46 protein-coding genes and 1 other RNA gene (1 of these 47 cut by a window edge) are annotated in these 56,908 nt (G+C 70.3%); 21 read left to right on the forward strand and 26 right to left on the reverse strand.

Going from position 1 to position 56,908, the window contains the following annotated elements; all coding sequences use genetic code 11:
• The coding region (locus tag PPSIR1_RS26060) for a M16 family metallopeptidase (RefSeq protein ID WP_006974181.1) at window positions 1–1,945 on the forward strand (1,945 nt) is incomplete at its 5' end.
• On the opposite strand, the gene PPSIR1_RS43835 is transcribed toward PPSIR1_RS26060, so the two are convergent.
• The gene (locus PPSIR1_RS43835; protein WP_006974182.1) at window positions 1,942–2,742 is read right to left on the reverse strand and encodes a CPBP family intramembrane glutamic endopeptidase; all 801 of its coding nucleotides are present in this window, start codon (window positions 2,740–2,742) and stop codon (window positions 1,942–1,944) included. The two genes, PPSIR1_RS26060 and PPSIR1_RS43835, sit on opposite strands and share 4 nt — an antisense overlap.
• Before the next feature lie 68 nt (window positions 2,743–2,810).
• Between PPSIR1_RS43835 and PPSIR1_RS26070 the strand changes: the two genes are divergently transcribed.
• Window positions 2,811–3,215, forward strand: coding sequence for a fluoride efflux transporter FluC (locus tag PPSIR1_RS26070; RefSeq protein WP_006974183.1), 405 nt, complete (start codon window positions 2,811–2,813; stop codon window positions 3,213–3,215).
• 423 nt (window positions 3,216–3,638) lie between these two features.
• Here the strand turns inward: PPSIR1_RS26070 and PPSIR1_RS48295 are convergent, their stop codons facing one another.
• Both PPSIR1_RS48295 and PPSIR1_RS26080 read right to left on the reverse strand, forming a co-directional pair.
• Window positions 3,639–5,615: a hypothetical protein gene (locus PPSIR1_RS48295; RefSeq protein ID WP_006974184.1), complete on the reverse strand. Its 1,977-nt coding sequence runs from the start codon at window positions 5,613–5,615 to the stop codon at window positions 3,639–3,641.
• A 326-nt stretch (window positions 5,616–5,941) separates the two neighbouring features.
• Window positions 5,942–6,796, reverse strand: coding sequence for a methyl-accepting chemotaxis protein (locus tag PPSIR1_RS26080; protein ID WP_006974185.1), 855 nt, complete (start codon window positions 6,794–6,796; stop codon window positions 5,942–5,944).
• Between the two features lie 50 nt (window positions 6,797–6,846).
• Here PPSIR1_RS26080 and gltX point away from each other — a divergent pair, with 50 nt between their 5' ends.
• Window positions 6,847–8,349: a glutamate--tRNA ligase gene (gene gltX, locus PPSIR1_RS26085; protein WP_006974186.1), complete on the forward strand. Its 1,503-nt coding sequence runs from the start codon at window positions 6,847–6,849 to the stop codon at window positions 8,347–8,349.
• Window positions 8,350–8,730: 381 nt separating this feature from the next.
• On the opposite strand, the gene PPSIR1_RS26090 is transcribed toward gltX, so the two are convergent.
• On the reverse strand, window positions 8,731–9,108 hold the full coding sequence (locus PPSIR1_RS26090; RefSeq protein WP_006974187.1) for a hypothetical protein: 378 nt from the start codon (window positions 9,106–9,108) through the stop codon (window positions 8,731–8,733).
• Between the two features lie 307 nt (window positions 9,109–9,415).
• On the opposite strand from PPSIR1_RS26090, the gene ssrS reads away from it, so the two are divergent.
• Window positions 9,416–9,577, forward strand: a non-coding RNA gene (ssrS, locus tag PPSIR1_RS46575) — 6S RNA.
• Window positions 9,578–9,671: 94 nt separating this feature from the next.
• On the opposite strand, the gene rtcA is transcribed toward ssrS, so the two are convergent.
• Together rtcA and PPSIR1_RS26100 are read right to left on the reverse strand one after the other, a co-directional pair.
• Window positions 9,672–10,715, reverse strand: coding sequence for an RNA 3'-terminal phosphate cyclase (gene rtcA / locus PPSIR1_RS26095; RefSeq protein ID WP_006974189.1), 1,044 nt, complete (start codon window positions 10,713–10,715; stop codon window positions 9,672–9,674).
• A gap of 80 nt (window positions 10,716–10,795) precedes the next feature.
• On the reverse strand, window positions 10,796–12,040 hold the full coding sequence (locus tag PPSIR1_RS26100) for an RtcB family protein (RefSeq protein ID WP_006974190.1): 1,245 nt from the start codon (window positions 12,038–12,040) through the stop codon (window positions 10,796–10,798).
• Between the two features lie 223 nt (window positions 12,041–12,263).
• Between PPSIR1_RS26100 and PPSIR1_RS49570 the strand changes: the two genes are divergently transcribed.
• Window positions 12,264–12,842, forward strand: a complete 579-nt coding sequence (locus tag PPSIR1_RS49570) for a hypothetical protein (RefSeq protein WP_006974191.1) — start codon at window positions 12,264–12,266, stop codon at window positions 12,840–12,842.
• A gap of 104 nt (window positions 12,843–12,946) precedes the next feature.
• Here PPSIR1_RS49570 and PPSIR1_RS26110 read toward each other — a convergent pair whose 3' ends face one another.
• Window positions 12,947–13,699, reverse strand: a complete 753-nt coding sequence (locus tag PPSIR1_RS26110; RefSeq protein WP_157595998.1) for a hypothetical protein — start codon at window positions 13,697–13,699, stop codon at window positions 12,947–12,949.
• A gap of 372 nt (window positions 13,700–14,071) precedes the next feature.
• Window positions 14,072–15,043 carry a S1 family peptidase gene (locus tag PPSIR1_RS26115; protein ID WP_006974193.1) on the reverse strand — a complete coding sequence of 324 codons (972 nt, stop codon included), beginning with the start codon at window positions 15,041–15,043 and terminating at the stop codon, window positions 14,072–14,074.
• 661 nt (window positions 15,044–15,704) lie between these two features.
• Between PPSIR1_RS26115 and PPSIR1_RS26125 the strand changes: the two genes are divergently transcribed.
• Genes PPSIR1_RS26125 through PPSIR1_RS26135 form a run of 3 tightly spaced genes read left to right on the forward strand, consistent with a single transcriptional unit; the run spans window position 15,705 to window position 17,336 of the window.
• Complete coding sequence (locus PPSIR1_RS26125) at window positions 15,705–15,884, forward strand: hypothetical protein (RefSeq protein ID WP_006974196.1); 180 nt, start codon at window positions 15,705–15,707, stop codon at window positions 15,882–15,884.
• 32 nt (window positions 15,885–15,916) lie between these two features.
• On the forward strand, window positions 15,917–16,438 hold the full coding sequence (locus tag PPSIR1_RS26130; protein WP_006974197.1) for a hypothetical protein: 522 nt from the start codon (window positions 15,917–15,919) through the stop codon (window positions 16,436–16,438).
• A 55-nt stretch (window positions 16,439–16,493) separates the two neighbouring features.
• Window positions 16,494–17,336 (forward strand): PAS domain-containing protein, encoded by an 843-nt coding sequence (locus tag PPSIR1_RS26135; protein ID WP_045116776.1) that lies wholly within the window; start codon window positions 16,494–16,496, stop codon window positions 17,334–17,336.
• 54 nt (window positions 17,337–17,390) lie between these two features.
• Here PPSIR1_RS26135 and PPSIR1_RS26140 read toward each other — a convergent pair whose 3' ends face one another.
• From PPSIR1_RS26140 to PPSIR1_RS26180, 9 genes are all read right to left on the reverse strand, one after another.
• Window positions 17,391–18,629 carry an SO2930 family diheme c-type cytochrome gene (locus PPSIR1_RS26140; RefSeq protein ID WP_006974199.1) on the reverse strand — a complete coding sequence of 413 codons (1,239 nt, stop codon included), beginning with the start codon at window positions 18,627–18,629 and terminating at the stop codon, window positions 17,391–17,393.
• Between the two features lie 82 nt (window positions 18,630–18,711).
• Window positions 18,712–20,223 carry a parallel beta-helix domain-containing protein gene (locus PPSIR1_RS26145; RefSeq protein ID WP_157595999.1) on the reverse strand — a complete coding sequence of 504 codons (1,512 nt, stop codon included), beginning with the start codon at window positions 20,221–20,223 and terminating at the stop codon, window positions 18,712–18,714.
• Between the two features lie 265 nt (window positions 20,224–20,488).
• Window positions 20,489–20,884, reverse strand: a complete 396-nt coding sequence (locus PPSIR1_RS26150; protein WP_006974201.1) for a hypothetical protein — start codon at window positions 20,882–20,884, stop codon at window positions 20,489–20,491.
• Window positions 20,885–20,977: 93 nt separating this feature from the next.
• On the reverse strand, window positions 20,978–21,370 hold the full coding sequence (locus PPSIR1_RS26155; protein ID WP_006974202.1) for a hypothetical protein: 393 nt from the start codon (window positions 21,368–21,370) through the stop codon (window positions 20,978–20,980).
• Between the two features lie 101 nt (window positions 21,371–21,471).
• Complete coding sequence (locus PPSIR1_RS26160; protein ID WP_006974203.1) at window positions 21,472–22,068, reverse strand: hypothetical protein; 597 nt, start codon at window positions 22,066–22,068, stop codon at window positions 21,472–21,474.
• Window positions 22,068–22,712 carry a hypothetical protein gene (locus tag PPSIR1_RS26165; protein WP_157596000.1) on the reverse strand — a complete coding sequence of 215 codons (645 nt, stop codon included), beginning with the start codon at window positions 22,710–22,712 and terminating at the stop codon, window positions 22,068–22,070. The genes PPSIR1_RS26160 and PPSIR1_RS26165 overlap by 1 nt, the downstream gene beginning before the upstream one ends.
• A gap of 219 nt (window positions 22,713–22,931) precedes the next feature.
• On the reverse strand, window positions 22,932–23,465 hold the full coding sequence (locus PPSIR1_RS26170) for a YkgJ family cysteine cluster protein (RefSeq protein ID WP_157596001.1): 534 nt from the start codon (window positions 23,463–23,465) through the stop codon (window positions 22,932–22,934).
• Window positions 23,462–24,502, reverse strand: coding sequence for an AraC family transcriptional regulator (locus PPSIR1_RS26175; protein ID WP_006974206.1), 1,041 nt, complete (start codon window positions 24,500–24,502; stop codon window positions 23,462–23,464). The genes PPSIR1_RS26170 and PPSIR1_RS26175 overlap by 4 nt, the downstream gene beginning before the upstream one ends.
• Window positions 24,503–24,557: 55 nt before the next feature.
• Window positions 24,558–27,698 (reverse strand): serine/threonine-protein kinase, encoded by a 3,141-nt coding sequence (locus PPSIR1_RS26180; RefSeq protein WP_157596002.1) that lies wholly within the window; start codon window positions 27,696–27,698, stop codon window positions 24,558–24,560.
• Between the two features lie 231 nt (window positions 27,699–27,929).
• Here PPSIR1_RS26180 and PPSIR1_RS26185 point away from each other — a divergent pair, with 231 nt between their 5' ends.
• Window positions 27,930–29,036, forward strand: coding sequence for an aromatic ring-hydroxylating oxygenase subunit alpha (locus PPSIR1_RS26185; RefSeq protein WP_006974208.1), 1,107 nt, complete (start codon window positions 27,930–27,932; stop codon window positions 29,034–29,036).
• Here the strand turns inward: PPSIR1_RS26185 and PPSIR1_RS26190 are convergent.
• Complete coding sequence (locus tag PPSIR1_RS26190; protein ID WP_157596003.1) at window positions 28,967–29,695, reverse strand: hypothetical protein; 729 nt, start codon at window positions 29,693–29,695, stop codon at window positions 28,967–28,969. The two genes, PPSIR1_RS26185 and PPSIR1_RS26190, sit on opposite strands and share 70 nt — an antisense overlap.
• Before the next feature lie 53 nt (window positions 29,696–29,748).
• Here PPSIR1_RS26190 and rtcR point away from each other — a divergent pair, with 53 nt between their 5' ends.
• From rtcR to PPSIR1_RS26210, 4 genes are all read left to right on the forward strand, one after another.
• Window positions 29,749–31,554 carry an RNA repair transcriptional activator RtcR gene (gene rtcR / locus PPSIR1_RS26195; protein WP_006974210.1) on the forward strand — a complete coding sequence of 602 codons (1,806 nt, stop codon included), beginning with the start codon at window positions 29,749–29,751 and terminating at the stop codon, window positions 31,552–31,554.
• Window positions 31,555–31,574: 20 nt separating this feature from the next.
• The gene (locus PPSIR1_RS26200) at window positions 31,575–32,753 is read left to right on the forward strand and encodes a DUF4215 domain-containing protein (protein WP_006974211.1); all 1,179 of its coding nucleotides are present in this window, start codon (window positions 31,575–31,577) and stop codon (window positions 32,751–32,753) included.
• A 330-nt stretch (window positions 32,754–33,083) separates the two neighbouring features.
• Entirely contained in the window at window positions 33,084–33,479 is a 396-nt protein-coding gene (locus PPSIR1_RS26205; protein WP_157596004.1) for an EthD domain-containing protein, read from the forward strand.
• Window positions 33,480–33,562: 83 nt separating this feature from the next.
• Entirely contained in the window at window positions 33,563–33,946 is a 384-nt protein-coding gene (locus PPSIR1_RS26210) for a hypothetical protein (protein WP_006974213.1), read from the forward strand.
• A 1-nt stretch (window position 33,947) separates the two neighbouring features.
• Here PPSIR1_RS26210 and PPSIR1_RS26215 read toward each other — a convergent pair whose 3' ends face one another.
• Complete coding sequence (locus PPSIR1_RS26215; RefSeq protein WP_006974214.1) at window positions 33,948–34,439, reverse strand: hypothetical protein; 492 nt, start codon at window positions 34,437–34,439, stop codon at window positions 33,948–33,950.
• Between the two features lie 67 nt (window positions 34,440–34,506).
• Complete coding sequence (gene mfd / locus PPSIR1_RS26220; protein WP_006974215.1) at window positions 34,507–38,238, reverse strand: transcription-repair coupling factor; 3,732 nt, start codon at window positions 38,236–38,238, stop codon at window positions 34,507–34,509.
• A 76-nt stretch (window positions 38,239–38,314) separates the two neighbouring features.
• Here mfd and PPSIR1_RS26225 point away from each other — a divergent pair, with 76 nt between their 5' ends.
• The 6 genes from PPSIR1_RS26225 to PPSIR1_RS26250 all read left to right on the forward strand — a co-directional run bounded on the left by PPSIR1_RS26225 (window position 38,315) and on the right by PPSIR1_RS26250 (window position 48,922).
• Window positions 38,315–39,745 carry a hypothetical protein gene (locus PPSIR1_RS26225; protein WP_006974216.1) on the forward strand — a complete coding sequence of 477 codons (1,431 nt, stop codon included), beginning with the start codon at window positions 38,315–38,317 and terminating at the stop codon, window positions 39,743–39,745.
• A complete protein-coding gene (locus tag PPSIR1_RS26230) occupies window positions 39,742–41,664 on the forward strand; it encodes a hypothetical protein (protein ID WP_006974217.1) in 1,923 nt (640 codons plus the stop codon). The genes PPSIR1_RS26225 and PPSIR1_RS26230 overlap by 4 nt, the downstream gene beginning before the upstream one ends.
• 98 nt (window positions 41,665–41,762) lie before the next feature.
• Complete coding sequence (locus PPSIR1_RS26235; RefSeq protein WP_006974218.1) at window positions 41,763–42,767, forward strand: AAA family ATPase; 1,005 nt, start codon at window positions 41,763–41,765, stop codon at window positions 42,765–42,767.
• Window positions 42,768–42,820: 53 nt separating this feature from the next.
• Window positions 42,821–43,768 carry a DUF58 domain-containing protein gene (locus PPSIR1_RS26240; protein ID WP_086001711.1) on the forward strand — a complete coding sequence of 316 codons (948 nt, stop codon included), beginning with the start codon at window positions 42,821–42,823 and terminating at the stop codon, window positions 43,766–43,768.
• 34 nt (window positions 43,769–43,802) lie between these two features.
• Window positions 43,803–45,935, forward strand: coding sequence for a vWA domain-containing protein (locus PPSIR1_RS26245; protein ID WP_006974220.1), 2,133 nt, complete (start codon window positions 43,803–43,805; stop codon window positions 45,933–45,935).
• Window positions 45,932–48,922 (forward strand): VWA domain-containing protein, encoded by a 2,991-nt coding sequence (locus PPSIR1_RS26250; protein ID WP_006974221.1) that lies wholly within the window; start codon window positions 45,932–45,934, stop codon window positions 48,920–48,922. Before PPSIR1_RS26245 ends, PPSIR1_RS26250 begins: the two co-directional genes overlap by 4 nt.
• 49 nt (window positions 48,923–48,971) lie before the next feature.
• Here the strand turns inward: PPSIR1_RS26250 and PPSIR1_RS26255 are convergent, their stop codons facing one another.
• A complete protein-coding gene (locus tag PPSIR1_RS26255; RefSeq protein ID WP_006974222.1) occupies window positions 48,972–49,424 on the reverse strand; it encodes a hypothetical protein in 453 nt (150 codons plus the stop codon).
• A gap of 59 nt (window positions 49,425–49,483) precedes the next feature.
• On the opposite strand from PPSIR1_RS26255, the gene PPSIR1_RS26260 reads away from it, so the two are divergent.
• A complete protein-coding gene (locus PPSIR1_RS26260) occupies window positions 49,484–49,780 on the forward strand; it encodes a hypothetical protein (RefSeq protein WP_006974223.1) in 297 nt (98 codons plus the stop codon).
• 69 nt (window positions 49,781–49,849) lie between these two features.
• On the opposite strand, the gene PPSIR1_RS43845 is transcribed toward PPSIR1_RS26260, so the two are convergent.
• On the reverse strand, window positions 49,850–50,854 hold the full coding sequence (locus tag PPSIR1_RS43845) for a Kazal-type serine protease inhibitor family protein (RefSeq protein ID WP_006974224.1): 1,005 nt from the start codon (window positions 50,852–50,854) through the stop codon (window positions 49,850–49,852).
• A gap of 193 nt (window positions 50,855–51,047) precedes the next feature.
• Window positions 51,048–52,652 (reverse strand): hypothetical protein, encoded by a 1,605-nt coding sequence (locus PPSIR1_RS26275; protein WP_198154612.1) that lies wholly within the window; start codon window positions 52,650–52,652, stop codon window positions 51,048–51,050.
• 79 nt (window positions 52,653–52,731) lie between these two features.
• Here PPSIR1_RS26275 and PPSIR1_RS26280 point away from each other — a divergent pair, with 79 nt between their 5' ends.
• Window positions 52,732–54,204, forward strand: coding sequence for a TIGR02996 domain-containing protein (locus tag PPSIR1_RS26280; protein WP_006974226.1), 1,473 nt, complete (start codon window positions 52,732–52,734; stop codon window positions 54,202–54,204).
• A gap of 40 nt (window positions 54,205–54,244) precedes the next feature.
• Here the strand turns inward: PPSIR1_RS26280 and PPSIR1_RS26285 are convergent, their stop codons facing one another.
• From PPSIR1_RS26285 to PPSIR1_RS26295, 3 genes are all read right to left on the reverse strand, one after another.
• Window positions 54,245–55,924: a hypothetical protein gene (locus PPSIR1_RS26285; protein ID WP_006974227.1), complete on the reverse strand. Its 1,680-nt coding sequence runs from the start codon at window positions 55,922–55,924 to the stop codon at window positions 54,245–54,247.
• Between the two features lie 76 nt (window positions 55,925–56,000).
• Complete coding sequence (locus PPSIR1_RS26290; RefSeq protein WP_006974228.1) at window positions 56,001–56,558, reverse strand: hypothetical protein; 558 nt, start codon at window positions 56,556–56,558, stop codon at window positions 56,001–56,003.
• Window positions 56,559–56,852: 294 nt separating this feature from the next.
• Window positions 56,853–56,908, reverse strand: the 3' portion of a protein-coding gene (locus PPSIR1_RS26295; RefSeq protein ID WP_006974229.1) for an acyl-CoA dehydrogenase family protein. The gene runs 1,762 nt beyond the window's last position; 56 of the gene's 1,818 nt are visible here — the last part of the coding sequence; the start codon falls outside the window, past its right edge — the gene reads right to left on this strand; it ends in the stop codon at window positions 56,853–56,855.

The raw sequence follows: 56,908 nt of genomic DNA on the forward strand, positions 1-56,908 counted from the left end.
CGCCCACGTCCGGGTCGAGCGCTGCGACGTCCAGGAGGCCTACCTGCGCCTGGGTTGGCTCGGCGGCGAGGCCCTCGACGACGACAGCGTGGCCCTCGACGTCGCGGCCGTGGTCCTCGGTCAAGGCGAGTCCTCGCGCCTGGCCACGCAGATCCGCCGCCGCGCCCAGCTGGTCTCCGACGTGCACGCCTCCTACCTCGCCGGCCTCGCCAGCGGGGCGCTGCTGGTCAGCGCCCAGACCGAGCACGACAAGGTCGCCGACGCCCTGTTCGCGGTGCTCGACGGCGTCGAGGCGCTGGGCCAGCACCCCCTGCCCGAGGCCGAGCTCCAGCGCGCCCGGGCCCTGCTGCAGAGCTCGCTGATCTACCGGCGCGAGAGCGTCCAGGGCCTCGCCCACGCCCTGGGCTACTACGCCACCGTCGACGGTCTCGACGGCGTCGACGACAACGACGACAACGACGGGGACAGCAGCGAGGGCGCCGAGGCGCGCTACTTCCGAGCCCTCGCGCAGCTCGATCCCGCGGCCGTCCAGCGCAGCTGCGCCCGGCTCTTGTGCCGCGAGCGCGCCGCGATCACCGTCTACCTGCCCCGGGCCGACACCACGGCCAAGCAAGCCCGCGCCCTCGCCAAGCAGCTCGAGCGCCGCTGCGCGGCCAAGCACCGCCGCCGACCGGGGCGCCGCTTCGCCCCGCTGACCCGCGATCGCCACGGCATCGTCCGGACCCGGCACGACAGCGGCCTGCGCGTGCTCGTCCGCCCGGATCCGCGGGTGCCCGTGGTCGGGGCCTGGCTGGTCTGGCCCGGCGGGCTCCGGGTCGAGACCCCGCGCCTGGCCGGCGTCTCCTCGCTGACGGCGGCGCTGCTCAACCGCGGCACGAGCTCGCGCAGCGGCGACGCCCTGGCCCGGGAGGTCGAGGGCCTCGCCGCGGTCATCGACGGCTTCGCCGGCCACAACAGCGTGGGCATCCAGTCCGAGTGCCTCAGCCAGCACTTCCCGGCCATCCTCGAGCGCGCCATCGACTGCGCCCGGGACCCGCTGTTCGACGCGGGGGAGGTCGACGAGGCCCGGCGCATCACCCTCGCCGACCTCGAGGCCGACGGCGACGATCCGGGCTACCTCGCCTACCGGACCATGCTCGCCTCGCTCTACCGCAAGCACCCCCTGGGCCGGGACCCGCGCGGGACGGCGGCGAGCCTGTCCCGCCTGGACTCCGCGGCCCTGCGCCGCAACTGGGGCCGGCGCTACGGCCTGGGCAAGGCCGTGCTCGCCGTCGCTGGCGAGGTCGAGCCCGAGGCCCTGCTCGCCAGCCTCGCCCCCCTGCTCGACGATCTCGAGCCCGGCGACGCCGTCGAGGGTCCGCCCACCTGGCCCGGCGGTCCGCCCAAGTGGCCCCGCCGCCCTCGCCACGTCGAGCTGGCGCGGGAGCGCGAGCAGGGTCAGCTGGTCCTCGGCTTCCCGGGCCTCGCCCTCGGCGATCCTCGCGGCTCCGCCCTCGACGTGCTGTGCTCCGTCCTCGGCGGCCAGTCCGGTCGGCTGTTCGAAGCCCTGCGCGAGCGCGAAGGCCTCGTCTACCAGGTCAGCGCGAGCGCGGCCGAGCACGTCGACGCCGGCCACCTCGTCGTCCACGCCGCCGCCAGCCAGGACAAGCTCGCCGCCACCCGGGCCGCCATCGACCGCGAGCTCCAGACCATCCGGACCCAGGCCATCACCGCCGAGGAGCTCCAGCGCAGCAAGCGGTGGCTGATCGGGCAGTTCGAGAGCGCCATGCAGCGCCGCTCCCGGATCGCCTCGCGCATGGTCTTCGCCGAGGTCTACGGCCTCGGCGCGGACTACTACTTTGGCTACCCGGCGCGCGTGCAAGCCGTGACCCGGGCCCAGGTGCTCAGCCTCGCCGCCGAGCTCCTCGACCCCAAGCGCATGGTCAGCGTGGCCTTGTCCGCCTAACCCAGCACGCCGAGGACGTAGATGTCGTAGATGGCGTGGGTCCACACGGCCACGGCCAGACCGCGGACTTGGTAGATGAGCGCGAAGAACACGCCCGCGAGCGTCCGGTAGACGAAGGCCGCGAAGGTGAAGGCCTCGCCGCTGGGGCCGATGTGGTGGGCCAGGGAGAACACCAGCGAGGACACGACGACGGCGATGACCAGGGCCTGGCCGCGGTTGACCATGCCCGCCAGCAGCCACGACAGGCCGCCCACGCCGATGAGCCGGAAGATGAGCTCCTCGTGCAGGCCCGCGCCGGCCGAGATCACGATCACGTCCAGGAAGTCGAGGCCGCTGGCCAACGCGGCCGAGAGCTCCCCGCCCGCGCTCAGGCCCGGGACCAGCTCCGTGAACCGGTGCATCACGAACAGGATGATCGAGCCCATGGTCAGGGCGTAGAAGGTCGACTCGGCCAGGACCGGGACGAAGGCCTTGGGGTCGAAGCTCTCCGTGCGCCGCAGCAGCACCAAGATCGCCGCGTAGGCCAGGAGCATCCCGCTGAGCACGACGAGGTAGTTGGCCAGGTCCCGGTCGGCCAGCTCCACCAGCGAGGCCGTCACGAAGTCGACGCCGTTGAGCCCGCGGCTGAGCAGGATGCCCAGCTGGTAGATGATGAACAGCGGGAAGATCAGGATCGCGCTGGTCAGCGGGTCGACGCGCCCGGCGAGGTGATTGCGCAGCGAGCCCTGCGTCGCCGGCCTCGCGCCCCGCGACCGACGGCGGGGCTCCTCGTCCTCGTGGCTGCGCTCCCTTGCCATCCCCGGGGATCCTGCGCCAAGCTGGCCCGCGGCCCCAAGAAAGTGGCGAGTCGCGGAGGTCCGGGGGAGTGAACGAGGACAGCGAGAGCGTCGGGGCCGCAGCCCAAATGATCGGAGTGTTCCTCGCCGGGGGCACGGGCGCGCTTCTGCGCGTGCTGCTCTCGGCGCAGATCGAGCAAGCCTGCAGCGAGCGCCTGCCCTTCATCGGCGTGCTCGCCGTCAACCTCGCCGGCTGCCTGCTGATCGGCTTCGCCTCCGCCTGCATCACCGCCGACCACTGGCGCAACATCGTCCTCGGCGGCGCCCTGGGCGGGTTCACGACCTACAGCGCCTTCGCGCTGTTCACGGTCTCGCTCGCCGACGAGCAGCGCTGGGGCTCCCTGAGCGCCCAGCTGCTGCTGCACATCCTCGGCGGCGTGCTGTGCGTGTGGCTGGGGGTCGCGCTAGCCAAGGCCGCGGGCCTGTCGAGCTGAGCTTCTGCTTTGCCCCCACAGCCGCCTAGAACCGGGGGCGCTTCGTCGCTGTCCGCTCCTCCGCTTTGGCTTGGTGGGCAATGGAGTTCGTGCCTTCGAGAGGGCCTGTGGTCGCCCCCGCGAGCGGGGGCGTGGATTCTGGTGTCGCTCGCTACGGCTGAGTCGTGGACGTGGGGCAGGGAGGGCGTGGCGTCGTCCACGACGGCTAAAACAGACAGGGACTGTGAAAATTTCACAGTCCCTGAGTCGTGGACGTGGGGCAGGGAGGGCGTGGCGTCGTCCACGACGGCTAAAACAGACAGGGACTGTGAAAATTTCACAGTCCCTGAGTCGTGGACGTGGGGGCAGGGAGGACGCTTAGCGCCATGTGCAAATTGAAGAGGGCGACGATGGAAACCATCGCCGCCCGCTCGGTGTGCCGGCTCAGCGCTTCTTCTTCTTCTTGCCCGCCTTCTTCTTGGCGGGCTTTTTCTTGGCTGCAGTCTTCTTCTTCGACTGCCGCGCCGGCTTCTTGGCGGCCTTCTTCTTCTTGGCAGCCTTCTTCTTCGACGTCTTCTTCTTGGTCACCTTCTTGGCGGCCTTCTTCTTGCCCGCCTTCTTGGTCGACGTCTTCTTCTTGGTCACCTTCTTGGCGGCCTTCTTCTTGCCCGCCTTCTTCTTGCCCGCCTTCTTGGTCGACGTCTTCTTCTTGGCGGCCTTCTTCTTGCCCGCCTTGGTCGCCTTCTTCTTGGTCGCGGCCTTCTTGGTCGCCTTCTTCTTCGACGTCTTCTTGGTCGCGGCCTTCTTCTTCTTACCGGCCGATTTCTTCTTGGCGGCCTTCTTGGTCGCCTTCTTCTTGCCGGCCGACTTCTTGGTCGCCTTCTTCTTGGTCGCCTTCTTCTTCTTGCCAGCCGACTTCTTGGCCGACTTCTTCGCGGCCTTCTTCTTCGTCGCGGCAGCCTTCTTCTTCGCTGCGGCGGCCTTCTTCTTCGCGGCAGCCTTCTTCTTCGCGGCAGCCTTCTTCTTCGCGGCAGCCTTCTTCTTCGCGGCGGCGGCCTTCTTCTTCGCGGCGGCGGCCTTCTTCTTCTCGGCGGCGGCCTTCTTCTTCTCGGCGGCGGCCTTCTTCTTCTCGGCCTCCTTGCGCTTGCGCTCCTTGTCTTTTTCCTTGCGCTTGAGCTCCTTGTCGCGCTCGCGCTGCTTCTTGAGCTTCTCGGCCTCCTTGCGCTTGCGCTCCTTGTCGCGCTCGCGCTGCTTCTTGAGCTTCTCGGCCTCCTTGCGCTTGCGCTCCTTCTCGCGCTCGCGCTGCTTTTTGAGCTTCTCGGCCTCCTTGCGCTTGCGCTCGCGCTCCTTGTCCTTCTCCTTGCGCTCGCGCTCGCGCTCGAGGGCCCGCTGCTTCTTGAGCTTCTCGGCCTCCTTGCGCTTGAGCTCGCGCTCTTTCTCTTTCTCCTTGCGCTGGCGCTCGCGCTCGGCGGCCTTGGCCGCGCGCTCTTCTTCCTTGCGCTTGCGCTCGGCCTCGCGGGCGAGGCGAAGCTCCTCGCGCTTTTTGGCCTTCTCTTCGCGGATGCGCTCGCGCTCGGCCTTCTTCTCGGCCGCGATGCGGGCACGCTCTTGGCGCTTGCGCTCGGCCTCCTCCTCGCGGGCCTTCTTGGCCGCGAGCCGGGCCGCTTCCTTCTCGGCGCGGATGCGGGCACGCTCTTCTTCCTTGCGCTTGCGCTCGGCCTCGCGCTCTTGGCGCTTGCGCTCGCGCTCTTCCTCGGCGCGGCGGCGCTCTTCCTCGCGGCGCGCCTCGGCCTCCTTGCGCTTGCGCTCGGCCTCGAGCCGACGCTCTTCGGCGATGCGGCGCTTCTCCGCCTCTTCCTCCGCGATACGGCGCTCGCGCTCGGCGGCGATCTCTTCGGGGGTCGGGCCCATCTCGAGTTTGAGGAGGTTGCGGAGCTCCTCCTCCTCGACGCGCTCGCCCCGCAGCTCCTCGTCGGTCACGCCACGGCCGTGGACGATGACCCGAGTCACGTTGTTGCGGAAGGTCGTCTCGAGCTTGTTGTCACCGAGCACCTCGCTGACAAAGCCCACACCAAACGAGGGGTGAACGACGATCTGGTGGAGCACCAGCGCGGCCTTGGGGCTGTAGCGGACCGCTGACTTGCGGTCGTAATTCTCGATGCCCTGGAGCCAATCGAGTTTTTGAAGCTTGCGTCGGCGCGCTACGGACACCGGCTCGGCGTCCTCGGCGGAGCCCCTCGGCTTCTTGTAGGCGTGAATGTCGCCGCAAACAGCGCACTGAACGCGTCGAATTTCGTCCCCGTAGCTCTCGAGAATGATGTGTGAGGTGTCCGTCCGGCACTTGGGGCAGTAGCCGTCGGTCTCTCCGCCATTCGAGTTGCTGCTGGACCCACCGAAGTGGCTCTCGAAGATCTGATCCATGAGTGAAAACTCCGCCGTGGGGGGCCTTCTTCGTTGGCCCTAACACGGTCGGATCCTCCCATACAAGCAATAAAGGTCTGAAAATGTTGAGAATTTCGAGCTTCCGCGGCAACCTCGAAGCCACCTGGCACGCGCTCAACTGCTTGAAAAGACAAAGGATTGTCGATTTTCAGCGCTCCCGTGCGCGGCCGGTGAGATCCACCGATCTCCAGTTCAACGGGGCAGTAGCTAGCCAATTCCCGGTAGCGAGGCGGACTCGAGGCCCTCTCGACACTCGAGCGCTCGCTCTGGGAGAGCGTGGCAGATCTGGACAACGCGGCCCGGGATCAGCTCGACGACGAGGGGTTCGAGCTCGCCCCGTTCCACTGGCCCCCGGCGGCCTCGACCTGCTCTCGGCTGAGGTTGTCGAGTCGACTCATGAACGCTGCGTCCGTGCGCTCGAGGCCCATGGCCTGGATCAGCTTGCGGACCTCCGAGCCCGTGTTCTTGGCCTGGCCCGCCAGGGAGCCGAGCTCGCGGCACACGACCCGGAAGGCCCGGCCGTGCTCGCCCGCCTGGGCCGCGATGATGTTGCCGTTGAGGGCCAGCAGCTGCAGGCGACGGGCGACGTCGTCGATGAAGTGGATGATCGACTCCATCCCGTCTGCGCGCTCTTCGAAGTCGGCGACCTGGTCCTCGACGCCGCTGCGCGCCGCGGCGGCGAGCAGGTCGAAGTAGGCCTCCTTGTCCTGGAAGGCCTCGATCATGCCGATCGGCGCGTAGTCCTGGCCGCCGGAGGCGTGCAGCGGGCGGCAGACGGTGAGGTACTCCCGGCCGCGGTACTCGACCTCGCCCTTGAACACCTCGCGGCGCCGGAGCACCCGATCGACCAAGTCGGCGTGGGCGAACTCGCCGACGTCCGGGGGCGTGCCGGCGTCGAGCACCGTGGACACCGCGATGCGCCGGTTGCCGGCGTAGATGGCGAAGCCCAGACCGGTGGACTGGGCCATGCGCGAGAGCAGCTCCCGGTCCTTGCTGACCGGTCGATCGCCCACGAGGATGTCGTCGTCAGAGCGGACGATCGCCCCCTCGTTGTGGAGCAGGCGCTCGCACAGCGCGGTCGCAGCCATCGCGCGGTCGAAGCTGCGACGGGTGATGACCTCGCGGACGGCTTGATAGATCTCGTTGCTGACGTCGCTCACGCCTCCCGAGTGTACTGGCAGCGCTGGCCGTATGGTAGGCACTCGCCACGATGACCGGCCAAGGCTCCCCCGCGCCCGACTCCTCCCCGTCCACCGCCGGTGCACCCCGGGTCCGCATCGCCCCCAGCCCCACCGGGGACCCCCACGTCGGCACGGCCTACATCGGCCTGTTCAACTACGTGTTTGCCCGCAAACACGGCGGCAAGTTCATCCTCCGCATCGAGGACACGGACCGCAAGCGCTCGACCAAGAGCTCCGAAGAGGCCATCTTGGCGGCCCTGCGCTGGCTCGGCCTCGAGTGGGACGAGGGGCCGGACGTGGGCGGGCCGCACGGCCCCTACCGCCAGTCCGAGCGGCTGGACCTGTACAAACGTCATGTCCAGCAGCTCCTCGACGCGGGCCTGGCCTACCGCTGCTTTTGCACCCCCGAGCGCCTCGCCGACCTGCGCAAGCAGCAAGAGGCGGCCAAGGCCTCGCGCTACGGCTACGACCGGCACTGCCGCGACCTCGATCCGGCCGAGAGCCTGCGCCGCGCCGAGGCCGGAGAGCCCTACGTCGTGCGCCTCAAGATGCCGCTCACCGGCACCTGCGTCATCGAGGACGGCCTGCGCGGGAGCATCAACCGCGAGTACGGCGAGAGCGACGATCAGGTCCTGCAAAAGTCCGACGGCTTCCCCACCTACCACCTCGCCAACGTCGTCGATGACCACGAAATGGGCATCACCCACGTCATCCGCGGCGAGGAGTGGATCTCGAGCACGCCCAAGCACATCGTGCTCTACGAGGCCTTCGGCTGGGAGGCGCCGCGCTTTTTCCACCTCGGCCTGCTGCGCAACCCCAACGGCAGCAAGCTGTCCAAGCGCAAGAACCCGGTGTCCGTCGACTACTACCGCGAGCTGGGCTTTTTGCCCGAGTCGATGCTGAACTACCTCGGGACCATGGGCTTTTCGATCTCCGGGGACCGCGACCGCTTCACCCTCGACGAGATGATCGAGGCCTTCGACTGGTCGCGGGTCAGCGCCGGCGGCCCGGTCTTCGACCCGGTCAAGCTGCGCGCCTTCAACAAGCAGGACCTCATGGCCATGGACCTCGACGAGCTGCAGCGCCGCTTCGTCGAGAGCGTGCTGCGCCCCGATCGCCTGCGCCTGCTCCTCGCCCAGGCCCAAAAGCGCGTCGACCTCCTCGACGAGGTCCTGCCCTGGGGCGCCTACTTCTTCGGCGGCGGCGTCGACTACAAAGCCATCGAGAAAAAATTCCGCATCAAGGGGCGCACGCGCAAGGAGACCATCAAGGCGCTCAGCGCCTACCTCGAGGCCATCGAGCGGGACGAGCGGGCGCGGGCGTTCACGGCCGCGGGGCTCGAGGCCTTCACCGAGGAATTCGTCGAGAGCATCGGCTGGAACAAGAAGTTCTATCAGCTGCTGCGCGTGGCCACGACGGGGCAGGCCAAGACGCCGGGGCTGTTCGAGACCATGGAGCTCGTCGGCAAGGACCGGGCGCGCCAGCGCATCCGCGACGCCGTCGCGCACATGAAGGCCGGCGAGAACTGGTAGTCGGGCCCGAGCGCAGGCGCGTCCGCCCTGCGACCTGACAGCCTACCGAGAAAGGCAGCCGCCCACGGGAGGGCGTGGCGTCTTCCACGACGGCTAAAGCAGACAGAGGGTCGGCCAGAGCTCGTTTTGGCCGACCCTCTGACTCGTGGACGTGGGGCAGGGAGGGCGTGGCGTCGTCCACGACGGCTAAAATGGACAGGGACTGTGAAAACTTCACAGTCCCTGAGTCCGTGGACGATGCTTTCGTGGATCATGGGTCCCGGCGCGGCCGGGGTGGGCGACTACCGAGAAAGGCAGCCGCCCACGGGTTCAACGCCAGCTGAGTCCGTGGACGATGCTTTCGTGGATCATGGGTCCCGGCGCGGCCGGGGTGGGCGACTGCTAGCGAACTCGCGCGCTCCGATCTCGCCGCGCCAGATTGCGCGCGGTGCCCGAGCGCTCCCGCCCCGGCCGCACCCACGCGATGTCGCGGGTCGAGGCCGCGGTCAGGGCAGGGTCACGCTCGCTGTCCGATCCGTACCCGCCACGGGTCGGGAAATCTCCGAGGTTGTGGCGGGGGTGGGTGAACATGTGGAAGACAACGACCCGTGCGGCGCGCCCTGCGAGGTACTCCTGGGCCATGGCGTCCGCTCCCCGAGCGTCACCGGTTACGAAACCCGCACCCTCGCCGAGTGCGGCCTCGATGGCGGGAACGTAGTGTTCGGCGAATTCTTCGGGGCTCAGGTCGAGGTGGCCGCTGACGAAGCAGGTCTCAGTCACAGTGTAACACTGACACTAAAACCGCCCGGCGCCACGCCGACCAGGTCGGGGTCGGCGAGTGTTATGATCTGCCCGTGGCGCGCCTCGTCCTCCAGCTCTCCGCCCAGACCTTCGCCGTGTTCGTGGGCATCGCGGGCGCGAGCGCCTGGGTGCTAGCCCGGCAGCTGTGGGCCCTGCTGGCCGCTTAGAGCCACGTGGTGCCGCCACCATAGCGCGGCTTCGAGATCTTCGCCCCAGCCGCGCGGGGGAGGAGCGCGGGTCCAGGTCGGCCTTCCGCGCGCCCGCGAAGGTGCTAGAATGGACGTGCAGCACACCGCCCCAACGCGAAAAGTTCACCTACATCGACCAACCAGGGAACCATCTCTGTTCGTGGGAGAGCAAGCCCGTTCGGCGGGAAGCCCGAAGCGATTAGCGTGGTGCCCACCTACAGATAGTAGGGGTTGGACTTCACCACTGGGGCGGTGTGCCGGCCTTTGTTCTCTTCGTCCGCCCGCGGGTCGTCGAGCTGGGCGGCTGACGAGCGCACGCGAACAGGGCGAAGGCCGTCCCCGGCCCCGCCCTGCTCACAGGCTCACCCGAAAGCGGCCCTCGCCGATCGCCTCGAAGGCGAAGCTCGCGGGCACGAAGCGCCCGATGATCGCGGCGTTGGTCCGCGTGTGATCGCTGGGCTCGAGGGTCACGAAGCTCGAGGGCTCGCCCCGTCCCCAGCTCGCGCTGGCCGCCAGGGCCATGGGGATCAGCAGCTGGTCGGCGAGGTGCTCCCCGACGGGGACCCCCGCGTCGAGCCACGCGCGCAGCTGCGCGACGGCCCGGCGCGCGACCTCCTCGGCGGCCACGCCCTTGCTGCCGAAGGCGGTCACGACCTCGGTGAGCGCCTCGCAGGTGACCGACAGGCACAAGGCGTTGCCGGGCCCGCGGCCGCGCAGCTCGACCACCGCGCCCTCGTCCCGCGACCAGCCCAGCTCGTCGCGCACGCAGGCCAGCTCGCGCTTGCCGATGCGCCCGGGCAAGTTGGCGATCAGGGCCTCGGCCCGGCGCTCGAGCACGGCCCCGCGGGCGTCGAGGGACAGGCCCGCGATGGGGTGCCCGCCCTCGAGCTCGACGACCACGCGGCCGCCCCCCGCCGGGTAAAAGCCCGCCTGCTCGAGGCGCGCGTCGGCGACCACACCCAGCCGCCGCATCAGCGGCAGGAAGGCCCGGGTGATGAACTCGAAGGGCGGCGCCATGGGGTTGTGCGTGCCCCCCTCGAGCACCAGGGTCGAGCGCCCGGGCGTGACCAGCAGGGGCCACAGCACGGTCTGGAGCACGAGCATCGCGCTCCCGGCCGAGCCCACGGCGAAGCGGTGCTCCCCGTGCTCGATGGCCCCCGGGCAAAAGCGCAGGCTCCCCGAGCCGAGGGCGTCGCCCTCGAGCTCGGCGTTGGCGATGGTCGCCGCCGCGCGCACGGCCGTCAGGTGCTGGCGCAGCAGGCCCGGCTTGCGCCGCTTGGCCCGGATGTGCTCGATCGTGAAGGGCCGGCCGGTGATCGCCGACAGGGCCAGGGAGCTGCGCAGGATCTGCCCGCCGCCCTCGCCGAGGCGGCCGTCGATGGTGATGAAGTCGGTCATGGGAACGCGTCCTCTCCAAAAATGCTCGCATCCATGGGTTGGGGGAGGCCGATCCCTCGACCTCCCCCAACGATTCGGGTTCAGCCCTTCACGCAGATGACCTGGCGAAGGACGTGCCGGACCTCGACGAGGTCGGCCTGGGCCGCCATCACGGCCTCGATGGGCTTGTAGGCCGCGGGCGTCTCGTCGATCACGTCCTCGTCCTTGCGGCACTCGACGTGCTCAGTGGCGGCGGCGTGGTCCTCGACGCTGAAGCGCTTGCGCGCCTCGGTCCGCGACATCGCCCGGCCGGCGCCGTGCGAACACGAGCAGAAGCTCTCGCGGTTTCCCTTGCCCTCGACGATGTAGGACTTGGCGCCCATGCTGCCGGGGATGATGCCCAGCTCACCGCGGCCCGCCCGGACCGCGCCCTTGCGGGTCACCCACACCTTCGCGCCGTAGTGCGACTCGCGGGCGACGTAGTTGTGGTGACAGTTCACCGCCTGGTTGACCAGCGTGAACGGACGGATCCCCGGCGCGTGCTCGAGGGCCTTCAGCGCCGCCTTCATCATGATCTCGCGGTTGATGCGGGCGAAGTCCTGGGCCCAGGCCACCGCCTCGACGTAGTCGTCGAAGTGCTCGGTGCCCTCGGGGAGGTAGGCCAGGTTCTCATCGGGCAGGTTCACGAACCAGCGCTTCATCTCCTCGCGGGCGAGGCGGATGAAGTGCGAGCCGATGCGGTTCCCGACGCCGCGCGAGCCCGAGTGCAACATCACCCACACGTGGTCCCGCTCGTCGAGGCAGACCTCGATGAAGTGGTTCCCGGTCCCGAGGGTCCCGAGGTGGACGAGGTGGTTGCTCTTCTCGACCTTGGGGTGCTTGTCGACGATCACCGCGAAGCGATCGGCGAGCTCGGCCGCCCAGCGGCCCTCGACGGCCTTGGGCACGTCACCCCAGGCGCCGCGGTCCCGACGGCGCGCCCCGTTCCCGCTGCGGCCGTGGGGGACGGCCCGCTCGATGGCGGCGCGCACGGGGGCGAGGGTCTCGGGCAGGTCCTCGGCGCGCAGCGAGGTCTCGACCGCCATCATTCCGCAGCCGAGGTCGACGCCGACGGCCGCGGGCACGATCGCGCCCTTGGTCGGGATCACCGAGCCGACGGTCGCGCCCATTCCCCAGTGGACGTCGGGCATCGCGGCGACCCACTTGTGGATGAAGGGCAGCCGGGCGGTGTTCGCCAGCTGGCGAAGCGCCGCGTCCTCGACGGCCACGCCACGGGTCCAGCGCTTGACGGGGACGCCGTTGACGATGTTGTCGACTTCGTAGGACGTGGTGTGCTTCGTGGTCATGGGTGTGCTCCGGGTTGGGGTTGTGCAGCGCCATGCGGCGCACCCAGACAGAAAGCAGGAGTCGATCCAGGAGCACTTTTTCACATAATTTCAAACACTTGAGAACGGTGGAGTCTCTCGGCCCGTCGCTCTCTCGCCCCAAACTATCTAAAAATATAAATTTATATCTAATACTATCAAATGAACAGGCCCGCGCAGGCTTCGCGGGCGCTATGCTCTGCCCATGCACTCCCTCGCGCTGGCTGTGCTGCTCTGGGGTCCGCCCGTGGCGGAGCCCTGGGTCCCGCCCGAGCCCAGTCAGCCGGCCCCAGCGCCAGCCCCTGCTCCGGCCCCGCCGCCCGCTCCGGTCTACCAAGCTCCCCCAGGCCCCGAGGGCGCCCCCTGCCTCGGCGACGCCAACTGCCGCCACCCCTTCGCGTGCGTCCAGGGCACCTGCGCCGTGACCACGACCTACCTCGACGCCCTCGAGATCGAGTCGGACAAGCTGCTGACCCACGGCGCCAACGTGCTCGCCACCGGCGGCATCCTCGCGACCTTCGGCTGGAGCTACTTCGGGACCTCCTTCGCCCTCGGGGGCGAAGAGGAAGCCGACGGCCTCTACATGATGGTCGCGGGCCTGGTGTTCGCGCCCGTCGGCACCCTCATGGCCATGACCGGCGGCATGATGCTGATCGCCGGGCGGGTCAAGAACCGCCGCGTGCACCACTACCGCTCGCGCTCGACGGCCGCGCGAACGCCCAGGGGTCCATGGTCGCTGAGCGTCGACCCCCGGGGCGGCGTGGCGTTGACGGGTCGCTTTTGATCGCTCCCCCAAATGGGGTCAGAGCCTGTGAATGAATCCACAGTCTCTGTCTATTTTGGGCCGTCGCGGACGACGCCACGCCCTCCCTGCCCCACGTCCGCGACTCAGTCGTCGTCGTAGCCGACGACGAGCACGTCGAGGATGTCGGCCGTGCCGTTCACGAGATCGATCTGATAGATGTAGTCAATCTCCGCCATGACTCCGTCGTCATCGTAGTCGTCGAATTCATCCGTCCCGCCGATCACCTTTCCCGAGCCTGGGGAAGTGGTCACCACGACCAGCGGCGGGCTGAAGTTGCGCACGAACTGACCCGTGGCGACCATGTCGTTGACCTCGGCGAAGATCGGGCCAAAGTCCTCCTCTTGATCGAGCATCAAGGTGCCGCGATTGGGCAGGGTCAGGCTATACGTCGTTTGCGCAATGCCAGTGGAGGAGTCGAGGAGTTGCTGCTCCGAGCCGAAGCCCACGAGGTTCGAGCACGCGTCTCCGATCTTGGTCCCCGCGAAGGCGCCCGCGGAGATCGCGGGCTCGTCGAAGGTGTCGATCCCCGCCGGGAAGGGGGCGAGCAGACCCCCTGTCGCGCTGGTCAGGGCAAAGGCATCATCCTGCAATGAGAACGCGAATACTTCGAATTTGTCAGCCGAGAGCGCGCCCACGCTCGCGGGAATGCTCAACCCCGTACATTCGGCGAATTCAGCCGCCTCCGGCGTGCTCGAGAAGTTGACGTCATCCCACCAGCAGCGGAATTCATCACTGTCGGATTCACTCTCTTCGGCATCACAAGCTGAAGTGCTCATAATCGAGCCGAGAAAAAACAGGGTGGAGAGAATCAAACGCTTACGATTGGGAATCTGCATGGCGACACGTCCTATCTAGCTTTGGGGCAATGGGCAGCGTTGTCGCAAGATGCCACGGTAAATGACACCGTGCAACCCACACATATTTCTAATTTACTTTTTGTCCCGATTCACAACCATTGCGCCTTTGCCCGTGACGTTCACGTCATTTGCGCGCGCGGATATGTGTTCTTTCGACGGACTTCGACTCAATACGATGCGCCTCGAAAAGCGCGCACACGCAATTCACGCGCGCCGTGTTCGAGTCATTTGGTCCTTCTCAAAATGCGCAGAGGCCTCCCCCCTGCCCCCACGACCATCGAATGCGCATTGGATCAATGGCGCCGTCCCAATTCGGCGCCCTCGACAGTTTCCAAACGCCAATACCCGCGCTCAACCGCGCCGCAGCATCACGGGCGCGAGCAGGGCGAGCAAGACCAACCCGGCGAAGGGCAGCGCGCCCCGCGATGGGCTGTGCTCCGCGGACAGGCCAGCGCCCGTCGCCGCGGTCGAGCAGCCGCAGCCCTCGTCGACCTCGCCGGGGAGCGCGACGCAGTCGCAGCTCGAGCAGCCCTCGGGGAGCAGGTCGACCCCGCTCGAGTCCCGCAACCAGCACAGCTCGGGCAAGGGCACGCCGTAGATGCCGCCCCCGCCACACTCGCCGCCCCGGGACAGGACGCCGGCGAGGCGCCACTGGCCCTCGCTGGTCTGGACGAAGGCCGGGCCGCCCGAGTCGCCCTGGCAGCTGTCCTTGCCCTCGCCCCCCGCCCGGAACTCGCGGCCGTTCGCCGAGTAGCCGGTGATGGTCGAGGTGACCTCGCGCTTGAAGCCGGTGACCGCGAGCTCGTCCTCGCCGTAGCCCACGAACACCACCTCCGAGCCCGTGGCCATGGCGTCGTCGAATTCGCTCTGGTTGGTGATCGGTACGATCGGATCGATGTCCTCGATCGGCTCGCTCAGCCGCACCCAGGCGAAGTCGTGGATCTCGTCGCCGCAGTCCTTGGGCAGGCAAAAGTCGGGGTGCACCCCCCACTCCGTGGCGGTCCGCTCGTGGCTGGGGTTGCCGGTCGAGTCGCCGAAGTAGACCGTGACGCTGCCCCCGGACTCCGAGGGGAAGCAGTGCGCCGCGGTGAGCACGAGCTCGGGGGTGACCAGGGTGCCCGAGCAAAAGGACTGGCCGAGGATGGCCACGGTCGCGGGCCAGCCCCCGGGGGCCACCAGCTCGCCGCCGTAGATGGGCGCGCCGCCGGTCTCGGGCTCCGCGGGCGCGTCGAGCTCGGGCGCGGCCGCCAGCGGGTCTGGCAGCGGGTCTGGGCCCAGCGTCAGTTGAAGCAAGGTGACCGAGACGAGCGCCTGCGCCAGCATGGACGCTCAGCATAGCAGGCGACTACGCGCACCCGTGGACCTCCCGTGACCGAGCGATGCTATGCAAGGCCATGGCGATCACGCGTCGTGCGCTCCTCGAAGTCCTCGCAGCTCTGGGCCTGAGCACGGCGTGTCGCGCGGGCGCGGACGCCCCCACCTCCGAGTCACAGCCCGACACCGAGGCGAGCCCGCCTGGTACGGACGCGCCCGAAGCCGTTCGTGCCGACGCCCCGACGGACACCGAGCGCTTCGCCTGGGGCGCGAGCGGGGACCCCCTCGCCGACCGCGTCATCTTGTGGACCTGGGTCCAGCACCTCAAGATCGACGCGGCCGATCTCGAGGCGGGCACGACCTACGACTACCGCTTCGCGCTCCTCCCCCACGGCGCAGACGCGCCCGCGGACGGCCCCCTCCCCCACTCCCCGATCGGCCGGACCCATCGCGCTCAGCGGCGACAGCTCCTGGGCCTTCGAGGTCGGGCCCGACCCCTTCGTCGACGCCGGCCACCCCGAGGCCGCGCGCCCCGTCGGCCTGGTCGAGTTCGTGACCCCAGCCGTCACCTCCTCTGGCCCCGTGCCCGCCGCGGAGGCCGAAGCCCGGGCCGAGTCCCTCGCCCGCATCCCCCCCACCTTCGCTGGATCGAGCTGAGACCCGGGGCTGTGTGATCCTCGACGTCCAGCGCGAGCGCACCCAGGCCGAGTGGTGGTTCGTCGACACCATCGAGGAGCGCCGCGCGGACGAGCGCTTCGCCCGGGCCGTGGCCGTCGAGCGCGGCGCCCCTGCCCTCGCTGTCCGCGACGCGCCGAGCCAAGCCGGACCGACGCGGGCGCCCGCCCCCTGAGCGCTCTACACGACCACGACCACCCCCTCGCCATGCACGACCCCATCGCCGAGCACCAATCTACCTTCGACGCCCCCCACCGCTACCCCAGCCTCGTCCGGCGCCCGACCGCGCTGGTTCGGCTGTGGTCGCAGCCGGCCTTCGAGAGCTGGGCGAGCTGGTCGATCCACGCCCGGGCGCCCCACGTCGGCGAGGTCTGGCTGCGGCGCGTGACCGTGGGCCCCGTCGTGGACGGGGACCAAGCCCGCACCCTCAGCTTCGCCACGGAGCTTCGCCTCGACCACGAGCCCTCCACCCAAAACCTGCTCGCCGAGCTCCTCGACCAGCTCCAGGGCCTCACCGTCCCCGTCTACGTCCCTCCGCCCGGCCTCGGCCTCGACGGGGTCACCCACGGAGTCGAGAGCGGCACGTACATGGTCCGCAGCGCCCTTCGCTGGTGGGGCGACGGGCCCGAGCCCTTCTCCGAGCTGAGCGCCTGGCACCGCTCGACCTGCGCCCGCCTCGACGCCCTGCTGCCGCAGTGGAGCGCCCAGCCCTGGCGCGAACCCTCGTGAGCGCTTTCGAACCTCAACAAAGGCTATAGTGGACCTTCATTTGTTGGAGGTCGCGATGACAGGATCCGAGCCCGTCCCCATTCTCGAGCAAGACGTCGCGCTGCTTCAGGGCGTGCTCGACAGCTTGGACGACCCGGTTTTCGTCAAAGATCGCCGACACCGCTGGGTCGCCTTCAACGACGGGTTTTGCAAACTATTGGGCCAACCTCGCGAAGCTCTGCTCGGTAAGAGCGACCCCGACTTCTTCCCCCCAGAGCAGGTCGAGGAGTTCTGGCGCCTCGACGACCAGCTGTTCGAGTCGGGCGAGACCAACCGCAACGAGGAGCGGCTGACCGACGAGCAGGGGGAGGTCCACCTGATCTGGACGCGCAAGTATCCGATGCGCGATGCCAGCGGTCAGGTCGTCGGCCTCGTCGGCATCATCTCGGACATCACCGAGCTGCGCGAGCGCATCGAGGCCCTCGACACCATCGAGCGCGAGGCGGCCGAGCAGCGCGCCCGGGTCAAGGCCCAGCGCGAGCTCATCGACGCCATGGAGGCGCCGATCATCACGCTGTGGGCGGGCATCCTGCTCGTCCCCATCGTCGGCGAGCTGAGCGAGCGCCGGGCCCAGGTCGTGCTCGAGCGCCTGCTCGCCGCCGTCGCCCGGGAGTCGACCCGGGTCGTCTTCCTCGACATCTCGGGCCTGCCCGAGCTCACGGCCTCGAGCGCCGCGACCTTGCGCAGCGCCGTGTCGACGGCGCGCCTGCTCGGGGCCCAGGCCGAGATCGTCGGCATGCGCCCGAACATCGCCCGCGTGCTCGTGGGCCAGGGCATCGAGCTCGGCGCGGTCCAGACCCACGCCAGCCTCCGCGACGGGCTGCACCGGGCCCTGCGGCGCTTGGGCGTGGTCGCGTAGCCACGAAGAAGGGGAGAGCGCTCGCCCTCCCCTTCTCGGTCCGTAGCTCGCCGCTCAGGGCGGCGGCGGATCGGGCTCGCCCTCGGCCTCGCAATCGTCCGGCGGCAGGCCGTCGATCCACGCGCGCAGCAGCAGGATGCCGTCCTCGTGGACGAGGCTGCGGCCGAACTCGGGCATCATCGCGCCGAGCTCGAGGGTCTCGGTCCGGTAGACGAGGATCGAGGCCTCGGCGTCGCCGGGCACGATGTCGTACTCCCGATCCTCGCCGCCCTTGCCCGCCGAGCCCGGCTTCTTGCAATAGCCGAGGTGGAAGGTGTCCTCGTTGTCCCAGTTGAGGAAGAGCTGCGAGGAGATGCCGTTGACCCCGCGGGGGTTGTGGCAGTAGGCGCAGTTGATGTCGAGGTAGTCGCGGGCCGCGACGGTGACCTCCTCGTGGCTCATCTCGGCCACGGGCTTGTCGGCGAGCTCGCGCATGTCCCAGGCGCTGGGGACCTGGTCGAGGGCGGGCACCCCGGTGAGCCAGCCTTGCTCGGCGTAGTGGCTCAGCTGGTTGACGGGCCCGGCCCCGAAGTCCTGGTCGCGGTTGAGGTGCCGCGCCCGCGGCCCGATCGGGGTCACCACCGTCTCGTCGGCCTCGTCCTTGATCTCGTGGCACTTGAGGCACTGGTTCTTTTGCGGGATGAGGTAGCTCGCCGTCCGCTCGATGCCGTCGGGGCCGATGAACTCGACGGGCCGAATCTCCCCCTGGACCGTGTAGACGGCGTCGCCCAGGTCGTGGTCCCAGACGTAGGGGTAGGTCTTCCACTCCTCGGGGAAGCGGACCAGCACCCGCGTCTCGATGAGGTCGCGGTCGAGCTCGGGCTCGCGCAGATCCGCCGGGAAGTAAAAGGACTTGAGGATGACCGTGCCGACCGGGAACTCGAACACCTCGTTGTCGCGGTACTCGACGGTCTCGCCGGGCGGGACGTAGATGGCCCGCTCTTTGAGGGCGAAGTCGCTGAACAGCGGCGTGTTCAGCTCGTAGCGTTGGACGTTGTCCTCGTAGAGGAAGTCCTGGCCGTCCCAGTCCATCAGGCACATCTGCGACAGGAACTCCGGCGGGCCGAGCTCGGGGTCGATGCCCTGGAACTCGCAGCCCGGATCCTCGCCGGTGTCCGTCTCGGTGTCGGAGGTGGTGTCGGTGTCGGTCTCGCTCTCGTCGGTGCCGACCTCGTCCGCGGCCTCGTCCCCCTGCTCCTCGCCGTCGTCGACGCAGGCCGACGACGAGAGGATGGAGGCCGAGCTCAGGGCCACGGCCCAAAGCCCTATCCCGGGCAAGGGCCCGGGGCCGGGCAAGAGTGAGCCGCGCTTCGTTCGAGTCCTCGTCATCGGGTCCTCACATGTCCGGGGGCACGATCGGCCCCATGCTGAAGGCGTCGCAGTCGAAGGGCGTGTAGGGGGCCTCCGGCTGGAACAGGTCGTCGGTGGTCGCGCCCATGGTCATCGAGTTGACCTCGACGTAGAGGCTCGCAAAGCTGCCGCCGGGGTTGTCGCCCATGCAGATGTGGTTGTCGTTGGAGTTCTCCGCCGGGTCCGTGGTGTGGAAGCTGCTCTCGCCGATGGTGTCGTAGAGCACCGAGTCGATGGGCAGGTCGGAGGCGTAGAGCAGGGCCAAGAGCACGCCGAGCTCCTGGTCGGGCGTCGACAAGAAGGGGTTGGTCCCGCCGCCAGAGTGCTCGTTGCCGTGGACCCAGATGTTGTTGGTCTCGTAGTTGAAGACCGTGTCGCCCTCGGTCGGGAGCTCCACGCCCTCGATGTCACCGACGAGCTCGTCCATGGACAGGCCCCAGGCCGCGGGGTCGCCCTCGATGACCAAGCCGCTGAGGATGGCGATGTCGCCGGTGCCGTTGTCCGTGTAGACGTTGTCGTAGATCTCGACGCGGCGCGAGGCGAGGGTGAAGGTGCCGGTGCCGGGGGGGATCTGCTTGACCGTGCCGCCGGGCGCGAAGTTGACCCGGTTGTTGGCGATGATCATGTTGTCGTGGATGGCGACGTCGTGGCCGATGATCGGGTTGCCGGGCAGGTCGAAGATCAGCAGGCCGCCGGTGTTGTCCTCGGCCAGGTTGCCGTAGACGTCGGCGTACTGCGTGTTCTCGATCTCGATGCCGGCGACGTTGCCCATCGCGACGTTGTTGCGGACGATGGCGTGGGCGCACTGGCCGACGTAGATGCCCGCGTCGGACGAGTTGTAGGCCGCCGAGTCCTCGATCAGCACCTGGGTGACCTTGACCGGGTAGATGCCGTAGGCGCCGTTGTTGGAGTCGCTCTCGTTGCGCCACGTGACGCGCACGCGCTGGATGGTGACGCCGGTCGAGTCCTCGATGCGCAGGCCGTCCTTCTTGGCGTCGACGATGGCCAGGTCGCGGACCACGATGTCGTCACCGACGATGTCGATGCCGTTGGACTGGCTCATCTGCGGGAGGAAGTCGAGGGTCGTGCCCTGCTCGAAGTCCCCCTCCTCGCCCATGCCCTGGCCGCACACCGAGATGCCGTCCGCGCGGATCGTCACCTGGTTGTCGAGCTCGGTGTGGCCCAGGCCCATCACCAGGGCGTCGCCGTCCTCCATGGAGTTGGCCGCGATCAGCAGGGCCTCGGCGTCGCCGGCCGGCACGGCGTAGCAGGTGCCGGCGTCGGGGAAGTCCTCGCAGGTGCACAGCGGGAAGTTGGGGTCGGGCTCCCCCGTGGTCTCCGTCTCTTCCTCCGCGGTACCCGTCTCGGTATCGTCCGCTGTTTCGGTCTCGTCGGTGGTGTCCTCTTCCGTGGTCCCCGTATCACCGACCTCGTCGTCCTCGGAGCCTCCGTCGTCCGTGCACGCCCCGAGGGCGAGGGTCAGAGGAATGCCGAGCAACAGAGTTTGCGTGACGGATACGAGGTTTCCAGCGCGGTAGGTCATGACGTTCATTCTCCAGAGCCAAAGCTCGCGGCAAGCATACCGAAACGCCAGCGACACCCAAGAGCGATCTTCTCGGGAGTCGATGCGGAGCGAGCGCAGTGAGCTGCCGCCCCCATGAACGAGGCTCACGCGTGGCTTCGAAGACGTGGAGCCACGCGCTGGGTCCAAGGGCGCGCAACATCGTGGATGCGCCACGCTCCCCCTCTCCCGCGCCCACGGCTCAGACAGTCTCGGTGGACGTCGTCGCGCGGACCTTCATCAACGCCAGCCCGAGGTTCGTATCGTTGCGGCACACGACGACGACAACCACCGAGGGCAAGGACGCGAGCCGGGCGAACAGATGCACCAGGTTCGTGGACATCACGATGATCTCCTTGAAGTAGCGCTCGTTGCTCTGGACCCCGCGCGAGCGCTTGAAGATGTCCTCGATCATCGTGACGTTGTCGCCCTCGAACAGGTCCTTGGTCGTGGCCGAGACGAGGTCGAGGACCTCCTGGGGGTGGCTGTCGACGGTCTTGACGCCGAGCAACATGCCCGTGGACATGTCGACGACGCCGGCGGCGACGGCCTTGGGGACTTCATTCATGGTCTTGGTCAAAATGCTCTGAACGCTCATGATTCTCGCTTTCTCGTGACGCCCCGCGAACACGGGACAATGGCCCGCGCGCGCGCGGGACTGGAACGGTTTCGGTTGGCTGCCGAGCTCGGCTCAGCGCCCGGGGCTCGTCGCGCGCTCCAGGGCGGCGCGCACTCGCGGGTCATCGGGCAGCAGCTGGGCGCAGGCCTCGAACAGGGCCCGCGCCGTGGCCGTATCGCGCGCGGCGTAGGCCCGAGCCCCAGCCGCGAACAGGTGGGCCGCCGCCTCGCCCCGCGCCGTCTGTGCCCGCGCCGGCTGGGGCGCTCGAGCGCCCCCCGCTCGACGAAGGGTCTCGCGGACCTGCGCCTCGATCTGCCGGTGCCACTGCCGGGCCTGGGCCGCCGCCTCCGGCTCGTCGGGCGCGCCGACCACTGGACCCCGCCAGCGCTTGAGCACCCGCCCACGGAAGTCGACGAGGGTCACGAGCTGCGCCGGCTCCCCCACGATCTCCGTCTGCACCGTCATCAGCCCACGAGCCGTTCGGATCAGCGAGGTCAGGCCGGGGCGAGAGGTGTCCCGCGGGCGGGTTGGAGGGGCGTAGGCCATGGTGAATCTCGGTTGAAGATCTAGTTGAGCAAGGGCGCGGTCTGCAGTCGGTCGATGGCCGCGCGCACGCTCTCGCGCTCGCGCGCGTCGAGCTCGCTCGCGTGCGCCAGCCGCTGGAGCCCGACGCCGCTCGTCTCGCTCAGCCGCGCCAGCGCGAGCTCGGGCGCCTCGCGGCCCAGCAGGAACTCGGCCAGCTCCCTGCGCCAGGGCCCGCCGGCCCACACCCCGTCCAGGGCCTCGCGCACGCGCATGCGGATCCGCGTGCCGTGGAGCATGACCATGCCGCGCTGGATCTCCCCGGCGAACACCGAGGTCAGCACGAGCTTCGGCGACAGCTCGCGGCCGACCTCGCCGACCTCGCGCAGCGGCGCCGCGCAGATCGAGTGCGCGTCGGTGGTCAGCATCAGGCCGCGCGAGTCCAGGTCGGAGCCCAAGCCCTCGAGGCACTGCGCCGCCGCCCGATCGAGGGCCGCGAAGCCGAGCGCGATGTCGGCTTCTCGATCTCGAGTCCAGCACCAGGCGATGAGCCCGTCGGGCGCCGCCGACAGCACCACCGCCTGCAGCTGGGGGATCGCGGCGCCGAGCGTGGCGAGGGTCCGCTCGAGGGTCGCGTCCATCACCGCCGCTCCCCCAGGGACAGGACGCTCGCCGCGAGCTCGTCCTCGAGCAAGCGAACGCGCAGGCGCTCGAGGTTCGCCGCGGTCACGATCTCCCCCGGGAGCAGCGCCGCCTCTCCGCTCAGGAAGCCCCGCGCGCCCTCGAGGTCGCCGTCGAGGTAGGCCTCGATCCCGACCCAGCGCAGCAGCCCCGCCGCCAGCGCCCGCGCCCGTCGCCGGTCATCGCCGTCTTCGTTGGAGCCGCTGTCTGCCCGCGTCGGCTCCGAGCCCGAGCGGATCGCCTCCAGCTCCTCGCGCACCTGCCCGAGGCGCTGCGTCCGATCGGGGAGGGACTCCCACACGCTCCAGTCGACGAGCTCCCGCCAGCGTCCTTCCCAGTGCCCCTCCCAGTGCCCCTCGACGTTGCGCTCGTCGGCGATCCAGGGCTCCGGGACCACCCGGACCCCCGGCAGCTCGGCGAGCAGGCCCAGGGCCATGCGCCCGTCCACTCCCGGCATCCGCGCGACGCACACTTGCCCGGTCTCGACCCCGACGAAGCCCACCTCGAGGGCGCCGATCCACAGTCTCAGGCCCACGCTCACGTCCTCTTCGTCGAGGAGAACGAGGTAGTCGATCAGCGTCGGCCAGCGAAAACTGCCAGACATGTCCATTGGTGCCATCACGTGAAAAGGTCCCGATTGGGGTGGAGGTGACGGAAGCAAGATGCACAAAAAACGCCGTGAAGGAGAGCTTCAACGACTCAAACTATCCGGTAAAGAATGCGAGCCATCGGGTCAAAACGCTCGCATTCCGTCGCCCGCGCATCGGCACACTTTTCTACACACCGCCTCCGGACCCCGGCGGGCTCGACCCGAGTCCGGCCTTCACCCGGCCGCAGGGGCGGGCAGCTCGGCCCACCACGCGAGCAGATCGCGGACCTCTTCGGACGCCTCGACCTGCGCCTCGACGGCCTGATGGTTGACCTGCATCAGCGCGCGGCGGCCCTCGGGCCCGCGCGCCTCGACGTGGGCCTCGACCTTCCCGCACCACAGATCGCCGCTGCGCGTGGCGGCGAAGCCATAGCTGCGGCACGCGAGGGGGCGCGCGGCGTAGACCCGGCACAGGCCGGCGTCGCCGTCGAGGAGCGGGCAGGTCCGCGGCCCGGCCTCGCCCCGCCTCGACTCTCGGAGCGCCGCCACGCCAGCTTCGACGCGCCGACGCGCCTCGGCATCCAGGGCCTCGATCGCCCCGCGCAGGCGCGCCCACTCCGACGCCCCCATGCGCGGGAGCTCCGCGAGCGATCGGCAGCAATCGTCGCAGCCGGCGCAGCACGGCCAGCCCGGATCGCTGCGCTTGATCTGCCCGACCGTGGCCGCGATGCGGGCGTCGAGGACCGCGAGTCGCAGCGTGCCGCTCACGCGCCCTCCGGGCTCAGACGCGCAGCCCGCCACGCTCGCGGCGTGCTCCCCGTCCACCGGCGGAAGGCGCGGTGAAAGGCGCTGGGCTCGGAGAAGCCGAGCAGGAAGGACACCTCGGCGATCGACACCCCGCCGGCGAGGTGGCGCAGCGCGAGCTCGTGGCGCAGCGCGTCGACGAGCTTGCGCAGGGAGCTGCCCTCGTCGTGGAGGCGGCGCTGCAAGGTCCGCGGAGACAGCTCGAGGCGCGCGGCGATGGCCTCGACCGAGGGCACACCCTCCGGCAGCGCGACCTCGACCACCGCGCGCACCTGCTCGCGCGTCGATCGGCCCTCGCTCACGCCCGGCCGCGCCGCCCACTGCTCCGACAGCCGCCGGCTCGCCTCGCGGTCGAAAAAGGCGAACATCGCCGGGTCGGCCGAGGGCATGGGCAGCGCGAGCGCGGCCGCGTCCACGACCATGGCGTTGTCCTCGGCGCCAAAGCGCACCGGCGCGTCGAGCAGCTCGGCGAGGGCACTGGCGCCGGCGTGGGCGAGGTGGCGCAGCCGGACCTCGCGGACCTCGAAGCTCGCCCCCGCCAGGCGGCGCCCGTTGACGATCATGTCGACGATCGCGGCCTCGTTCCACACCTGGTGAGCCAGGCGCGGCGGACCCCAATTCTCGACCCGGAACACCACCTCGTCCCCCTCGCGCTCGAGGGTGCTGCGCTCGCCCTCGACCAGGAGGTTTTGGTAGCGGATGAAGCGATCGAAGGTCGTGCCGAGATCGGGGCTCGTGACCGCGAGGAAGCCGAGGATGCCCAGCGCCGCCGGGTCCATGGCCAGGGACATGCGCGCGCCCAGCAGCGGCTCGCCGCAGCGCTCGTGGGCAAACTCGAGCAGCTCGTAGTAGCGCACCAGGGGGACGCGGGCGTCGGGATCGGGGTCGTCGAGCTTGGCGGCGCGCTCGCCCAGCTCGATGGCCAGCCCTGCGCCGCCCAGCTCCTGGCACGTGGCGACCAAGGGGTCGAGCAAGCGCGCGAGGATGGTGGGCTCGGCCATCGCGGGGATGCTAGCAGGCCGCTCTCGGCCCCGTCTTCGGGGCTCGGGGCTTTGCTCAGGCGCCTCCTCGAGGAGGCTTGCGGTAGCCCCGAAGCCGGGCCGCGAGGGCCTCGATCGACTCGGGGCTCTGGCCCTTGGCGAGCTCCCCATCACGCGCGGCGGCGATCGCCGCGAGGCCCTCGTCGACGAGAGCGCGGGCCGCCTGCGGATCGGCGCCGCTGACATGCAACACCCGAGCCCGGTTGTTCCAGTAGTCCACCCGCCCAGCCAGGGTGCTCGGCGGCTCGGCCTCGAAGATCGTGCGCGTCTCCTCGCTGGCCGCGAGGGCCCCCTCGAGGTCGCCCGTGGCCAGCAGCGCGTCGACGAGGTTGTAGAGGAACACCGACCGGGCCGGGTCCGCGTCGCCGAGCTCGGCCGCGCGCGTGGCGAGGGCCTCTCGAATGATCGGGAGCGCGTCCTCCCAGTGCCCGGCCTCGGCCATGCACTCGATGAGCATCGACTGGAAGATGGTCACCCGGATCTTCCCCCGGGTCGCGTCCTCGCCGATGAGCTGCGTGGCCCGCCGCAGATCCGCCAGCCCGGCGTCGTAGCGCCCGAGCTCGCACTGCGCCTGGCCGATGATGCTGAGGACCACGGTCGTGTTGTCGTGCTCGAGGCCGTAGGCCTTGGTGAAGGCCGTGAACACCTGGCGGTAGAGCGGCAGCAAGACCTCGGGGGACTCGCCTCGCTGCTCGCGCAGGCGGGTGAGCTCGTAGGTCGTCACCATCGTGTCGATGTGCTCGGAGCCGTAGGCCGCGCGCGCGATGGCCTCCGCGCGCTCGAGCATGGCCTGGGCCTCCTCGAAGCGCCCGAAGCCACGGTAGAGCCGGGCCGACGCCGTCAACGACGGCACGAGCTGGACGTTGTCCGGCCCGAACAGGCGCTCGGCGATGGGGATGGTCTGTTCCTGGAGGACCAGGGCCTCGTCGCGCCGCCCAGCCCGGAGCAGGGTGTCCACGAGCAAGCGCCGGGTCGTGAACACCTGCAGCTGATCCTCGCCGTACTCCGCCTCGAGGCGAGCGAGGGCCTGCTCGAAGGCCACGATCGCTGCGGGCACGTCGCCCGCGTCGCGCTTGGCTCGCGCGAGATGGAGTTCGACCTCGATGACCCTCGGGTGCTCGGCGCCAAAGCTGTCGGCGTAGCGCTCCCGCGCTCGGGTAAAGGTCTCCACCGCGCCCTCGATCTCACCGAGGGCGGCCTGGTTCTTGCCCACGGTGTCGAGGGCCTCGGCGACCTGGGGGTGGCTCGCAGGGTAGGTCGCCTCGGCCAGGGTGAGGTAGTCCCAGGCCACGCGAGTCGCGGGCTCGTAGTCCTTGACCAGGTAGTGGTGCTCGGCCTCGGCGGCCAGCAGTCGGACGCGGTCTTCCTTCAGGGAGCCCAGGCGGCGGGTCAGGGCGTCGGCTCGACGCAACCACTCCTTCCCGCGCTGTGCGTCCCCGAGCAACACGTAGACGTGGCTCAACTCGAGGGCGGCCGTCAGCGCGACGCGATCGTGGCCGAAGGCCTCGGCCTCGTAGTGCGCGGCCTCGAGGGCCTCGCGGGCCTCGCCGTAGTCCGAGGCGCCCTCGGCAGCCTGACCCAGGGCCAGGCGCGCCTCGGCGCTCAGCGGCCCCTGCTGCGGCGCATCCGCGACGATCGCTCGAGCGAGGTTGTAGGCGCCGCGGCTCCGGCCCGCCTGGCTCAACAAGCGCGCCTGAACGATCGAGCGGCGCACGGAGGACGCCTGCTCGCGCTCTGTGCGGTCGTCGAGCTGGGTCTGCGCCCGGAGCCACAGCGGGTCTTCGCAGCGCGCGGGGTTGGGCAGCTGCGCCAGGGCCTCGAGGGCGTAACTCCCGGTGACCCGATCGCTCGACCGGAGCACCTCCAAGGTCCCGTCGAGGTCGTCGAGCTGCGCGTCGAGGCAAGCCACGACCGCGCTCGCGTCCTCGGTCTCCTCGCGCGCTGCCCTGCACGCGGCCACCCGCGCGGGCCGCCAACGCTCGGACCAGCCCTCGAAGGAGCGCTCCGAGCGTGCCCACAGCTCCGGAGCGAAGCTCAGCCCGGTCCCCAGCAAGGCCTCGCGAACCCGCGGCGCCGCCGTGTCCCAGCGCTGCGCCGCGACCTCCCCCTCCGCCTCGCAGCGCGCACGCTCGGCCTGCTCGATGGACGCGAGGCCGAGGCCCGCGCCCACGACGATCGCGACCACGCCGCCGACGGCGAGCCACCGCCGGCGACGAAGGCTGGGGTCCTTCTCGAGCGCATGGAGCAGCGCGCTCATCGACGGCCAGCGATCTTCAGGGGCGTTGGCGAGGCCTCGCTCGACCACCGCCGCCAGCCACCCCGGAACCTCTCGATCGCCCGGCCGAGGCATGCGGCTGTCGCTGAGCACCGCCCCGCGCAGCTCCGCCACGTCGGCGCCCCCAAAGGGCGGAGCGCGGTAGAGCGCGCTGTACAGCGCCACGCAAAACGCAAACTGATCGGCCGCCGCGTCCGCGGGCTTGCCCAGGAATTGCTCGGGGGCCATGAACGCCGGCGTCCCGACCATCGCGCCCGCTCGGGTCAGGCGCTCGCTAAAGGGGTCCTCGCTCACCGTGTTCGCCCGCGAGTCCACCAGCACCTCGAAGGACTCGTCGAGCGAGGGCGGGAAGGCCAGGGACCCTGACCGCCCCGGATCCTCCACCGAGATCGAGTCCGCGGACGCGCGCACCAAACCAAAGTCCGACACCTTTGCGACGCCATCGCTCGTCAGCAGCACGTTCTCGGGCTTGAAGTCGCGATGGATCAGGCCGGCGGCGTGCGCTGCCTCGAGCCCTCGACCGGCGCCGATGAACACGTCGAGGATCTCCCGCCATGGCCGCCGCTCGCGGGTCCACTCCGCGAGCGTCGGACCGTCGACGTACTCCATGGCGATGAACACCTGCTCGTCCAGGCCGTGGCGGCCCACGTCGTAGACCGCGACCACGTTCGGGTGGGAGACCTTGGCCATGGCCTGGGCCTCGCGCTGCAGCCGGATCATCGAGCGCGAGCGCGGCCGACCGCGGCGCATGACCTTGATCGCCACGCTGCGGTTGAGCTCCTCGTCGAAGGCCGCCACCACCTCGCCCATGGCCCCCGTGCCCAGGTGGCGGATGACGGTGTAGCGACCAATGGGGTCTCCTGGCTGAAGTCGTGCCTTCACGTGAGCTGCGAACTCGACTCGGCCCGCTGGCCGGCAGAGAACCTAGCACGATCGCGGCCTCCTTCCATTTGGGGCCCAAGGTGAGCCGGGCGCTCCCGCGCGTCATGGTGATGTTCTCGCCGGGTTTCGGCTCAGCCCCGCGCAGGCCGGCGCCCGCCCATGGCGCGTCGGGTCAATCGATTGGGCGTCCGCGGTCATCCACGCCAGCGGCGTCCAGGGCATCAAGAAAGCATGAACGATCGCCTGCGCACCGCCCTCCCCGTGCTCTCCCCTCGGCGAGAGCCCGTCCTCATCCCCGAGGCCTGGTACCCGATCGCCCCGTCCACCGACCTCCCGGCCCGGGGCCGGAGGGCCACCAAGCCCCTCGGCATCATGCGCCTCGGACGGCGCTGGGTGCTGTGGCGCGACGAGGCCGGCGCCGTCGCGTGCATGCCCGCGGCCTGCCCCCACCGCGGCGCGGATCTGGCCCAGGGCCGCGTGCGCCAGGGCGAGATCGAGTGCCCCTACCACGGCTTTCGCTGGAGCGCCGGGGGTGAGTGCGTCGCCCTGCCCTGCGAGGGCCGCGGCGCCCGGGTGCCCGCCAAGCTCCACGTCCGCGAGCGGCCCATCGTCCGCGAAGCCCACGGGCTGATCTGGATGTGGTACGGCGAGCGCGAGCCCACCGCCCAGCTCCCCTGGTTCGAGCGCTCCCCCGTCGAGGGCCGCCGCACGGCGACGCACACCGAGGTCTGGGAGGTCAGCTTCACCCGGACCATGGAGGCGATGCAGGACCTCCACCACTTCCCCTTCGCCCACCACGGCCTCGACCCCTGGCGCGGCAAGGCGGCGCGCCTCGACCCCTACGAATGCCGCGTCGAGGGCGAGCGCATCTACCAAAAGGCCGCGCTGGCCCTCGAGCGCGAGGACGGCAGCACCGAGCCCGTCGTGCACTTCCAGCTCGACTGCGCCTTCCCCAGCGGCATCTACCTCAAGTTCAGCCCGCGCGTCGACGCGTCCGTGGCCCTGTGCCCCATCGACGAGCAGCGCACCTGGGTGTGGGCCTGCTACCGGGTCGAGACCGGCCTGGGCGCGGTGATCGACAAGCTCTCGGCGCGGCTCAGCATGTGGTTCGAGTTCGCCTTCGTACAGCCCGACGATCGCCGCATGAGCGCGAGCGCGGAGCCCCAGGCCTGCACGGCGGCGGACCACGCCCTGGTCCGCTCGGACGCCGCGATCGCGGCGTGGCACAAGCTCCGCCGCGCGCACCTACACGCCGCGAGCGCGAGCGCTCAAGAGCACAGCCCGCTGACGGCGGGGTCGTCGGACATCGAGCAGTCGAAGTCGTCGCAGTCGATGTAGCCGTCGTTGTCGTTGTCGATCCCGTCCGAGCAGGTCTCGACGCTGTCCTCGCTCATGCCCCCGCACAGCTCCATCACCGCGGGGTCGTCGGACATCGAGCACGAGAAGTCCTGGCAATCGGTGAAGCCGTTGCAGTCGTTGTCGATCCCGTCCGAGCACTGCTCGACGCTCGTCTCCGAGGGCAAGCTCGCGCAGTAGTCGAGGATCGCCTGGTCCTCCGACATCGAGCAGCCAAAGTCCTCGCAGTCGGTGTAGCCATTGCCGTCGTTGTCGATCCCGTCCATGCACTGGTCGAGGGTGTCCTCGGGCGGCAAGTTGGCGCAGTAGTCGAGGATCGCCTGATCCTCCGACATCGAGCACGAGAAGTCCGCGCAGTCGACGAAGCCGTTGTAGTCGTTGTCGATCCCGTCCGAGCACAGCTCGAGGGTGTCCTCGGCCACCGGCGGCCCGCCCTCTCCCCCGGTGGTCTCCGCCGGCTCCGGGCACTCGCTCTCGTCTCCCCCCTCGCCCACGTCGTCCGCCCCGCTCGTCTCCTCGTCCTCGGCGCTCGGGGCCGTCGAGAAGATGCAGCCCGTGGACGCGCCCGACACGAGCGCGGCCAGGATCGAGGCCTTCAGGGTATTCGCGGAGATCAGCGAGAGCAGGCGAGAGCGGGTCATGGGGCGGAGCATAGCCGCCTTTGCCGACGGGACGTCTGCTACCCTCCCGTGCCATGTGCGCCCGCCCTCGCCCCTCGTCCAAGGCCTCCGGGGGCCCCGACGCGGGCGAGACGCGGCGCCCCGTCGTCGTCCTCGGCCTGCTCGGTCCGACCCTCGATCGAGGCGGGCGCAACCGGTGGGAGCGCTGGCGGCCAACGGTGGACATCTGCCGCCACGAAGACTTCGTGATCGATCGCCTCGAGCTGCTGACCCAGCCCGAGGTCACCGACGCCCAGCGGTCCACGGCCACGGGCAAGCGCCGGGCGCATCGGGCCCGGAGCCTCGCCGAAGAGGTCGTCGCCGACATCCGCGAGGTCAGCCCCGAGACCGAGGTCCGCTGCCACCCGACCCACTTCGAGGACCCCTGGGACTTCGAGGCGGTCTACGCCATCTTGCTCGACTTCGTCCGCGCCCAGTCCTTCTCCCCCGAGGACGAGGACTATTTGGTGCACATCACCACCGGCACCCACGTCGCGCAGATCTGCTGGTTCCTGCTGACCGAGACCCGCGAGCTGCCGGCCAAGCTGCTGCAGAGCTCGCCCCCGGACACCCGCCTGGGCAAAGAGCGCAGCGACCCCGGCACGGTGCGGATCATCGACCTCGATCTGTCCCGCTACGACCAGATCGCCTCGCGCTTCGCCGCGCGCACGGCCGAGGATCTGTCCTTCCTCAAGGCCGGCATCGAGACCCGCAACGCCCGCTTCAACGCGCTCATCGAGCGCATCGAGCGGGTCGTGCTGGCCAGCCGCGCGCCGATCTTGCTGACCGGGCCGACCGGCACGGGCAAGACCCGGCTGGCCCGGCGCATCTACGAGCTCGCCCGCGATCGCCGCTCGCTGGGGCGGATCGCGGGGCGCTTCGTCGAGGTCAACTGCGCGACCTTGCGCGGCGACGCCGCGATGTCGGCCTTGTTTGGCCACGAAAAGGGAGCGTTCACTGGCGCGACGAGTCGACGCGACGGGCTGCTGCTCGCGGCCGACGGCGGCCTGCTCTTCCTCGACGAGATCGGTGAGCTCGGCCTCGACGAGCAGGCCATGCTGCTGCGCGCCATCGAGGACCGCCGCTTCATGCCCCTGGGCAGCGAGCGCGAGCGCGAGAGCGACTTTCAGCTGATCGCCGGGACCAACCGAGACCTGCGCGCCGAGGTCGCCCGCGGGCGCTTTCGCGAAGACCTGCTGGCGCGCATCGACCTGTGGACCTTCGCGCTCCCGGCCCTGCGCGAGCGCCCGGAGGACATCGAGCCCAACCTCGACTACGAGCTCGATCGCTGGCGCGAGCGCGGCCGCGGCCGGGTCAGCTTCAACCGCGAGGCCCGGGCCCGCTTCCTCGCCTTCGCGCGCTCGGAGGCGGCGACCTGGCCCGGCAATTTTCGCGACTTCTCGGCCGCCGTCGAGCGCATGGCCACCCTCGCCGAGGGCGGGCGCATCGACGAGGCCCTGGTCGAAGAGGAGCTCGAGCGCCTGCGTCGGCAGTGGCGACGGCCGGACCCCGCCGCTGCTGCGACCTCGGGCTCGGGCTCGGGCACGCCCACGCCCAGCTCGGGCCCCGCTCCAGGCCCCCAACCCCGGGCGGGCCAGACGGCGACCCTCGATCTCGCCGACTTCCTCGACGCCGAGGCCCTCGAGCAGCTCGACCGCTTCGATCGCGTGCAGCTCACCGACGTGATTGGCCTGTGTCGCGCCAGCGCGACGGCGTCGGCCGCTGGTCGAGCGCTGTTCTCCGCGTCCCGTGCCCGGCGTCGCTCGGTCAACGACGCCGACCGCCTGCGCAAGTACCTCGCGCGCTTTGGGCTGAGCTTTCGCTACATCAAGGCGCGCTGACGCCGTGCTACAACGGCACCATGTTCGCGCGCTGGTCCACGTGCATCCTCCCCCTGAGCTTGGCCGTCCTGTCGAGCTGCTTCGTCAAGCCCGACAACAAGGTCGGCGCGGACGCGGGCACCGACGAGGCCGGCCAGGGCGAGTGTGGCAACGGCGTCGTCGAAGACGGCGAGGAGTGTGACGAGGGCACGGCCAACGCCGACGAGGGCAGCTGCACGAGCGCCTGCACCCTGCCGGTGTGTGGCGACGGCGTCGTCCAGGCCGGGGAGGAGTGCGACGACGGCAACGACGTCGACTCCGACGCCTGCGTGCCCGGCTGCCAGCTCGCCACCTGCGGCGACGGCTACGTCCAAGAGGGCGTCGAGACCTGCGACGACGGCAACGGCGTCGACGACGACGACTGCAGCAACACCTGCGTGTCCGCGACCTGTGGCGACGGCGTCCTCCAAGACGGCGAGGGCTGCGACGACGGCAACGACGACACCGACGACGACTGCCCCGCCTGCCAGCCCGCGACCTGCGGCGACGGCTACGTGTTCGCGGGCGTCGAGGAGTGCGACGACGCCAACGACGTCGACCAGGACGCGTGCACCAACGCCTGCACCGACGCCGTGTGCGGCGACGGCATCGTCCACCTCGGGGTCGAGGAGTGCGACGACGCCAACGAGGTCAGCACCGACGCCTGCATCAGCTGCAACGACGCCGTGTGTGGCGACGGCATCGTCCACGAGGGCGTCGAGGGCTGCGACGACGGCAATACCAACGACAACGACGACTGCAGCAACGACTGCAACGCCTCGTGCGGCACGGACTGCTTTGGGCCCGGCGGGTGCCTGACGGGCGCGGGCCGCTGCGTGCGGTTCTCGTGCCGCTCCCCCCAAGAGGGCGAAGACTTTTGCGGGGATTGCACCGGGTGGCAAGAGATCAGCTACGCCGACTGGCTCAACGGCTACTGCGGTGACCTCATCGCCAAGTACCGGGAGGAGTACGGGCACATGACCATGTGCTCGAGCTCGCCCGTGTGCTGCGAGAGCGCCGAGGATTGCGCCGGCAATGACAATGCGTGGCACTTCTTCGACGGCCAGGACACCCGCTACGTCGGCCCGTGCCTGGGCTGCATGGGCGAAGACGACTGCTTCCACTGGGATAACGTCGCCACGGGCACCATCACCCGGCTCAGCGCGTGCGAGAAACTATGAACTTTTTGCAGGGCGACTGAGTCGTGGACGTGGGGCAGGGAGGGCGTGGCGTCGTCCACGACGGCTAAAGTGGATAGGGACTGTGAAAACTTCACAGTCCCTGAGCATTCTTTCCAGACTTGGCCTCGGAACAGCGGCTGTCCTCCCCGGTACCCCAGGGTGAGGCAGGGACTGATCCACGGGACATCTGAGCGGGCTCACCCAGCCAAGGCTGGCCATTCTTTTGGCACATTTGCTGGGATTCGCCGCCTGCGATGGTAGGATCTGCGCTGGAGGTGGGTCGATATGATCAAGCTGGTCCAAAACCTCAGGCGCCTTCCGGCACTCTCGGTGGCTGAGTTTCGCGACAAACTCAACGAATACGGCTTCGTCGTCAAAGACATCGCCGACGAGTTGGGTGCAGCTCGCGTCGCCATCAGCACGACCCTCGCGGTCCAGGACAACATCAGCATGCAGGTCAGCCAGGGGACCAGCGATCCGCCCGACGCCATCGTCGAGATCTGGATGCGCCGGGCCCCCGACTTCGACGGCCCCGACAACCTGCTCGCGCGCCAGCTCCTCGCCAAGATGCGAGACATGCAGGACGGCTTCGTCGACCTGCACCGCTCGTCCTTCTTCTTCGCCTCCGAGCGGGTCGAGCATGGCCGCGAGGCCGCGGCTGCCCTCAGCCAGAGGCTGATGCGCATCGATCAGATCAAGCACACCCTCGACCTGTCCGAGATGTGATCCGCGCAGGGCTTGCCCCTGCCAGCTCGGCACCCCCCCGGCCCCCCTCGACCCGGGTCCTCGCATCGGCTAGACAAACGCCGATGGCCGACTCCAACTCCCCCCGCCCGGTCCACCCCTCCGACGCGTGCAGCGAGACCGTCCGCCGCCAGCAAGCGGCCTTTCACCCGGACGTGCTCGAGGCCGTGATCAACGCGGTGAACAGCCAGGACGTGGTCGTGGTCGGCATGGCGACCAACCCCCACGTCAAGAAGGCCCGCCTGGGCCTGCGCAACGCCGACATCCCCTTCACCTACCTGGAGTACGGCAGCTACACCAAGGGCTGGCGCCAGCGCCTGGCCATCAAGATGTGGAGCGGCTACCCGACCTTCCCCCAAGTGTTCGTCAAGGGCACGCTGGTCGGGGGCAACGCGGAGCTCCAGGGCATGCTGAGCGACGGCTCCCTCGCCGCTCAGCTGGCTGGCTGAATCACTCCGGCAGCTTGCAGCTGTCGTCGGTCAGCTCGGCGCACAGATCCTTGGCGGCGTCCGAGAACGCGCAGCCCTCGGGCATGGTCAGCTCCATCACCTTCTTGGAGTGGAAGACGTTGAGCATGGGCCCGGCCTCGGCCGAGCCCGGCAACCGGAAGTGGACCTGCACGTGCTCGGCGGGGGCCTTGATGAAGTCCCGGGAGCCCGGCTCGCCGTCGATCGGACAGTTCGCCAGCTCCGTGAAGCCCGCGCCGGTGAGGTGCTTGGTGTAGAGCTCGTCGAGCTTCGCGTCCTCGGTCCCCTTGGCGTAGGCGATCATCAGCATGTCGTCGGCGCCAAAGTCGTTGCCCTTGGCCTCGATGGCCATCTCGACGTCGCCGCGGAGATCGGCGGGCACGTAGGCGTCGAAGCTCTCGGGGATCGGCGTCTTGCAAGCGAGGGTCGAGGCAGCCAGGGCGAGGAGCAGAGCGAGGGAGGATGCGCGGCGCATTCCGCACATCTACCCCCTCGCGCCGAGCTGCGTCAAATGCGAACGCACTCGAGACTCAGCTAGGGGGTCATCGACGGCGGTTTCGGGGAAGAGCAGTCTTGCCCCGGCGCCTGCCTCCCGCCCCGCCTTGGGCCGCCTGATCGAGGCGGGCGTAGGTCGCCAGCTCGGCCAGCACCCCCTCGCAGACCTCGAGCTGCCGCGAGCAGTCCTTGCCCTGGCGGTTGGGGATGGTCGCCAGGATCCGCTCGCCCCCCGGGGCCAGCCGGACCCGGCCGTCGGTGGCGTCGGACAGACCCAGGGCGACCTCGGGCGAGAGCGGCGTCTCCGGGCTCAGGCGGATCGAAAAGCGCATCGCCCGGAGCTCGAGGGCCGTGGCCCGGAGCCGTCGCCCGTAGCTCTTGCAGGCCATCATCAGGCCAAAGTGGCGGGCCTCCACGGGCAGCTCGCCGTAGCGATCGTGGAGCTCCTCGAGCACCTCGCGGACCTCGTCGGCGTCGCGCGAGGTGCTCAGCCGGCGGTAGAAGTCCAGGCGCGCCCCGACGTCTTCCACGTAGGTGTCGGGCAAGAAGGCCGGCACGTCGAACGCAACCTCGGGGTCGGTCTCCTGGGAGATGGGGTCGCCGCGCAGCTCGGCCACCGCCTCGCCGAGGATGCGCGCGTAGGCCTCGAAGCCGATGGCCTGGATGCTGCCCGACTGCCGCCGCCCGAGCAGGTCCCCGGCCCCGCGGATCTCGAGGTCCTGGCTGGCCACGTTGAAGCCCGCGCCCAGCTCGCTGTGGCGCTGGATGGCCTCGAGGCGCCGGCGCGCGTCCTCGGACAGGCGCTCGAGGGAGGCGACCATCAAGTAGCAGTAGGCCCGCAGCTTGCTCCGGCCGATGCGCCCGCGCAGCTGGTAGAGCTGGGCCAGGCCGAACTGATCGGCGCGGGCGATGAACATGGTGTTGGCCCGGGGGATGTCGAGGCCGCTCTCGATGATCGTCGTCGAGACCAGCACGTCGGCCTCGTGGCGCACGAAGTCGACCATGGTCTGCTCGAGCATCTCGGGGGGCATCTGCCCGTGAGCGACGATGACCCGGGCCTCGGGCACGAGCTCGCGGATGCGCACGGCGTGCTCCTCGATGCCCATGACCCGCGGGACGACGTAGAAGATCTGCCCGCCCCGCGCCAGCTCTCGGCGGATGCCCTCCTCGAGCACGACGTCGCTGTGCCGGGTCAGGTAGGTGCGCACGGCCAGGCGGTCGACGGGCGCCGTGGTGATCATGCTGATCTCCCGCATGCCCAGCAGCGACATGTGCAGGGTCCGGGGGATGGGCGTGGCCGTCAGCGTGAGCATGTCGACGGAGGTCTTGAGCTTCTTGAAGCGGTCCTTTTGCTTGACCCCAAAGCGCTGCTCCTCGTCGATGATGACCAGGCCGAGCTCCTTGAAGCGAACGTCGCGGCTGAGCAGGCGGTGGGTGCCCACGACCACGTCGACGGTCCCGTCCTTGATGCCCGCCAGGGTCCGCTTGCGGTCGGCCGGCGAGCTGAAGCGGTTGAGCACCCCGACCTCGAGGGGGAAGGCCGACATGCGCTCGGAGAAGGTCAGGTAGTGCTGCTGGACGAGCACGGTGGTCGGGGCGAGCACGGCCACCTGCTTGCCCGCCGCCGCGACCCTGAACGCGGCCCGCAGCGCGACCTCGGTCTTGCCAAAGCCGACGTCGCCGCAGACCAGGCGATCCATGGGCCGCTGGCTGCTCAGGTCGTCCTGGACCGAGTCGATGGCGTCGGCCTGGTCTGGCGTCTCCTCGAAGGGGAAGGTCTGCTCGAACTCGGCGTACATGTCCCCGCCGGGGGCGAAGGCGTGGCCGGTCATGGCCTCGCGCTGGGCGTAGATCTGCAGCAGCTCCTCGGCGAGCTGGCGGACGTCGGAGCGGATCTTCTTGGCCTTGGCCTGGAAGGTCTGGCCGCCCATGCGGTCGAGCTTGGGCGCCTTGGCCTCGGCCGAGACGTAGCGCTCGATCTCGCCGATGCGGTGCACCGGCAGGTAGAGCTTGTCCTTCTTGGCGTACTCGACGATGACGAAGTCACCGGGCACGCCCTGGGCCGCGAGCTTGGTCAGGCCCACGTAGCGGCCGACGCCGTGGACCACGTGGACCACGTAGTCGCCGATGCTCAGCTGCGAGAGCGAGGCCACGCCGGCCTTGCGCCGACGCCTGCGTCGACCCTCGCGGCGCGCCACGGGGCCAAAGATCTCGGACTCGGAGACCACCAGCAGCCGGTCACCCTCGCTGGCGAAGCCCTCGGACAGGGTGCCCGCGATCACCCGCAGGCGCGGGGCTTGGAGCTCCAGACCGCCCAGCTCGATGGCCCCGCCCGCCCCGCTGCTGTGCTCGCGCTCTTGCTTGCTCGTCCCCTCGGGGCGCAGGCCGTAGCCGCGCAGCATCGCCGTGAGCCGCTCGGCGTGGGTGGTGTTGGGCGCGACGAGGACCACGTCCCAGGGATCGCGCTCGCTCGGGTCGAGCGCCCCGCCGAGGGTCGCGTCCGCGTGCACGCCGAGCTCGCGGATGTGGTCGACGACCGGGCGCAGGAGCTCGCCGCCCTTTTGCCCCCGGGCCGCCTCGAGCTTGGCGCGCAGGGGGGCGTTGCGGCCCAGGTCCACGCGGATCACCCCGCGGCGGTCGCCCTTGGTCTGCTCGGGGTCGTAGAGGTCCAGCCGCGCCCCGACCACCGCCGCGCCCCGCAGCTGCTCGCGCAGCTGCTCGCGCGTGCAAAAGAAGTCCTCCGGGGCCGCGACGAGGTGCTTGGCCTCGACGGCGCGGCGGTACTCGAAGTCGAGCTCGTCGGCCATGCGCTCGCCCAGGCCCACGAGCGCCTCGGGCTCGTCGAGGTACCAGCGCGCGTTGGCGGGCAGGTAGTCGGCCACCGACGCGAGCCCGTCGTGGAACACCGGCGTGAGCGCGTCGATGCCGAAGAAGTCCACGCCCGCCCCGAGGTTGGCGATGACCTGGCGGGTCGCGCTGCTCGGCACCTCGATGCGATCGCCGAGCTCGAGCACGGCCAGGCGCAGGGCGTTGGCCGTGGTCCGCGAGCCCGTGGCCACCGTCTCGCGCACCGGGTGCACGCGGATCGAGCGGACCTCCCGGAGGCTGCGCTGGCTGTCCGGGTCGAACACGCGGATGCGCTCGATCTCGTCGCCCCACCACTCCAGCCGGGCGGGGAAGCGCTCGAGGGGCACCCACACGTCCATGATGCCGCCGCGGATCGCAAAGCAGCCCGGGTCGCCGACGACGTCCACGCGGCGGTAGCCCGCGGCGCTCAGGAAGGCCGCCGCCTCCTCGCGGCCGAGCTCCCCCTCCCGCGCCCAGGTCCGGCACAGCTGCGCGAAGGCCTCGGCGGGGATCGTCTTGCGCATCAGGCTGCGCAAGCTGAGGATGATCAGCTCGGGCTCGCCGGCCCGCAGGCGCTCGAGGGCGGCCATCCGGGCCCCGACGCTGCGCGGGTCTGGAGACACGTCGCCGTAAGGGGAGACGTCGATCTCGGGCACGGTCAGGACCCGCTGGTTGCTGCCCACGGGCCCGGCGTCCGTCGCCGACGCGCCCTCGCCACTGCCGGCAAAAAAAGCCACGTCGGCGGCCACCGTCTGCGCGGTCGTGTCGTCCGGCGCGACGTAGACCAGGGGGGCGTCGGTCTCGGGATCGGCCATGGCCCGGGCCAGGAGCAGGCCGCGGTAGCCCCCCTCGGCACCGAGCACCCGCTTGCGCCGACCCGAGCGCAGGGCAGTGAGCACGACCGGCAGCGCTTCGAGGGCAGACAGGGCCATGGGCGGCCGAGGGTACTCCCCTGCCCGCAAACGGCAACCACCTGCGCCGGCCCGGCTGATCCGTTAGTCTGGGGGGGTGCGCGAGCGTCTCCTCCTGACCCCCGCCTTCGCCGCAGTCACCGCCCTCGCCGCCCTCTCCCCCCTCGCGCTGGGTGGCTGCAAGGCGGCGCTCGGAGCCGGGGGCGGTCAGGACGGCGTGGAAGACAACGGCGGCTCGGGCGTAGAGGCTCCCGATGACGGCGCCAGCGATCCGGACGCCAGCGGCGAGGCCCCGACCGAGGCCGAGCTCCGGGCCGAGGCCGAGCGCCGCGAGCAGGCGGCCGAGGTCGACGCGGCCGCCCGGCGGATCATCCTCGAGGTCGCCAAGGCCCGGGAGCTCCCGGTCAAGGGCGACTTCTCCGTGGAGCTCGTCGACAAACAGGGCGTGCGGGACTTCGTCGAGGCCGTGATGGTCGAGGAGATGAGCCACGAGGAGCTCGCGCTCATGGGCCGGATCAACGCCTCCTTGGGCGTCATCCCCGTGGGCAGCGACTTCGAGCAGGTGCTCCTCGACATGTACGAGCTCGGCGTGCTCGGCATCTACGACCCCAAGCGCAAGACCCTGATGATCGGCGACTACATCGATCGGGTCCAGCTGGGCATGGTCGTCGGCCACGAGGGCGCCCACGGCCTCCAGGACATGCACTTCGACCTCGAGGCCCTCAATCACATGCACAAGGGTCGGAGCGACCTCGACTCGGCCCAGACTTTCTTGATCGAGGGCGACGCCCAGGCGGCCTACCTGGCCTGGGTCGCGGGCGACGAGGGCCTGGCGAGCATCGGCGAGGACCTGCTCGAGCTCCAGGCCAACATGGTCCTGCAGATCCGCGAGGACATGGGCATCCCGCACACCATCTTGGCCCGCCAGATGCAAATGCCCTACACCGACGGCACGGCCAACGTGGTCCGCATCGCCCGGGACCAGGGCTGGGACGCGGTCAACGAGCTCTACGCCGAGCTGCCCACGAGCAGCGAGCAGATGCTGCACCTCGACAAGCTGGCCAAGCGCGAGCAGCCCCGGCCGATCACCGTCGACAGCGTGCCCCTGCGCGCGCTGTTCCCCGATCACCAGCCCGTGTGGGAGGACGAGCTCGGCGAGGTCTCGCTCCTGGCCATGCTCGCCGAGGTCGCCACGCCCGGGAAGGCACGGGAGGCCGCGGCCGGCTGGGGGGGCGATCGCTACGTCGTGCTCGAGACCAAGGATCAGACCCGCCGGGCGCCGGCGCCGTTACTCGCCGGGGTGACGGCCTGGGACAGCGTCGAAGACGCGAAACAATTCGAGGCGCTGTTTCGCACTTATCTCCAGGCGCGCAAGCCCGACGCCTTCCACCTCGAACGCAAGCGCGACCGCGTCCTCTACCTGACCCACTTCGACGCCCCGGCGGCGTCTTTGCCAGAACCGGAGCGCGCCAAGGCTGTCAGCAAGGCGGCATGGTCCACGTTCACCGTCGGGAGCCAACCCAAATGAGCGCCAAACAACCGGAGCTGAGCCCCGTCTACCGCCTGCTGTCCCGGGTCCAGCGACGCGAACGGGTGGCCCACGCCATCGAGCTGTGCGTCCGAGTGGCGCTGCCCGTGGGCCTGATCCTCGCCGCCGGCAGCGTGGTCGGCACGCGCTTGTTCTTCACCCCCCCCATTTGGGCCTGGTCCGCGCTCGCCCCCATCCCCGTCGTCCTGGCCTGGTCGGTCATCCAGCGCCGCTCGATCCGAGCCACCGCCCGCCGGGTCGACGCCCACTACCGCCTCCACGATCGCCTCGGCAACGCCATCGAGTTCGCCGAGGACCGGGAGGCCATCCCCGCCGACGACCCGCGCACCCGCGAGATGGCCGAGATGGCCATCGCCGCCGGCGCGCGCGCGGTCGAAGGCCTCGAGTCCAAGCCCGTCGTCGACCTGCGCGTGCCCAAGCCGCGGGTCCTCGACGCCCTCGCCCTGGCCCTGCTGCTCGTCGCCCTGCTCTTGCCCCAGCGCGAGCGCGAGGGCCTCGACGAGCGCATCCTCGCCGAGGCCAACCAGCCCCTGCCCGAGCTCGAGACCGACAAGCGCCAGGGCGTGGACATGACCGGGGCCGAGGCCAACATCCGCGCCCTCGAGCAGCTCGAGGACAGCCCCGAAGAGCAGATCGCCAAGCTCGCGGGCGAGATGCTCGGCGTGCTCGAGGACCTCGAAAAAGGCGAGATCGACCAGGCCACGGCCCTCGAGCGCCTCGAAGAGCTCGAGGCCGAGCTCGAGGACATCGAGGCGCAGCTCGAGTCCGAGCTCGAGGAGGACCCCTGGCTGCTCAGCGAGGGCATGCGCGAGCTCGCCGAGGACCTGCGCGAGCACGACATCATGCAAGAGGTCGCCGAGGCCCTCGCCAAGTCCGACGCCGAAGAGGTCGAAAAAGAGCTCCAGGAGCTCATGGAGCGGGCTGAGGCCGAGGGCGGCGATCTGAAGGAAGAGCTCGACGAGGCCCTGCGCGAGATGGAGCGCTCCTTGTCTCGCACCGCCCGCGAGAACACCGGGACCGAGAAGGCCATGGAGCAGGCCGAGCGCGAGATGAAGCGCCAGGAGAAGAACCCGGCCGAAGATCCCGAGGAGCAAGAGCGCGAAATGCAGCGCAAGAAGGAGCGCCTCGAGGAGCTCCGCCGCCAGCACGAGCGCGAGCAAAAGGCCCGCGAGGAGCTCGACAAGCTCCGCGAGCTCGCCCGCCAGTCCCAGGGCAGCAGCCAGTCCCAGAGCGCCCGGCAAAAGCGCAAGGACGCCGGCCAAAAGCTCAGCAAGGGCGCCGGCCAGGCGTCCAAGAAGTCCCGCAAGACCCAGCAGGTGTCCGAGGCCCGCGACTCCATGGACCAGGCCAAGCAGTTCGTGCGCCGCTCGGGCCAAAAGGGCGAGGGCCAAAACCGCCGCAAGCAGCAGCAAAAGCGCTTCGCCGAGGCCGCCAAGGGCCAAAAGGGCAAGGACGGCAAGCCGGCCACGGCCCTCGTCGAGGGCGAGGTCGGCGACGGCCAGCAGGGCCAGCAAGCCGGCGAGGGCCAGGAGGGCCAGGGCGAGGGCCAGGGTGAAGGCCAGGGCGAGGGTGAGGGCCAGGGCGAGGCCGCCGGCGTCATCGAGGGCGCGGGCGTCGGGCCCGGCATGGGCACCGGCAGCGTCGAGGCCCTCGGCGAGGACCGGACCACCGACGTCGACCTCAAGGCCGAGCGCGTCGACGCCCAGCAGGGCAAGGGCCAGACCCGCGCCGAGGTGATCGAGACCGCCAGCCAGGAAGGCTTTGCCACGGAGAGCTACCGCAAGGTCTACCGCGACTACAAGAGCTTCGCGCAGTCCAGCATGGACAGCGACGAGCTCCCCGAGGGCCAGCGCACCCGGGTCAAACGCTACTTCCGCATGATCCAGCCCCGCAATTGACATCAGACTTCGACGACCGACGCCGGCCCAGCCGCGGATCCCCGTCCGCGCGCCCGCGGCCGCCGAGGTCCGCACCGCCACCGACCCCGACGATCCCGATGACCGATCAAGCCCCGACCACCGCCGCCCAACTCCAAACCCTCGCCGCCGATCTGCGCACCCTCGTCGACGAGGTCCAGCAGGTCGTCGTCGGCCAAGACGAGGTCATCCGCGGCGTCATCACCTGCCTGCTCGCCGGCGGCCACGGCCTGCTCGAGGGCGTCCCCGGCCTCGGCAAGACCCTGCTGATCCGCACCGTCGCCGAGGCGGTGTCGATGAGCTTCAACCGCATCCAGTTCACCCCCGACCTGATGCCCGCCGACATCCTCGGGACCTCGATCCTGGTCGAGGGCGAGGACGGCACCGTCGGCCGCACCCTCGAGTACCAGCCAGGGCCGATCTTCTCGAACATCGTGCTCGCCGACGAGATCAACCGGGCCACGCCCAAGACCCAGTCGGCCCTGCTCGAGGCCATGGCCGAGGGCCAGGTCACCGGCGGCGGCAAGACCCGCAAGCTGCCCCAGCCCTTCTTCGTGCTCGCGACCCAAAACCCCCTCGAGCAAGAGGGCACCTACCCCTTGCCGGAAGCCCAGCTCGACCGCTTTTTGTTCAAGATCAACGTCGAGTTCCCCGACGAGGACGAGCTCATCGCCATCCTCGACCGGACCACGGGCAGCAAGTCCAGCTCGGCCAAACCCGTGCTCGACGGCGCCCGCCTCGTCGAGATGCAGCGCCTGGTCCGGGCCATGCCCGTGACCGCCAGCCTGACCCGCTACGTCGTCCGGGTGCTGCGCGCGACCCACCCCGGGGACAAGAACGCCACCGAGGGCGTCAAGCAATACGTGCGCTTCGGCGGCAGCCCCCGCGGCGCCCAGTCGGTGCTGCTCGCCGCCCGGGTCCGGGCCGCCATCGAGGGCCGCGAGTCGCCCTCGGTCGACGACGTCAAGGCGGTGGTCCCCCAGGCCCTGCGCCACCGCGTGCTGCTCAACTTCGAGGGCGAGGCCGAGGGCGTGGCCGTGGACGCCGTGCTCGAGCAGGTCCTGTCCAAGGTCAAGCCCGACTGAGCCCCGCGCCTCCCTCTTCCCGTACGACTCCACGAGCTTCGAAGGACACCTGAATGGGTCTGCGCGAACGCATGGGACTGGGCGGCGGCCGCCAGAACAAGGCCGCCGTCGAGCTCCCCGACATCTTCGACGACGAGTTCCTGCGCCAGCTCGAGCTGCTCCAGGTCATCGCCCGACGGCTGATCCGCGGGCGCCAGCGGGCCGAGCGAAAGACCCGCAAGACCGGCAGCGGGCTCGAGTTCGCCGATCACCGCAGCTACTCCCCCGGCGACGACATCCGCAACGTCGACTGGAACGTGCTCGCGCGCCTCAACCAGACCCTGGTCCGATTGTTCGAGGAGGACGAGGACCTGCCCCTGCGCCTGGTCGTCGACGTCAGCGACTCGATGCTGACCAAGGGCGCCCACAAGCTCATCTACGCCCAGAAGATCATCGCCGCCCTGGCCTACGTGGGTCTGGCCGGCCTCGACCGCGTGGGCCTGACCGCGATGAGCGGCAAGGCCCACGAGACCCTGCCCGCCATCCGCGGCAAGAGCCGCATCTTTCGGGTGTTCGACTTCCTGCGCAAGGCGCCCCTGGGCGGGCCCACGGACATCTACGGCGGCTGCAAGCGCGTCGCGGCCCAGGCCAGCTTGCCCGGCGTGACCGTGGTCGTGTCGGACTTCTATGACCTCCAGGGCGCCTTCGACGGCCTCAACCTGCTGCGCTTTCAAAAGCACGAGGTCGTCGCCATCCAGGTCATCGATCCGGTCGAGGCCAACCCCCTCGACACCGGGGTGCGCGGCGACGTGACCCTCGTCGACGTCGAGGGCGACGCGAGCCGGGACGTGACCTTGAGCCCGGCCATGCTCCAGGCCTACGCCGAGGCCCACGAACGCTTTTGCACGACCCTGGCCAACAAGTGCCGGTCCCGCGGCATGCCCTACTTTCGGGCCAACATCGACGAGCCCTTCGACGAGCTGGTCCTGCGCATCTTCCGACTCGGCGGGGTGCTGCGATGAGCGGGCCTGAGTCCACCTTGGAGGGTCGAGGCTGATGCAGCTCGCTGGCTGGGCCCTCGCCGAGCTCGCCGTGGTGTTCGCCGCGGGGGCCGGCGTCATCACCCTCCTCTACCTGCTGCGCATGCGCAGGCGCCAGGTCGTGGTGCCCTTCGCCGAGCTGTGGGAGCAGGTCACCCGGGAGAGCGAGAGCCGCAAGCTGTGGCGCAAGCTCCGGCGCCTGTTCAGCTGGTTGATCCAGCTGATCCTCCTCGCGCTCGTGTGCCTGGCCCTCGGCGACCCGCGGCCCGAGGTGTGGCTGCGCGAGCCCGCGACCACGGCCATCGTCATCGACACCTCGGCGAGCATGGCCGCGGTCGCCGACGAGGACGGGCAGACCCGCCTGGCCCTCGCCCTCCAGCGCGCCCGGGCCGAGGTCGAGGCCCTGGGCCCGGCCGACCGCGCGCTGATCATCGCCGCCGGCAGCGAGGTGTCCGTGCCCGCGCCGCTGACCGGCGAGGGCGGGACCTTGCTCGCCGCCCTCGACAGCGCCCCCCCCGACCCCGACTCGCCCATCAACCCCAAGACCCGCCCGCGCGTACGCGTGGGCCCGGGCGAGGCCGACCTGGGCCGCGCCCTGCTCCTGGCCCGCAACGCCCTCGGCGACCAGCCGACCCCGCGCATCCTGGTGCTCACCGACGGGGCCCTCGACGAGGCCGGCGTCGACGCGGTCGATCGTTGCATCGAGCGCGCCAAGCTCGAGGGCGAGGCCAGCTGCGAGGTCCTCGACATCGGCGCCCCCAAGTCCGAGGACGGCGAGGCGGACACGGCCTTTGGCCGCAACGTGGCCATCACCGCCTTCGCGGCCCGGCGCTACCCCAGCAACCCCGATCAGGTCGAGGTTCTCGTCGAGATCCAAAACCTCGGCGCCGAGCCGGCCCGCTTCGAGCTGCGCGTGACCGCCGACGGCCTGCCCGTGGGCGGCAAGGCGCTCGAGCTCGCCCCCGGCGACCGGGCCCTCGAGGTCCTGCCCAAGCTCGACGCCGCCCGGGAGCGCTTGGTGGCCGAGCTGCGCCCGCTCGAGGGCGCCGACGGCAACGTCGACGAGGCCAGCGCGGGCGCCCTGGGCCCGTCCATCGACGACCGCGCCTACGCCGTGATCCCGCCCCTGGACCCCATGGAGGTCACCCTGGTCACGGACGGCGGCAACCTCTTCCTCGAGGCCGCCCTGCTGACCCTCGACGACTCCGTGCGCCTGACCACCGTGGGCGTGGACGAGGGCGCGGCCTCGGCCGTCGGCGACGCCAACTTGGTGTTCTACGACATCGCGGCCAATCCCCTGCCCGACCCGCTGCCGACCACCAACCTGGTGATCTTCGATCCCCACCGCGTCGAGGGCTCGCCCGCGCCCATCCCCCTGCTCCGGGAGCTCCGCTCGCCCCGGCTGAGCGAGCAAAACGAAAAGCACGAGATCCTCGAGGGCGTCGTGTTCAAGGACGTCAACATGTTCCAGGGCACGAGCTTCGACCTCGCCCCCGGCGACATCAACCTGGTCAGCCACCTCGGCGAGCCCATCGTCGCCCTGCGCGAGGGCGACCACGGCGTGCTCCAGATCGGCTTCGACCCCCGGGGCTCGGACCTGCCGCTGCGCACCGCCTTCCCGCTGATGATCGCCAACGCCGTCGACTACTTCGGCCGGCGCGAGGCCGGCTTCGTCGCCGCCATCCCCATCGGCGCGAGCCGAGAGCTGGCCCTGGCCGACTTCGGCGTGCCCGGCGAGGACGTGACCCTGCTCGAGGTCCTGCCCCCGACCCCCGACAACCCCATCCCCGCGCGCACGAGCGAAGACGCGGAGGCGGGCGTCGAGCGGCCCACGCCGCTGCGCGTCCGCGCCCAGGACGGGCGCTTCCGCATCCGCGCCCTCGTCCCCGGCGTCTACACCATCACCGTCAAGGACGGCGCGGCCGCGGGCGCGGTGTTCGAGGTCGCGGTCAACCAGGCCAACGCCGCCGCCTCCAACCTCGAGTCCCGCCTCGTCGACGACCACGCCGTGCCCGAAGCCCACGCCGCCGGCCCTGCCCCCGAGCCCGCGCCCCTGTCCGAGGGCCCGCTGTGGACCCTGATCATGCTCGCGGCCATCGCCCTGCTGACCGCCGAGTGGGCCAGCTACCACCGGAGGAAGACGGTATGAGCGAGCCCAACGCCAACCAGTCCCAGCCCCAAGCGCAACTCAGCGGCGCGCGCAGCACCCTCGCAACCCGCCCCGGCAAGCGCCAGCGCAAGGGCCGAGGGCGCGCCGGCGCGGCCAAGGTCCGCGAGCGCGGCGGCGAGCTCCTGCGCCACCCCCTGGCCCTGCCGATCCTCGCCCTGCTCGCCGGCCTGCTCCTCGCCCGCATCCTGCTCGGCGCCATCCCCCTGCGCGGCGCCCTCGAGCTCGACCTGCCCCTGTGGCTCGGCCAGCTGCTCAGCGAGTCCGGCGATCAGCGCCTGGTCATCGCCCGCCCCCACGCCCTGTGGCTCATGCCCACGGCCGTGCTCCCCTTTTTGGTCGTCATGGCCACCCGCACCCTCGTCGACGTGCGCGCGGTCCAGGTGGTCATCCAGGTGCTGATGCGCGGCCTGGTGGTCATGGCCGTGGCCCTCGCCCTCGCCCAGCCCAGCTTGCGCAGCCCGATCCGCGGCAAGACCGTGGTGTTCGTCGTCGACGTGTCCGAGAGCATCGACGACAGCCAGCTCGCCGCCGCCGAGCAGGCCGTGCGCGAGGCCGCCGAGCTCGCCGCGAGCGAGGCCGAGCTGGGCATCGAGAAGGAAGACCGCACCCGCGTCCGGGTGATCACCTACGCCGGCCGGGCGCGCCTGCTCGAGCTCGAAGCCGGCGAGGCCGGCGAGCTCAGCCTGCCCCGCGACCCCGACAACGCCATGGCCTCGGACCACGCCAGCGCCCTGCGCCTGGCCGAGGCCCTGCTCGACCCGGACACCGAGGGCCGCGTCGTCCTGATGACCGACGCGACCGGCGACCTCGCCGAGCGCGAGGGTCTGGGCCAGGCCATCTTCGACCTCGAGGACCGCGGCGTGTCCGTGCACACCCGCTCCTTCCCGGCCACGGTCCGCGGCGACGTGCTCATCGAGGCCGTGCACCTACCCGCGGAGCTGCGCGTGAGCCAGAGCTTCGAGGTCGCCGTCGACATCGTGGCGACCAAGGCCGGCACCGTCGAGCTTCATCTAGACAAGAACGGTCAGCCCAACGCCATGGAGCCGACCAAGACCGTCGAGCTCCGCGGCGGTCGCCAGCAGGTCAAGCTCGCCGCCCGCGTGACCGAGCCCGGCCCCGTGCTGTTCTCGGCCCGCCTCGACACCAGCGCCGTCGAGCCCGCGGACAACCGCAGCGCCCTCAACGATCAGGCCGCCGTGGTCGGCGAGGTCGTCGGCCGCCCGCGCGTGCTGATCGTCGGCAGCGACCCGAGCGCGGCCCTGTCCCGGGCGCTCTCGGCCAACCACCTCAGCGTCGACACCGTCGCGCCCACGGAGCTCCCGGCCAGCGCCGAGGGCCTGCGCAAGTACGACCTGGTCATCTTCTCCGACATCCCCTCGCGCTGGGTCACCCCCGCCCAGGAGGCGGCCGTGGTCCGCTACGTCAAGGATCTGGGCGGCGGCTTCATCATGGTCGGCGGCGAGAACAGCTTCGGCGTGGGCGGCTGGGGCGGGAGCACCATCGAGCAGGTCCTCCCGGTCCGCTTCTCCGGCGAGCGCCAGCGCGAGCAGCCGACCCTGGCGCTGATCCTGGTCATCGACAAGTCGGGCTCGATGTCCAGCGGCGACCGCCTGGACCTGGTCAAGGAGGCCGCCCGGGCGACGGCGCGGACCCTCGACCCCAGCGACGAGATCGGCGTCATCGCCTTCGACAACTCGCCCCAGGTGCTCGTGCGCCTCCAGCCCGCGGCCAACCGCCTGCGCATCTCCTCGTCGATCCGCCGGCTCAGCGCGGGCGGTGGCACCAACGCCATGCCGGCCCTGCGCGAGGCCTACCTCCAGCTCGCCGGGTCCAAGGCCCTGGTCAAGCACGTCATCTTGCTGTCCGACGGCGAGTCGCCCGAGAACGGCATCAACGCCCTGCTCGGCGACATGCGCCAGTCGGACATCACCGTGTCCAGCGTCGGCGTGGGCGACGGGGCCGGCAAGGACTTCCTGATCCGCGTGGCCGAGCGCGGCCGCGGCCGCTACTTCTACTCCGAGGACGGCACCGACGTGCCGCGGATCTTCTCTCGCGAGGCGCGCGAGGTGAAGCGCAACGCCCTGGTCGAGCGCGGCCTGTACCCGCGGGTCGCCAAGCCCGTGCAGCTGCTGCGCGGCATCGACTTCGAGAAAGCGCCGGGCCTGCGCGGCATCGTCCCGGTCAAGCCCAAGGCCCAGTCCGAGGTCCTGCTGCGCACCCACCTCGGCGACCCCCTGCTGGTCCGCTCGCGCCGCGGCCTGGGTCGCGTCGCCGCCTTCGCCAGCGACGCCAAGCCGCGCTGGGCCAGCAACTGGATCGGCTGGGGCGGCTTCCCGCGGCTGTGGTCGCAGCTCGCCCGGGACACGATGCGCCAGGGCGCCGGCCTGCTCGGCGGCGCGTCCATCAAGGTCAGCCCCGCCAACGACCCCGGGGCGTGGCGCGTGGTCGTCGACGTCGAGTCTCCCGAGGGCTTCGCCAACGAGCTCGGCGGCGTGGTCGAGGTCATCGATCCTTCGATCCCCGAAGAAAAAGACGCCGAGGGCGAGCTCGTCGACAACGGCCGCGTGCGCGAGGTCCAGCTCGAGCTCACCGCCCCGGGGCGCTACGAGGCCGTCGTCCGCGACATCGAGGCCGGCCAGCGCCTGCTCCAGGCCCGGCTGTTCGACGACAGCCAGAGCCCCCCGCGCCTCGCCGCCGAGGCCGTGTCCCAAGTCAGCGTCCCCTACCCCGCCGAAATCTCGCCCCAGACCCTCGAGCCCAACGACGCCTGGCTCGCCAGCTTGGTCGAGCAGGGCACGACCACCGGACCCATCGACGAGGTCGTGAGCGCCCCGGGCCGCGCCGACGGACGGACCCGGACCAAGGCCCTGTGGCCCCTCGTGCTGGTCTGGCTGCTGCTGCCGCTGCTCGCCCTCGACCTGCTGCTGCGGCGAGTCAGCCTGGGCGTGCGCCGCGTCGCCGTCTGACGCGGTGGCGCTCCCTCGCGCGTCGACGGCCGCGCGGGGGCTCCCCCCCTCAGCTCAGGCTCGAGATGGCCCGGCCGCGCTCGTCTTCGTTCTCGACGATCACCCAGCCCGGGACGGAGAAGCAGTTCGGGCAGCGGTCGTAGGCGGGCCCGCCCTCGACCACGTGGCCACAGTCCCCGCACGCGCCGAAGGGGACCTTGGCCGTCTCGGCGCGCAGCCGGGCCTCGGCGAAGTTCGCTCTGGCGATGGTCCCTCCGCCGTCCATGGCCGCGTCGAGGCGAGCCTGGTTACCGAACAGCGCCCCCAGGCCCAGCCCCAGGCAGCCCAGGCCCAGGATCGAGACGCCGAGCATGATCGGCCACACCGCCCCGGGGCCCGCCGCGTAGGCGAACAGGAAGTAGCCCAGGGGTATCAAGAGCAGCCCGAGGACGCAGGCGGACACGGCCCCCGCCTTGCCGCCGGCGCGGATGAGATCGATGAGACCGGAGACCAGCTCGCCCATGGCACGATTGTGACACGGGTGGCTCCCCGCCGACCACGAAGACACGCTACCCAACGGGGATGGCCGCCAACTGGAAGCAGCACCTGTTTGACAACGACCTCTACCAGCGCGACGATATCGAGACCTTGCGCCAAAACGCGGAGCTCGACGGCGAGAACATCCACCGCATGCGGCAGCGGCTGGACCGGCTCGAGCGGCGCATCGATCGCGCCGAGCTCGTGGTCGAGACCCTGTTCATGGCCCTCGAGAACCAGGGCCTGCTCAATCCACAGATCTTCCAGACCCTGCTCCGGGAGGTCGACGCCCTCGACGGACGGGTCGACGGCCGCGCGGGGGTCAAGCCCAGCGAAGCTTGAGCCTGGACACGACGGCAAAAGCAGACAGGGACCGCGGGCTCACCCGCAGCCCCTGCCTCGGCGCGCCCCTCAGCCGAGCTCGGCCGCGCTCGGGTCGACGCAGGTCCCCGGCACGTCGTTGGTCGGCTCGGGGAACTCACACTCGAGGCCCGGCGCACAAAAGGCGCGGAACTGCGGGAGCACGAAGCCCTCGCAGCTCTCGCCGACCTGCGCCCAGGGCTTGCAGACCCGGCTGCTGTCGTCGTTCCAGCCGCAAAAGCCCTCCTTGCAGTCTTTGTCCGACTCGCACGCGTCCACGGGCGCGCACTCGCCCACGGTGTCGATGGTCACGCCCGCGACCTTGGCCTTGCAGGCGTTGCCGTAGGTCTTGCCGTCGCAGCCACACACGGGCTCGTACTGCTCGGTGCAAAAGGGCCCCACGCTCTCGCAGGTGCCGCCAGCGTCGGACACGTCGCAGGTCCCCGGCTCCTGCACGCAGGTCAGGCCCTCGGCGCACACGAAGCCCGCGATGCCGCCACAGAACTCGCCCTCACCGGCGCCGCCCTTGCCCCCGCACGCGCCCTCGTGGTCGATGGTCACGCCGGCTTGGTTGGCGAAGCAGTCGTTGTCGTAGGTGACCCCGTCGCAGCCACACACGGGCTGGTACTGCTCGGTGCAAAACTCCGGCACGACCTGGCAGGTGCCGCCCGCGTCCGCGACCAGGCAGGTCCCAGGATCCTGGATGCAGGTCAGGCCCTCGTTGCACTCGAAGCCCGCGATGCCGCCGCAGAACTCTCCCGGTCCCGCGTCGGGGCCGCAGACCATGGCCTGGTCGTCGCAGCAGTCTCCGTAGAGCACGCAGGCGTCGTCGCACTGGCAGCTGGCGAAGGGGTTGTAAAGGCCGCAGTCCTCGGCCGAGCACGAGCCCCCGGCCCGGAACTCCAGGTTTTGCTCGGCCGCGTCGAGGCGGTCCGCGTCGAGGCGGTCCGCGTCGAGCTCGGTGGTCGCGCTGTCGACGTCGCCGCAGGCCGTGACGGTCAGCAGCGCGAAGGGCAGGAAAGAGAGAAGGCGGGTGAATTGAATGGTCTTGAACATGGTGTTCCCGTTCGAAGGCACGACGAGGCCACCGCCAAAACAAATGGCGTCGCGGCGGCCTCCCGGCGCCGCGGAATAGAGCACAAAAAAAGAGCGCGGGTTTCTGGACCAGCGACAATCGACATTGTCGAAAGTCACCTCCAAAACCCGCGAAATCTTTGGACAGATCAGCGCCCTGCGGTCACGGCCGCAATCAGGGCATGGCACCCGCGGCAATCCACTCGCGCAGCAAGGCCACCGAGGGATCGCTCAGCAAAATTGGCGCGTTGAGGGGCATGTGCGTGACCGAGACGCCCTCGCCGCTTTGGGGCTCACACTCGGCCACGCGCTGGTACAGCCACGAGTTATCCGGGTCTCCAGGCTCGACCAGCGACGCCCCCGGATCGCCGAGCACCTCGTGGTCGAGGAGCCGGCCGTGCAGCCCGGGGGAGATGAGGTCGAGGCCCGCCGCCGGGTTGGACTGGCCGTGGCACGCGTTGAAAGCACAGGACTGCTCGAAGATCACCGTGGCGACGTTGTCGAGGGTCGGCTCGATGGCCGGCGCTGCGTTGGGATCGTGGTCGACGCACTCGGGCACCGCGGGTAGCTCCGCGTCGCCGCCCTCGGGCAGGTAGAGCGGGCCGTCGCGCTCGGCCTGGGTCGGCGGGCCCTGGGCGGGGTTGGGCGCCGAGACGATGGTGCTGCACGGCCCCTCGAACTGGATGATGCCGTCCTGCTCGCCCACGGCCACCGTGCCCTCGTGGACCGAGATGTCCGTCAGCCCCTCGGACTCGGCCAGGCCCAGCATCACGCACATCTCCTGGTCGCCGATGCCCCAGCCCACCGGGACGTCGCGCCAGTTGTCGTAGCCGCAGGTGAAGTCGAGGCCGGTGATGTCGCTCAGGTCGATGGGCGGGTCGAAGGTCAGCCCGTTGGCGTCGCCGTTGAAGCCGCTGTGCTCGTAGACCTGGGGCTGCTCGAGGTTGCCGCCCGTGAAGCTGAGCTGGAAGTAGTTGCCCAGGTAGTGGAAGTGGGGCAGGACGTAGTGCAGCTTGTGGTCCGGCGGGATGCCCATGGCGTCCTCGTACTCCTGGCCAAACTCCCCGCAGCGCGCGGTGAACCGGGCCTCGCTCTGGGCCGGGATGTCGAGGTCGAAGTAGGTCAGCCGAAAGGGCCCGAGGATCGCCGTGACGTCCTTGGGGTGGATGAACTCGAGGCCCATGAACAGCTCGGTCTCGATGGGCGCGGGGCCGACGTTGAGCATGTGCGTGGCGCCGATGACCTTGTGGCCCGCGGGGATCTTGATGACCGCGCCGTCTTGGGTGCGCTGGGTCTCCGTGAAGCTCTGGGTCGACTGGGCGGTGAGCACCGTGCCGAGCAGCGTCGCGGCGATCTCCGTGAAGCCGCGCGCTTCGCAGTCGAAGTAGCCGTCGGGGCCCTCGAACACGTCCTCGGGGACCACGAACCAGTTCGAGTGGTGGAAGTAGCCCTCGTTGCTCAGGGTCACGGCCTGGGCGTAGACCGCAGCCTCGTTGTCGAGGGTCCACTGCACGCAGGGGCTGACCTCCTCGAAGGGGTCGAGGGCGTAGGTGCCGAAGCTGTGGTTGACGGGGTGGGTCTCGACGCCGGGGTCTTCGCCCGTGTCGGTGTCGGTGTCCTCGCCCGCGTCCGTGTCGGTGTCCTCGTCCGTGCTCGTCTGCGTGGGGCTGACCTCGTCGTCGCCCCCGTCGTCCTCGGCCGGCGCGCCCGCGTCCCCGCAGGCGACGCTGCCCAGGAAGCCCAGCGCGACGATCGGCCCAACGAAGCCATTCCAATCCATGGAGCCCATCATGCCCTAGTTCGGGGCTCCATTGGACGCCATCGATCCAGCTTCGCTAGCATGGCCGCGAGGGCGCCCCGTGGAGAGCTACCGCATTCGCATCGTGAGCGCCGAGGCTGCGCCAACGACCATCGAGGTGGTCCGCGAATTCATGGGCGTGGGCCTGCGCCGCGCCCGGGAGGTCGTCCAGACCAACGGCGTCTTGCTCGAATACGCGACGGCCGCCGAAGCCCGCCGCATCGTCGCTCGCTTTGCCGAGATCGACGTGCAGATCGAGGTCGAGCCGACCTCGCGGCCGCGCTTCGCCTACGCCCCGGAGCACGCCGAGCGCGGCGACCAACGCATCGCGCGATTGCGCGTCGATGGCCGCGACGTCGCCGTGGACGAGGGGCAGCTCGGGCGCTGGGAGGTCGACAGCCTCGACGCCCACCTCGCGTCCCTCGCCAAGGGCCGCGGACAGACCCACGGCAGCGAGGACGCCGCCCGGGCCCACGGGAGCTTGGTCGAAGCCGGCTGGCGGCGCGAAGGGCTCGACCTCGCCGACTCGGAGATCGCCATCGTCGAGGCCTGCAGCGCCCGGGAGCCCGCGCTCGAGGACGCCCTGCGCGAGCACCCCGAGGACGCCCAGGCCCACCTCGTCTACGGCGACTGGCTGCAGCGCCAGGGGGACGTCCGCGGGCAGCTCGTCGCCCTGCAGTGCGAGGCCGCCCGGGACCCCGAAGGACCGAGCGCCGCCGCCGAGCAGGCGCTGCGCCGCGAGCACGCGAGCCACCTGTTCGGACCGCTGAGCACCGTGGCCGAGCGGGTGATCGAGTCGTGGTCCCGGGGCTTCGTCGACGCGGCCTTCGTCGGCGCCGAGAGCTGGAGCCGGGCCACGGGCGGACCCCTCGAGGTCCTCGACGCGCTGCTGCGCCTGCCCGTGTGCGCGCGCTTGCAGAGCCTGGGGCTGACCAAGGCCCTGGCGGAGCACCCCGAGCTGCCCGCGACCTTGATGGCCTCGCCGGTCGCGGCTCAGCTGCGCCACCTCGAGCTCGGCGATCGACCCGACCACCCGCGCCAAGGCGCGCGGCGCCTCCCCGAAGACCGACAGGCCACCTGGGAGGCGCTGTGGCCTCACCTGAGCGGCCTCGAGCAGTTGACCGTCCGCGGCTATCATCCAGGGCTCGAGCGCATGGGGCGAACGGCGCTGACGCGCCTCGAACTTCACCTGGGCAGGGTGACCGGAAGCAGGCCATGGAGCACGGACTCGCCCTGGCTCCGAGCGGACTTCTCGGCGCTCGAGGTGCTCAGCTTGCACCTCTCGGGACGCTCAATCACTGCCGCCATGGCTCAGGCTCTGTTCATCCGCGTGCCCCCGGTGGTTCCCACCCTCGAAGTCCATTTGAACCATCCCGAGGCGGAGCTGGGCGGTATGATCGACGCATTCCTCCTCCACACCGGCTTGGACGCGTCCGTCCGAACCCTCGATCTGCGCGGGGCCCCCTTCGCGCGCGACCTCCATCGCGCGATCCCTTCCGTCCCCGAGATCCTCTACGCCGCGGAGCCCGAGTGAGCGCCGCGGCGTAGCCACGAAGGTCCGTCCGAGCGAAAGCTCAGAGCAGCCCCTCGAGCGGCTCCGGGGCGGCCTCCTCGGCGACCAGCTCCCCGAGCTCGAGCTGCTCTTGCATCTGCTCCCCGATGGCCTTGGCGAGCAGCTCCACCGACTCGAGGTCCGCCCCCGCGGGCGGGTCGAGGACGAGCTCGCCCACGCGCCCGCTCGAGTAGCCCGGGCTCCAGGTGTAGCCCGCCCCGTAGGCCGCGAGCAGCTCCGCCCCGGTCACGCCGTGGTGGTGCAGCAGGTCCGGCGCCTGGACAGGCGAGAAGTTCCCGGCCCAGGCCGAGATGACGCCGCCGGTCAGGGTCACGCCCGTGAGCCCGCACGAGCCGGTGTTGGTGTAGATCTTGTCCAGCGCGTCGCTGGCCGTGTCCGTGGCCAGGATGCCGCAGGCGTCGAGCAAGCTGGTAAAGGCCGGGCTCGAGAACGCGAGCTGCTCGATGGCGATGTCGCCGTACCACGAGCCGCTCGGGGCGATCCACGGCGAGGGCTGGTAGTCCCCGGACACGAACACCGGCGTGCCCCAGTAGTGCATCGCGATGGCGGCGTAGGCCAGGCCGGTCATGGGGTCGTCGATGTCGACGCTGTACCAGGTGCCGTTGGGGTCGTAGGTCGCCCCCCAGATGTCCTCGAAGTAGAGGCTCTCGTGGAGGTCGAGGGTCGCGTCGGCGCCGAGCAGGGGGTCGAGGTTGCTCCCGGCGTAGGCCGAGGCGAAGTTGACCGAGCCGACGTTGCTGTCGGCGTGGGACTTCCAGATCGCCGCGTAGCGGCTCCAGCCGCCGACGACGTGGCTGTCGTCCCGGTCGTAGTTGGCCCCGGGCGCGCTCATCGAGTAGCTGAAGGTGTGCGTCGAGGGGCTCTGGACCTTGGCGACGGGCTCGGGCTGGATGACCGCCGTCGCCGAGGCTACGGTCACGGTCCCGTTGGGCGCGACGCCGATGGTGCAGCCGCCGTTCGGCGTGCCGCTCCCGGTGCCCTCGCCCAGGACGAACACGCCGTCGAGCTTGGGCAGGCGCCAGTCGAGGGCGTCGGCGGTGGCCGTGAACAGGTCGCCCCCGAGCTCGCCCGTGAAGCCCGAGATCACGAGCACGCCGTCTTGCTCGGTCAGCGTACCCACGCCGCCTCCGGGGAAGACCTCGAGGAGCTCGTCGGCGCGGTCGCGGCCGAGCTCGGCGGCCGTCGCCATGGTCAAGCATCCGCCCTGCTTCAAGCCGCCCATGGTCTCGCACAGCTCGGCGGGCGAGGCCCCGGCGGGCAGGGTCGAGGTGCCCTTGTCGCCCACGCTGAAGCCGGTCCAGCGGACGTCGTAAAGGTAGCCGAGGACATCGATGACCTCGACGCCGGTCCAGTCGACGCGGGCGCCGTAGCCGTCGACGAGCTTGGCCCCCTGGTGCTCGCCCTCACCGGACACGAGGGGCTCGCAGATGGTCCGGGCCTGGGCGACGGCGCACTCGCCCGCGCTCAGCTCGGCGCACAGCTCGGCCATCAGGCCCTCACACTCGGCGTTGGCGAAGCGGCGCTCGCCCTCGACGTGCCAGGTCTGCGCGAAGGCGAGGCCGGCCTCGCGGAAGTCCTCGCCCTCGAGCCCGCCGCCGTCTTCAGCGACACAGGCCAGCCCGGTCAGGGCGAGGGCAGTAGGGAGGAACATGCAGGTCAGGGTGCGGAGCGTGGTGGTCATGGTCGGTGGGTCCTGACCAGACCCTTGTCCCCGCGCCGACGCGATCGAACGCCGACCGCCACACTTTTTCGAGCCGCTATTTACTCGCTTCGAGCCCGGATTGGAGCTCGTCGATCTGCTCGCAGGGCAAGCTGCGCAGCATGTAGACCAAGGTCCCGCTCGACACCGAGTCGGGCAGCTCCTTTTCGGTCAGGTAGGTGTTGGCCGGGAATTTGAAAGCCTCGGACTCGGTCCGCCGGTTGGAGATGCCCGGTCCGCCCAGCCCGTTCTTGCCGTCGGCGCTGTAGTGGCTGCTGCCGACGTCGATGGAGAAGAAGCACTGCCCCTCGACCGAAGGCACGACCCAGCGATCGAAGGCCTCGAGGGTCACCCTGACCTCGCGCTCGCCGTCGAACACGAGCTCGTGCTCGCCGGGGCCCACGGCGAAGGAGCGGAACTTGCCCGCGCTCAGCTCCACCGCCTCGCCCCCGTCGACGGCGATGCTCGTCGCCGGCCCGGCGGAGAACACCACGACCTTGGTCTCCTCGGCCGCGGCCTTGTCGATCCACCCGCAGCCGAGGCTGGTCCCGGCGAGCAGGGCGAGGGCGCCGGCGAGGATGGGGACGCGGTCGAGGGCGGGGCGCTTGGCGGACATGGGAGCGCATTAGCCACGGCGCTCGGCCCCGTCAATCAATATGGGCAATGCACACACGCGCCACGGGACCGATCGGCGAACATTTGGTGCATCGAGCGGGGCGACCTGGCGGATGCACTCTTCGACCAGGCCCAACAAAAAGAAATCAGCTCATGGACCAAAAACAAAATCGCCCCCTCGGGGGGGCGACCACCTGCCCTGTGGCGGGCACGAACGACATTGCCCACCAAGCCAGAGCGGAGGAGCGGAGCGACGAAGCGACCCCAACTCCACGCGCCTGTGGGGGCAAAACAGTCAGCCCTGGAACAGGGCGGCGTCGAGGCAGCTCGTATCGCCCGAGCGCACGGTCT

This window comes from Plesiocystis pacifica SIR-1, assembly GCF_000170895.1.
GTDB classification, from domain to species: Bacteria; Myxococcota_A; Polyangia; order Nannocystales; family Nannocystaceae; genus Plesiocystis; species Plesiocystis pacifica.

Excerpts from the sequence above, each read along its gene's own strand:
- PPSIR1_RS43835 (WP_006974182.1), bottom strand. The coding sequence starts at position 2,742 with ATGGCAAGGGAGCGCAGCCACGAGGACGAGGAGCCCCGCCGTCGGTCG.
- PPSIR1_RS48295 (WP_006974184.1), bottom strand. The coding sequence starts at position 5,615 with ATGGATCAGATCTTCGAGAGCCACTTCGGTGGGTCCAGCAGCAACTCG.
- gltX (WP_006974186.1), top strand. The coding sequence starts at position 6,847 with ATGACCGGCCAAGGCTCCCCCGCGCCCGACTCCTCCCCGTCCACCGCC.
- rtcA (WP_006974189.1), bottom strand. The coding sequence starts at position 10,715 with ATGACCGACTTCATCACCATCGACGGCCGCCTCGGCGAGGGCGGCGGG.
- PPSIR1_RS26100 (WP_006974190.1), bottom strand. The coding sequence starts at position 12,040 with ATGACCACGAAGCACACCACGTCCTACGAAGTCGACAACATCGTCAAC.
- PPSIR1_RS49570 (WP_006974191.1), top strand. The coding sequence starts at position 12,264 with ATGCACTCCCTCGCGCTGGCTGTGCTGCTCTGGGGTCCGCCCGTGGCG.
- PPSIR1_RS26110 (WP_157595998.1), bottom strand. The coding sequence starts at position 13,699 with ATGCAGATTCCCAATCGTAAGCGTTTGATTCTCTCCACCCTGTTTTTT.
- PPSIR1_RS26115 (WP_006974193.1), bottom strand. The coding sequence starts at position 15,043 with ATGCTGGCGCAGGCGCTCGTCTCGGTCACCTTGCTTCAACTGACGCTG.
- PPSIR1_RS26130 (WP_006974197.1), top strand. The coding sequence starts at position 15,917 with ATGCACGACCCCATCGCCGAGCACCAATCTACCTTCGACGCCCCCCAC.
- PPSIR1_RS26135 (WP_045116776.1), top strand. The coding sequence starts at position 16,494 with ATGACAGGATCCGAGCCCGTCCCCATTCTCGAGCAAGACGTCGCGCTG.
- PPSIR1_RS26150 (WP_006974201.1), bottom strand. The coding sequence starts at position 20,884 with ATGAGCGTTCAGAGCATTTTGACCAAGACCATGAATGAAGTCCCCAAG.
- PPSIR1_RS26155 (WP_006974202.1), bottom strand. The coding sequence starts at position 21,370 with ATGACGGTGCAGACGGAGATCGTGGGGGAGCCGGCGCAGCTCGTGACC.
- PPSIR1_RS26160 (WP_006974203.1), bottom strand. The coding sequence starts at position 22,068 with ATGGACGCGACCCTCGAGCGGACCCTCGCCACGCTCGGCGCCGCGATC.
- PPSIR1_RS26165 (WP_157596000.1), bottom strand. The coding sequence starts at position 22,712 with ATGTCTGGCAGTTTTCGCTGGCCGACGCTGATCGACTACCTCGTTCTC.
- PPSIR1_RS26175 (WP_006974206.1), bottom strand. The coding sequence starts at position 24,502 with ATGGCCGAGCCCACCATCCTCGCGCGCTTGCTCGACCCCTTGGTCGCC.
- PPSIR1_RS26185 (WP_006974208.1), top strand. The coding sequence starts at position 27,930 with ATGAACGATCGCCTGCGCACCGCCCTCCCCGTGCTCTCCCCTCGGCGA.
- PPSIR1_RS26190 (WP_157596003.1), bottom strand. The coding sequence starts at position 29,695 with ATGACCCGCTCTCGCCTGCTCTCGCTGATCTCCGCGAATACCCTGAAG.
- rtcR (WP_006974210.1), top strand. The coding sequence starts at position 29,749 with ATGTGCGCCCGCCCTCGCCCCTCGTCCAAGGCCTCCGGGGGCCCCGAC.
- PPSIR1_RS26200 (WP_006974211.1), top strand. The coding sequence starts at position 31,575 with ATGTTCGCGCGCTGGTCCACGTGCATCCTCCCCCTGAGCTTGGCCGTC.
- PPSIR1_RS26210 (WP_006974213.1), top strand. The coding sequence starts at position 33,563 with ATGGCCGACTCCAACTCCCCCCGCCCGGTCCACCCCTCCGACGCGTGC.
- PPSIR1_RS26215 (WP_006974214.1), bottom strand. The coding sequence starts at position 34,439 with ATGCGCCGCGCATCCTCCCTCGCTCTGCTCCTCGCCCTGGCTGCCTCG.
- mfd (WP_006974215.1), bottom strand. The coding sequence starts at position 38,238 with ATGGCCCTGTCTGCCCTCGAAGCGCTGCCGGTCGTGCTCACTGCCCTG.
- PPSIR1_RS26230 (WP_006974217.1), top strand. The coding sequence starts at position 39,742 with ATGAGCGCCAAACAACCGGAGCTGAGCCCCGTCTACCGCCTGCTGTCC.
- PPSIR1_RS26235 (WP_006974218.1), top strand. The coding sequence starts at position 41,763 with ATGACCGATCAAGCCCCGACCACCGCCGCCCAACTCCAAACCCTCGCC.
- PPSIR1_RS26240 (WP_086001711.1), top strand. The coding sequence starts at position 42,821 with ATGGGTCTGCGCGAACGCATGGGACTGGGCGGCGGCCGCCAGAACAAG.
- PPSIR1_RS26245 (WP_006974220.1), top strand. The coding sequence starts at position 43,803 with ATGCAGCTCGCTGGCTGGGCCCTCGCCGAGCTCGCCGTGGTGTTCGCC.
- PPSIR1_RS26250 (WP_006974221.1), top strand. The coding sequence starts at position 45,932 with ATGAGCGAGCCCAACGCCAACCAGTCCCAGCCCCAAGCGCAACTCAGC.
- PPSIR1_RS26255 (WP_006974222.1), bottom strand. The coding sequence starts at position 49,424 with ATGGGCGAGCTGGTCTCCGGTCTCATCGATCTCATCCGCGCCGGCGGC.
- PPSIR1_RS26260 (WP_006974223.1), top strand. The coding sequence starts at position 49,484 with ATGGCCGCCAACTGGAAGCAGCACCTGTTTGACAACGACCTCTACCAG.
- PPSIR1_RS43845 (WP_006974224.1), bottom strand. The coding sequence starts at position 50,854 with ATGTTCAAGACCATTCAATTCACCCGCCTTCTCTCTTTCCTGCCCTTC.
- PPSIR1_RS26275 (WP_198154612.1), bottom strand. The coding sequence starts at position 52,652 with ATGGATTGGAATGGCTTCGTTGGGCCGATCGTCGCGCTGGGCTTCCTG.
- PPSIR1_RS26285 (WP_006974227.1), bottom strand. The coding sequence starts at position 55,924 with ATGACCACCACGCTCCGCACCCTGACCTGCATGTTCCTCCCTACTGCC.
- PPSIR1_RS26290 (WP_006974228.1), bottom strand. The coding sequence starts at position 56,558 with ATGTCCGCCAAGCGCCCCGCCCTCGACCGCGTCCCCATCCTCGCCGGC.